The organism is Lentibacillus daqui, assembly GCF_027186265.1.
GTDB lineage: Bacteria > Bacillota > Bacilli > Bacillales > Amphibacillaceae > Lentibacillus_C > Lentibacillus_C daqui.
On sequence record NZ_CP114176.1, the window covers coordinates 1 to 57,671 of the forward strand.

General features: G+C 40.7%; 57 protein-coding genes, 2 tRNA genes, 1 other RNA gene, 2 pseudogenes and 1 other annotated feature (1 of these 63 running past the window's edge). Of the genes and pseudogenes, 53 read left to right on the forward strand and 9 right to left on the reverse strand.

Translation table 11 applies throughout. The annotated features are described in order from the left end of the window. Positions 1-12 precede the first annotated feature (12 nt). The 7 genes from dnaA (at position 13) to gyrA (ending at position 9,389) form a co-directional block, all read left to right on the forward strand. Positions 13-1,362: a chromosomal replication initiator protein DnaA gene (gene dnaA / locus O2S85_RS00005; RefSeq protein WP_269410780.1), complete on the forward strand. Its 1,350-nt coding sequence runs from the start codon at positions 13-15 to the stop codon at positions 1,360-1,362. A gap of 271 nt (positions 1,363-1,633) precedes the next feature. Then, on the forward strand, positions 1,634-2,770 hold the full coding sequence (gene dnaN / locus O2S85_RS00010) for a DNA polymerase III subunit beta (RefSeq protein ID WP_269410781.1): 1,137 nt from the start codon (positions 1,634-1,636) through the stop codon (positions 2,768-2,770). Between the two features lie 228 nt (positions 2,771-2,998). After that, positions 2,999-3,217, forward strand: coding sequence for a S4 domain-containing protein YaaA (gene yaaA / locus O2S85_RS00015; protein ID WP_269412644.1), 219 nt, complete (start codon positions 2,999-3,001; stop codon positions 3,215-3,217). A 40-nt stretch (positions 3,218-3,257) separates the two neighbouring features. Next, positions 3,258-4,370: a DNA replication/repair protein RecF gene (recF, locus tag O2S85_RS00020; protein ID WP_269410782.1), complete on the forward strand. Its 1,113-nt coding sequence runs from the start codon at positions 3,258-3,260 to the stop codon at positions 4,368-4,370. A gap of 14 nt (positions 4,371-4,384) precedes the next feature. Continuing rightward, positions 4,385-4,663: an extracellular matrix regulator RemB gene (gene remB, locus O2S85_RS00025; RefSeq protein ID WP_269410783.1), complete on the forward strand. Its 279-nt coding sequence runs from the start codon at positions 4,385-4,387 to the stop codon at positions 4,661-4,663. 154 nt (positions 4,664-4,817) lie between these two features. Continuing rightward, entirely contained in the window at positions 4,818-6,743 is a 1,926-nt protein-coding gene (gene gyrB, locus O2S85_RS00030; protein ID WP_269410784.1) for a DNA topoisomerase (ATP-hydrolyzing) subunit B, read from the forward strand. A gap of 120 nt (positions 6,744-6,863) precedes the next feature. After that, positions 6,864-9,389, forward strand: a complete 2,526-nt coding sequence (gene gyrA / locus O2S85_RS00035) for a DNA gyrase subunit A (protein WP_269410785.1) — start codon at positions 6,864-6,866, stop codon at positions 9,387-9,389. Between the two features lie 39 nt (positions 9,390-9,428). Here the strand turns inward: gyrA and O2S85_RS00040 are convergent, their stop codons facing one another. Further along, complete coding sequence (locus O2S85_RS00040) at positions 9,429-10,379, reverse strand: YaaC family protein (RefSeq protein ID WP_269410786.1); 951 nt, start codon at positions 10,377-10,379, stop codon at positions 9,429-9,431. 164 nt (positions 10,380-10,543) lie between these two features. On the opposite strand from O2S85_RS00040, the pseudogene guaB reads away from it, so the two are divergent. Next, positions 10,544-11,911 (forward strand): annotated as a pseudogene (gene guaB, locus O2S85_RS00045) (IMP dehydrogenase); the annotation flags it as partial. Here guaB and O2S85_RS00050 read toward each other — a convergent pair. Beyond that, complete coding sequence (locus tag O2S85_RS00050) at positions 11,870-13,771, reverse strand: IS1182 family transposase (protein ID WP_369419674.1); 1,902 nt, start codon at positions 13,769-13,771, stop codon at positions 11,870-11,872. The pseudogene guaB and the gene O2S85_RS00050 overlap by 42 nt on opposite strands. Before the next feature lie 226 nt (positions 13,772-13,997). Here O2S85_RS00050 and O2S85_RS00055 point away from each other — a divergent pair, with 226 nt between their 5' ends. The 4 genes from O2S85_RS00055 to serS all read left to right on the forward strand — a co-directional run bounded on the left by O2S85_RS00055 (position 13,998) and on the right by serS (position 18,606). Beyond that, entirely contained in the window at positions 13,998-15,338 is a 1,341-nt protein-coding gene (locus O2S85_RS00055) for a serine hydrolase (RefSeq protein ID WP_269410788.1), read from the forward strand. Positions 15,339-15,398: 60 nt separating this feature from the next. Continuing rightward, a complete protein-coding gene (pdxS, locus tag O2S85_RS00060) occupies positions 15,399-16,283 on the forward strand; it encodes a pyridoxal 5'-phosphate synthase lyase subunit PdxS (RefSeq protein WP_269410789.1) in 885 nt (294 codons plus the stop codon). 15 nt (positions 16,284-16,298) lie between these two features. Further along, the gene (gene pdxT / locus O2S85_RS00065) at positions 16,299-16,904 is read left to right on the forward strand and encodes a pyridoxal 5'-phosphate synthase glutaminase subunit PdxT (protein ID WP_269410790.1); all 606 of its coding nucleotides are present in this window, start codon (positions 16,299-16,301) and stop codon (positions 16,902-16,904) included. A 146-nt stretch (positions 16,905-17,050) separates the two neighbouring features. Next, positions 17,051-17,260, forward strand: a binding site (T-box leader). A 71-nt stretch (positions 17,261-17,331) separates the two neighbouring features. After that, the gene (gene serS / locus O2S85_RS00070) at positions 17,332-18,606 is read left to right on the forward strand and encodes a serine--tRNA ligase (RefSeq protein ID WP_269410791.1); all 1,275 of its coding nucleotides are present in this window, start codon (positions 17,332-17,334) and stop codon (positions 18,604-18,606) included. A gap of 106 nt (positions 18,607-18,712) precedes the next feature. Here the strand turns inward: serS and O2S85_RS00075 are convergent, their stop codons facing one another. After that, positions 18,713-20,062: an MATE family efflux transporter gene (locus tag O2S85_RS00075; RefSeq protein WP_269410792.1), complete on the reverse strand. Its 1,350-nt coding sequence runs from the start codon at positions 20,060-20,062 to the stop codon at positions 18,713-18,715. A 143-nt stretch (positions 20,063-20,205) separates the two neighbouring features. Between O2S85_RS00075 and O2S85_RS00080 the strand changes: the two genes are divergently transcribed. The 3 genes from O2S85_RS00080 to proC all read left to right on the forward strand — a co-directional run bounded on the left by O2S85_RS00080 (position 20,206) and on the right by proC (position 22,594). Further along, positions 20,206-21,183 (forward strand): NAD(P)H-quinone oxidoreductase, encoded by a 978-nt coding sequence (locus tag O2S85_RS00080; RefSeq protein WP_269410793.1) that lies wholly within the window; start codon positions 20,206-20,208, stop codon positions 21,181-21,183. Positions 21,184-21,287: 104 nt separating this feature from the next. Continuing rightward, a tRNA-Ser gene (locus O2S85_RS00085) sits at positions 21,288-21,377 on the forward strand. 404 nt (positions 21,378-21,781) lie between these two features. Continuing rightward, positions 21,782-22,594: a pyrroline-5-carboxylate reductase gene (gene proC, locus O2S85_RS00090; RefSeq protein ID WP_269410794.1), complete on the forward strand. Its 813-nt coding sequence runs from the start codon at positions 21,782-21,784 to the stop codon at positions 22,592-22,594. Positions 22,595-22,640: 46 nt separating this feature from the next. On the opposite strand, the gene O2S85_RS00095 is transcribed toward proC, so the two are convergent. Together O2S85_RS00095 and O2S85_RS00100 are read right to left on the reverse strand one after the other, a co-directional pair. Beyond that, positions 22,641-23,324 carry a deoxynucleoside kinase gene (locus O2S85_RS00095; protein WP_269410795.1) on the reverse strand — a complete coding sequence of 228 codons (684 nt, stop codon included), beginning with the start codon at positions 23,322-23,324 and terminating at the stop codon, positions 22,641-22,643. After that, positions 23,321-23,983, reverse strand: a complete 663-nt coding sequence (locus O2S85_RS00100) for a deoxynucleoside kinase (RefSeq protein WP_269410796.1) — start codon at positions 23,981-23,983, stop codon at positions 23,321-23,323. The genes O2S85_RS00095 and O2S85_RS00100 overlap by 4 nt, the downstream gene beginning before the upstream one ends. 131 nt (positions 23,984-24,114) lie before the next feature. Between O2S85_RS00100 and O2S85_RS00105 the strand changes: the two genes are divergently transcribed. Together O2S85_RS00105 and acsA are read left to right on the forward strand one after the other, a co-directional pair. Further along, positions 24,115-24,187, forward strand: a tRNA-Arg gene (locus O2S85_RS00105). A gap of 391 nt (positions 24,188-24,578) precedes the next feature. Then, positions 24,579-26,294, forward strand: coding sequence for an acetate--CoA ligase (acsA, locus tag O2S85_RS00110; protein WP_269410797.1), 1,716 nt, complete (start codon positions 24,579-24,581; stop codon positions 26,292-26,294). Positions 26,295-26,635: 341 nt separating this feature from the next. Here acsA and hmpA read toward each other — a convergent pair whose 3' ends face one another. After that, complete coding sequence (hmpA, locus tag O2S85_RS00115) at positions 26,636-27,874, reverse strand: NO-inducible flavohemoprotein (protein ID WP_269410798.1); 1,239 nt, start codon at positions 27,872-27,874, stop codon at positions 26,636-26,638. Between the two features lie 202 nt (positions 27,875-28,076). Here hmpA and O2S85_RS00120 point away from each other — a divergent pair, with 202 nt between their 5' ends. Continuing rightward, the gene (locus O2S85_RS00120; RefSeq protein WP_269410799.1) at positions 28,077-28,514 is read left to right on the forward strand and encodes an Rrf2 family transcriptional regulator; all 438 of its coding nucleotides are present in this window, start codon (positions 28,077-28,079) and stop codon (positions 28,512-28,514) included. Between the two features lie 89 nt (positions 28,515-28,603). Further along, positions 28,604-29,122 (forward strand): type 1 glutamine amidotransferase domain-containing protein, encoded by a 519-nt coding sequence (locus tag O2S85_RS00125; protein WP_269410800.1) that lies wholly within the window; start codon positions 28,604-28,606, stop codon positions 29,120-29,122. A gap of 91 nt (positions 29,123-29,213) precedes the next feature. Here O2S85_RS00125 and O2S85_RS00130 read toward each other — a convergent pair whose 3' ends face one another. Together O2S85_RS00130 and O2S85_RS00135 are read right to left on the reverse strand one after the other, a co-directional pair. After that, on the reverse strand, positions 29,214-30,518 hold the full coding sequence (locus O2S85_RS00130) for a glycoside hydrolase family 18 protein (RefSeq protein WP_269410801.1): 1,305 nt from the start codon (positions 30,516-30,518) through the stop codon (positions 29,214-29,216). A gap of 95 nt (positions 30,519-30,613) precedes the next feature. Then, positions 30,614-31,147, reverse strand: a complete 534-nt coding sequence (locus tag O2S85_RS00135) for a cysteine hydrolase family protein (protein ID WP_269410802.1) — start codon at positions 31,145-31,147, stop codon at positions 30,614-30,616. A 77-nt stretch (positions 31,148-31,224) separates the two neighbouring features. On the opposite strand from O2S85_RS00135, the gene tadA reads away from it, so the two are divergent. The 18 genes and pseudogenes from tadA (at position 31,225) to rsmI (ending at position 42,976) form a co-directional block, all read left to right on the forward strand. Then, on the forward strand, positions 31,225-31,689 hold the full coding sequence (tadA, locus tag O2S85_RS00140; RefSeq protein WP_269410803.1) for a tRNA adenosine(34) deaminase TadA: 465 nt from the start codon (positions 31,225-31,227) through the stop codon (positions 31,687-31,689). Between the two features lie 72 nt (positions 31,690-31,761). Continuing rightward, an RNA gene (gene ffs / locus O2S85_RS00145) (signal recognition particle sRNA large type) lies at positions 31,762-32,027 on the forward strand. 184 nt (positions 32,028-32,211) lie between these two features. Beyond that, on the forward strand, positions 32,212-33,912 hold the full coding sequence (gene dnaX / locus O2S85_RS00150; protein ID WP_269410804.1) for a DNA polymerase III subunit gamma/tau: 1,701 nt from the start codon (positions 32,212-32,214) through the stop codon (positions 33,910-33,912). Positions 33,913-33,976: 64 nt separating this feature from the next. Then, positions 33,977-34,291, forward strand: a complete 315-nt coding sequence (locus O2S85_RS00155; RefSeq protein WP_269410805.1) for a YbaB/EbfC family nucleoid-associated protein — start codon at positions 33,977-33,979, stop codon at positions 34,289-34,291. 11 nt (positions 34,292-34,302) lie between these two features. Next, positions 34,303-34,899: a recombination mediator RecR gene (recR, locus tag O2S85_RS00160; protein ID WP_269410806.1), complete on the forward strand. Its 597-nt coding sequence runs from the start codon at positions 34,303-34,305 to the stop codon at positions 34,897-34,899. A 35-nt stretch (positions 34,900-34,934) separates the two neighbouring features. Beyond that, positions 34,935-35,150, forward strand: coding sequence for a YaaL family protein (locus O2S85_RS00165; protein ID WP_269410807.1), 216 nt, complete (start codon positions 34,935-34,937; stop codon positions 35,148-35,150). Between the two features lie 251 nt (positions 35,151-35,401). Next, positions 35,402-35,668 (forward strand): pro-sigmaK processing inhibitor BofA family protein, encoded by a 267-nt coding sequence (locus O2S85_RS00170; RefSeq protein ID WP_269410808.1) that lies wholly within the window; start codon positions 35,402-35,404, stop codon positions 35,666-35,668. Positions 35,669-35,824: 156 nt separating this feature from the next. After that, entirely contained in the window at positions 35,825-36,016 is a 192-nt protein-coding gene (locus O2S85_RS00175; protein WP_269410809.1) for a sigma factor G inhibitor Gin, read from the forward strand. 118 nt (positions 36,017-36,134) lie between these two features. Beyond that, positions 36,135-37,586 carry an aminotransferase class I/II-fold pyridoxal phosphate-dependent enzyme gene (locus O2S85_RS00180; RefSeq protein WP_269410810.1) on the forward strand — a complete coding sequence of 484 codons (1,452 nt, stop codon included), beginning with the start codon at positions 36,135-36,137 and terminating at the stop codon, positions 37,584-37,586. 12 nt (positions 37,587-37,598) lie between these two features. Next, a complete protein-coding gene (tmk, locus tag O2S85_RS00185; protein ID WP_269410811.1) occupies positions 37,599-38,240 on the forward strand; it encodes a dTMP kinase in 642 nt (213 codons plus the stop codon). A gap of 14 nt (positions 38,241-38,254) precedes the next feature. After that, on the forward strand, positions 38,255-38,584 hold the full coding sequence (gene darA / locus O2S85_RS00190) for a cyclic di-AMP receptor DarA (RefSeq protein ID WP_269410812.1): 330 nt from the start codon (positions 38,255-38,257) through the stop codon (positions 38,582-38,584). A gap of 133 nt (positions 38,585-38,717) precedes the next feature. Continuing rightward, positions 38,718-38,804: pseudogene (locus tag O2S85_RS00195) on the forward strand (DUF327 family protein); the annotation flags it as partial. A gap of 16 nt (positions 38,805-38,820) precedes the next feature. Then, positions 38,821-39,810 carry a DNA polymerase III subunit delta' gene (holB, locus tag O2S85_RS00200; RefSeq protein ID WP_269412406.1) on the forward strand — a complete coding sequence of 330 codons (990 nt, stop codon included), beginning with the start codon at positions 38,821-38,823 and terminating at the stop codon, positions 39,808-39,810. A 6-nt stretch (positions 39,811-39,816) separates the two neighbouring features. Further along, positions 39,817-40,644: a PSP1 domain-containing protein gene (locus tag O2S85_RS00205; RefSeq protein ID WP_269410813.1), complete on the forward strand. Its 828-nt coding sequence runs from the start codon at positions 39,817-39,819 to the stop codon at positions 40,642-40,644. A gap of 13 nt (positions 40,645-40,657) precedes the next feature. Next, positions 40,658-41,005 (forward strand): DNA replication initiation control protein YabA, encoded by a 348-nt coding sequence (yabA, locus tag O2S85_RS00210; RefSeq protein WP_269412407.1) that lies wholly within the window; start codon positions 40,658-40,660, stop codon positions 41,003-41,005. An 85-nt stretch (positions 41,006-41,090) separates the two neighbouring features. Continuing rightward, positions 41,091-41,837: a tRNA1(Val) (adenine(37)-N6)-methyltransferase gene (locus tag O2S85_RS00215; RefSeq protein ID WP_269410814.1), complete on the forward strand. Its 747-nt coding sequence runs from the start codon at positions 41,091-41,093 to the stop codon at positions 41,835-41,837. Beyond that, positions 41,827-42,117, forward strand: coding sequence for a GIY-YIG nuclease family protein (locus tag O2S85_RS00220; RefSeq protein WP_269412408.1), 291 nt, complete (start codon positions 41,827-41,829; stop codon positions 42,115-42,117). Before O2S85_RS00215 ends, O2S85_RS00220 begins: the two co-directional genes overlap by 11 nt. Next, complete coding sequence (gene rsmI / locus O2S85_RS00225; RefSeq protein WP_269410815.1) at positions 42,095-42,976, forward strand: 16S rRNA (cytidine(1402)-2'-O)-methyltransferase; 882 nt, start codon at positions 42,095-42,097, stop codon at positions 42,974-42,976. Before O2S85_RS00220 ends, rsmI begins: the two co-directional genes overlap by 23 nt. Before the next feature lie 179 nt (positions 42,977-43,155). Here rsmI and abrB read toward each other — a convergent pair whose 3' ends face one another. Beyond that, positions 43,156-43,434: a transition state genes transcriptional regulator AbrB gene (gene abrB, locus O2S85_RS00230; RefSeq protein WP_269410816.1), complete on the reverse strand. Its 279-nt coding sequence runs from the start codon at positions 43,432-43,434 to the stop codon at positions 43,156-43,158. Between the two features lie 233 nt (positions 43,435-43,667). Here abrB and metG point away from each other — a divergent pair, with 233 nt between their 5' ends. From metG to mfd, 16 genes are all read left to right on the forward strand, one after another. Continuing rightward, positions 43,668-45,626, forward strand: coding sequence for a methionine--tRNA ligase (gene metG, locus O2S85_RS00235; RefSeq protein ID WP_269410817.1), 1,959 nt, complete (start codon positions 43,668-43,670; stop codon positions 45,624-45,626). Positions 45,627-45,758: 132 nt separating this feature from the next. After that, entirely contained in the window at positions 45,759-46,526 is a 768-nt protein-coding gene (locus tag O2S85_RS00240; protein ID WP_269410818.1) for a TatD family hydrolase, read from the forward strand. A 71-nt stretch (positions 46,527-46,597) separates the two neighbouring features. After that, positions 46,598-47,167, forward strand: a complete 570-nt coding sequence (rnmV, locus tag O2S85_RS00245; RefSeq protein ID WP_269412409.1) for a ribonuclease M5 — start codon at positions 46,598-46,600, stop codon at positions 47,165-47,167. After that, positions 47,136-48,032 carry a 16S rRNA (adenine(1518)-N(6)/adenine(1519)-N(6))-dimethyltransferase RsmA gene (gene rsmA, locus O2S85_RS00250; protein ID WP_439649445.1) on the forward strand — a complete coding sequence of 299 codons (897 nt, stop codon included), beginning with the start codon at positions 47,136-47,138 and terminating at the stop codon, positions 48,030-48,032. Before rnmV ends, rsmA begins: the two co-directional genes overlap by 32 nt. 158 nt (positions 48,033-48,190) lie before the next feature. After that, positions 48,191-49,063: a sporulation peptidase YabG gene (yabG, locus tag O2S85_RS00255; RefSeq protein WP_269410820.1), complete on the forward strand. Its 873-nt coding sequence runs from the start codon at positions 48,191-48,193 to the stop codon at positions 49,061-49,063. Positions 49,064-49,375: 312 nt separating this feature from the next. Further along, positions 49,376-49,642: a biofilm formation stimulator Veg gene (veg, locus tag O2S85_RS00260; RefSeq protein WP_269410821.1), complete on the forward strand. Its 267-nt coding sequence runs from the start codon at positions 49,376-49,378 to the stop codon at positions 49,640-49,642. Between the two features lie 196 nt (positions 49,643-49,838). Beyond that, a complete protein-coding gene (locus tag O2S85_RS00265; protein WP_269410822.1) occupies positions 49,839-50,018 on the forward strand; it encodes a small, acid-soluble spore protein, alpha/beta type in 180 nt (59 codons plus the stop codon). Positions 50,019-50,135: 117 nt separating this feature from the next. Next, positions 50,136-50,999, forward strand: coding sequence for a 4-(cytidine 5'-diphospho)-2-C-methyl-D-erythritol kinase (gene ispE / locus O2S85_RS00270; protein ID WP_269410823.1), 864 nt, complete (start codon positions 50,136-50,138; stop codon positions 50,997-50,999). A gap of 59 nt (positions 51,000-51,058) precedes the next feature. After that, positions 51,059-51,874, forward strand: coding sequence for a pur operon repressor (gene purR, locus O2S85_RS00275; RefSeq protein ID WP_269410824.1), 816 nt, complete (start codon positions 51,059-51,061; stop codon positions 51,872-51,874). A 172-nt stretch (positions 51,875-52,046) separates the two neighbouring features. After that, on the forward strand, positions 52,047-52,334 hold the full coding sequence (spoVG, locus tag O2S85_RS00280) for a septation regulator SpoVG (RefSeq protein ID WP_269410825.1): 288 nt from the start codon (positions 52,047-52,049) through the stop codon (positions 52,332-52,334). Between the two features lie 152 nt (positions 52,335-52,486). After that, positions 52,487-53,866, forward strand: coding sequence for a bifunctional UDP-N-acetylglucosamine diphosphorylase/glucosamine-1-phosphate N-acetyltransferase GlmU (gene glmU, locus O2S85_RS00285; protein WP_269410826.1), 1,380 nt, complete (start codon positions 52,487-52,489; stop codon positions 53,864-53,866). Positions 53,867-53,883: 17 nt separating this feature from the next. Beyond that, positions 53,884-54,837 (forward strand): ribose-phosphate diphosphokinase, encoded by a 954-nt coding sequence (locus tag O2S85_RS00290; protein WP_269410827.1) that lies wholly within the window; start codon positions 53,884-53,886, stop codon positions 54,835-54,837. A gap of 146 nt (positions 54,838-54,983) precedes the next feature. Further along, the gene (locus tag O2S85_RS00295) at positions 54,984-55,610 is read left to right on the forward strand and encodes a 50S ribosomal protein L25/general stress protein Ctc (RefSeq protein ID WP_269410828.1); all 627 of its coding nucleotides are present in this window, start codon (positions 54,984-54,986) and stop codon (positions 55,608-55,610) included. 205 nt (positions 55,611-55,815) lie between these two features. Next, complete coding sequence (gene pth / locus O2S85_RS00300; protein ID WP_269410829.1) at positions 55,816-56,376, forward strand: aminoacyl-tRNA hydrolase; 561 nt, start codon at positions 55,816-55,818, stop codon at positions 56,374-56,376. Positions 56,377-56,481: 105 nt separating this feature from the next. After that, positions 56,482-56,712: an anti-sigma-F factor Fin gene (gene fin, locus O2S85_RS00305; protein ID WP_269410830.1), complete on the forward strand. Its 231-nt coding sequence runs from the start codon at positions 56,482-56,484 to the stop codon at positions 56,710-56,712. Between the two features lie 69 nt (positions 56,713-56,781). After that, positions 56,782-57,671, forward strand: the start of a protein-coding gene (gene mfd, locus O2S85_RS00310) for a transcription-repair coupling factor (protein ID WP_269410831.1). 2,635 nt of this gene lie beyond the right edge of the window; 890 of the gene's 3,525 nt are visible here — the first part of the coding sequence; its start codon is at positions 56,782-56,784; its stop codon lies beyond the right edge, outside the window.

Genomic DNA, 57,671 nt, shown 5'->3' on the forward strand with positions numbered 1-57,671 from the left:
GTGAAAACCGGATTGGAAAACATTGATGAACTTTGGATGGCTACACTGGAAGTCATTGAGGAACAGATCAGTAAACCAAGTTTTGATACATGGTTAAAAAATACTAAGGCATATTCACTAGACGGTGACACCTTGACGATCTCTGCAATGAATGAATTCTCAAAGGATTGGTTAGAGAGTAAGTATACGAATTTAATTTCCAACGCGTTATATGAAATAACCGGTTCCAAGTTACAAGTGAAATTTATTATTCCTGAAGCTAACACCAAGCCCAATGAGACAAAACCGGTACCTGAACCAACTGCAGCCAGTAATACCCAAGGCCAGGACACTGCGAAAACCATGCTAAATCCCAATTACGTCTTCGATACATTTGTTATTGGCTCAGGGAACCGTTTTGCTCATGCTGCCTCACTCGCAGTCGCTGAACAACCAGCAAACGCTTACAACCCACTATTTATTTATGGTGGTGTCGGGCTTGGTAAAACACATTTAATGCATGCAATCGGTCATTATGTACGTGAACACAATCAAAAGGCAAATGTTGTTTATATTACTTCTGAAAAATTTACCAATGAATTTATTAATGCCATCATGGATAACAAATCAAATAATTTTCGTAATAAATACCGTAACGTCGATGTTCTACTGATTGATGATATTCAGTTTATTGCGGGAAAAGAGTCAACACAAGAGGAATTCTTCCATACTTTTAATGCGTTACATGAAGAAAATAAACAGATTATTATCTCCAGTGACCGTCCGCCCAAGGAAATACCAACGCTAGAAGATCGCTTGCGTTCCCGGTTTGAATGGGGATTAATCACAGATATAACGCCGCCAGACCTGGAAACAAGAATTGCAATTCTAAGCAAAAAGGCAAAAGCTGAAGGACTTGATATTCCAAGTGAGGTAATGAATTATATTGCCAATCAAATAGATACCAATATCAGAGAACTTGAAGGTGCATTAATTCGTGTCGTTGCCTACTCATCGCTTGTCAACCATGATATTGATGCATCACTTGCGGCAGACGCTTTAAAAGATATTATTCCCAGCAGTAAACCTAAAGTCATTACAATCGACAAAATTCAACAAGCCGTTGGTGAAAAATATAATGTCAAACTAGAGGATTTTGCAGCAAAAAAACGAACAAAGTCGATTGCTTTTCCGCGTCAAATTGCCATGTATTTAGCGAGGGAATTAACTGATTTCTCCCTCCCTAAAATCGGAGAGGAATTTGGCGGACGTGATCATACTACCGTCATTCATGCGCACGAAAAAATAGCAAAATTACTTGAAAATGATACATTACTTGATCGGGAAGTTGAACAATTAAAAGAACAGCTTAAAACATTTTAAACGCACATTGATTCATACTACCGTTATGCACATGTGTATAATGTGAACAGTAGTTCCGACTTATCAACACGTTATCCACATGTGTACAACTTCATAAAATAAGCGACATGAACGGTTATCCACATAATCACAGTCCCTATTATTATTACTATTATTTTTTATAAAGATAATAAATATAAATACATGGCAAGCACGCTGAATATACATTCCTTTGCTAGAACGGATTATTTGTACAACATTTAACTTACTTCCACATAGGAGGACATATTTCATGAAATTTATGATTCAACGCGAGCAATTAATTGCAAGCGTTCAGAATGTAATGAAGGCAATTTCGTCAAAAACAGCTGTCCCAATCTTAACCGGAATGAAAATAAATGCTGAACAGCACGGGATCACATTAACTGGAAGTGATTCAGACATTTCAATTGAATCATTTATTCCTGCTGAAGAAGATGGGATTGTTCAAGTGGAAAATATTGAAGAGGGAAGTATTGTTTTACAAGCAAAATATTTCCCTGAAATTGTCCGCAAATTACCAGAAAACACTGTAGAAATAGAGGCAGACGACAATCTAAAGGTAACTATTCGTTCCGGTAAAGCCGAGTTTAGTCTTAATGGTCAAGATGCGGAGGAATACCCGCCATTGCCAAGACTGCAAACAGACAACAGCTTTCAAATACCGACAGATATACTTAAAAATCTAATCAAGCAAACCGTATTTGCGGTATCAGCAATGGAAACACGTCCCATTCTAACCGGGGTGAATCTGCAACTAAAAAATAGCACGCTAAGTTTTAATGCGACAGACAGCCATCGTCTCGCATCACGGGATGTTCCTGTTGCCGACACTACCATTGAATTTTCAAATGTGGTTGTACCCGGAAAAAGTTTAACCGAATTAAATAAGATTTTGGCGGATTCTGATGAACCTGTTGAACTTAGTGTAACTAACAATCAAATTTTATTTCGAACAAATCATTTATATTTTTTATCACGTTTATTAGACGGCAATTACCCGGAAACATCCCGGTTAATTCCGGATCAAAGTAAAACGCAAATTACAGTCATTACCAAAGATCTGTTGCATACGATCGATCGTGCCTCACTTTTGGCCAAGGATGAACGAAATAACGTTGTCAAGTTAACAACAAAAAGTGATCACGTATTAGAGATCTCCAGCAATTCACCGGAAATTGGCCGGGTTGTTGAAGAGGTTTCAGCGGAATCCATCGAAGGCGAAGATTTAAAGATATCGTTCAGTGCAAAATATATGCTTGATGCGCTAAGGGCAATTAATAATGACATCGTAAAGATTGAATTCACCGGTGCCATGCGCCCATTTATTATTCAACCAATCACTGATGAACCAATTCTGCAACTTATTTTACCTGTTCGGACATATTAGAAAAAACTCTGGCAGTAGTTTCCTTTTTTACTCTTTTTGGAAAAAATGTTATCTAAAGGCCCTTATCTTGTTTGATAAGGACCTTTTACTGTTTATTAAATCATATATATTATGTCCTTCCTTTCTTTCATGACAAAACTTTAGTACAATAGAGTATGGATATTAATCGTGCATGACGAACAAATGAGAATGAAACGAATATATTTTGCATTAAAAGTGGTGAAAAACTTGCATAAACAAATTGAAATAGACACCGAATTCATTACATTGGGCCAGTTTTTAAAGCTGACAAATATTTTTGAATCAGGCGGTATGATTAAGGCTTTTCTACAAGATTTTGGTGTTATGGTTAATGGTGAGCAAGAGCATCGCCGTGGCAGAAAACTCTATGAACATGATGTGATTGAAGTAGAGCAAAACGGGTCCTATATAGTTACTAAGAAATAACATACATGTTGCTAAACAAATGGAAAAAAGAGGAATTTAAATGCATATTCAGCAATTAACCTTGAAAAATTATCGAAATTATGATCAGCTGGACCTCGCGTTTGATGATAAAATCAATCTTATTATTGGTGAAAATGCACAAGGAAAGACAAACCTGATGGAAGCCATTTATGTTTTAGCATTCACCAAGTCCCATCGAACAGCAAGGGAAAAAGAACTCATCCAGTGGGAGAAAGAATATGCTAAAATAGAGGGAAGGATTACAAAACGAAATCAATCGCTGCCACTTGAAATTGTTATCTCCTCAAAAGGGAAAAAAGCAAAAATGAATCATATGGAACAAAAGCGCCTGAGTGATTATGTGGGCGCATTAAACGTCGTTATGTTTGCCCCGGAAGATTTGACGCTGGTTAAAGGTGTGCCGCAAATTCGCCGACGGTTTATTGATATGGAACTTGGTCAAATTCAACCCCGATATGTTTATCATTTAGGACAGTATCAAAAAATATTAAAACAACGAAATCATTTATTAAAACAAATGCAACGCCAGTCAGTATTTGATCGTACCATGCTTACTGTTTTAACGGAGCAGTTAATTGAACATGCTGCAACATTAGTTGAGCGGCGATTTAACTTCCTGGATTTATTGCGGAAATGGGCAGGTCCTATTCATCGGGGAATAAGTCGGGGGCTTGAAAGCCTTGAAATCCAGTATTCTCCAACGATTGAAGTATCAGAAACAGCAAATAAGGAGAAAATAGTAACAACTTATCTATCCAAATTTAAAAGCCTGCAAGATAAAGAAATTGACCGGGGAACCACCTTGATCGGTCCACACCGTGATGATTTGTTGTTTTTGGTCAACAACAAGGATGTGCAAACCTTTGGCTCCCAAGGCCAGCAGCGAACAACTGCATTATCCCTTAAGCTTGCCGAGATTGAGTTAATTTGTAATGAAGTTGGTGAATATCCGGTACTTTTACTTGATGATGTATTGAGTGAACTGGATGATTACCGGCAATCTCATCTGTTAAATACGATTAAAGGTAAGGTTCAAACCTTTGTATCAACAACAAGCATTGAAGGAATTAACCATGATACATTGCAGGAAGCGGAGCTATTTCGTGTCAGAAACGGCACAGTAGATACATAGAGGTGGTGAAACTGATGTTTATTCACATTGGAAATGATACAGTTATACAATCAAAAGATGTGGTCACCATTATTGACCGAAATGTGGTTACTTCCTCTTCCATCATGGAGGAGATGATGAATGCTGCCAAACAAACGGACAAGATAGCAGGCGATCCTGATGAGTCAAAATCTGTTGTGGTGACCACTGATTATATTTACTACAGTTCACTATCCGTATCTACACTAAAAAAACGAGCAAGTATGATCTCAACAATCAGCAAGCTGGATGATTATGTGGAGGAAATCGAGTGAAAAGCTGAAATGCCCGGTAAGCGGCATGAAACTAACAAGTTTATAAAACCATGAATTTATACTTTTTTATAAAAAGAAAATAACAGCGGTCTTGCTGTATACGATATAACGAATATTAGAGATGACTCTTGTATGAAGAAATGTGGGTGAAAAAATGTCAATAGACAACAGAGTATCAGATAAACAAGCCTATAATGCAGATCAGATCCAGGTACTTGAAGGGCTTGAGGCTGTTCGCAAACGGCCTGGTATGTATATTGGTTCAACGAGTGAAAGAGGCTTACATCATCTGGTTTGGGAAATTGTGGATAATAGTATTGATGAGGCTTTGGCCGGCTTTTGTGATCATATCCAGGTCATTATCGAAAAGGATAATAGCGTCACAGTAAAAGATAATGGCCGGGGAATTCCAGTTGATATTCAAAAGAAAACAGGCAAACCTGCACTGGAAGTAATCATGACTGTCTTGCACGCCGGAGGGAAATTTGGCGGTGGCGGTTATAAGGTATCCGGTGGTCTGCATGGTGTTGGAGCATCAGTTGTCAATGCATTATCAAGCAATTTGGAAGTGTATGTCCATCGGGATGGCAAAATATACTTTTTGGCTTTTGAAAAGGGTGTTGCACAGGATGGAATTAAAGTAATTGGTGAAACAGAGATTACTGGTACAATTACCCACTTTAAGCCTGACCCGGAAATATTTACGGAAACAACGGCATTTGAATTTGACACCTTACAGCAGCGTGTTCGTGAATTAGCCTTTTTAAATAAGGGAATTCGGATTTCATTAGAAGATAAACGTACAGACGAAGAACCCGTGACCTTTCACTATGAAGGCGGGATTAAGTCATATGTTGAATATATTAATCGTACGAAAGAAGTACTGCACCCGCCGTTTTATGCTGAAACGGAAGAACAGAATATTATCGTCGAAGTAGCTATCCAATACAATGATGGCTTTGCCAGTAATATTTACTCGTTTGCCAATAATATTCATACCTATGAAGGTGGCACCCATGAGGCTGGTTTCAAAACAGGGCTGACACGGGTGATTAATGATTATGCGCGAAAGAATAGCCTGTTTAAGGAAAATGACCCGAATTTGACAGGTGATGATGTACGTGAAGGGTTGACTGCGATCGTATCCATTAAACATCCTGACCCGCAATTTGAAGGTCAAACAAAGACAAAACTAGGCAATAGCGAAGTTCGTACGGTTACCGATGCGGCCTTTAGTGAATCCTTTTCCAATTTTTTATTTGAAAATCCAACAACTGCAAAGATTATTGTGGAAAAAGGTTTGATGGCTTCAAGGGCACGAATGGCAGCTAAGAAGGCACGTGAATTAACCCGTAGAAAAGGTGCCTTGGAAGTTTCCAATCTTCCGGGAAAACTTGCAGATTGTTCGTCCCGTGACGCTGAAATAAGTGAATTATACATTGTTGAGGGAGATTCCGCTGGTGGATCTGCAAAACAAGGACGTGACCGGCATTTTCAGGCGATCCTGCCGCTACGTGGGAAAATTCTAAACGTGGAGAAAGCCCGATTGGATAAGATCTTGTCGAATAATGAAGTACGAATGATGATTACTGCTCTTGGAACCGGAATTGCGGAGGATTTTGATATCACCAAGGCACGTTATCATAAAGTAGTAATCATGACCGACGCAGATGTGGATGGTGCGCATATCAGGACATTATTATTAACCTTTTTCTATCGGTATATGCGTCCATTAATTGAAAATGGTTATATTTACATTGCTCAGCCACCGCTTTATAAAATCCAGCAAGGTAAAATAGCCCACTATGCTTATGATGATAAGGAATTGGATCGTATTTTGGAGGAAATTCCCAAGGTACCAAAACCAGGTTTACAACGTTATAAAGGTCTTGGTGAAATGAATGCCGAACAGTTATGGGAAACAACCATGAATCCGGAGTCCAGAACATTACTGCAAGTGGAACTGGAAGATGCGATTGATGCGGATCAGGTGTTTAATATCCTGATGGGTGACAAGGTAGAACCAAGACGGAACTTTATCCAGGAAAATGCGCAATATGTGAAGAACCTGGATATTTAATTGATGCATAAGAACAAAGGCGCTGGAGCCGGCATAAGCAGAACAGAGTCTGAATTTCTTAACCAGAAGATAATCCGGTGACCAGTAGAAGTCGGGGGTCTGAATCAGGAGGTAGAGTAGATGGCGGATCAACAACGTCCAAATGTTCAGGAAGTGAATCTTAGTCAGGAAATGCGGACATCCTTTCTTGACTATGCAATGAGTGTAATTGTGTCACGTGCATTGCCTGATGTGCGTGATGGTTTGAAGCCGGTTCATCGCAGAATATTATTTGCGATGAACGATTTAGGTATGCATGCGGATAAAGCATATAAAAAATCCGCTCGTATTGTCGGTGAAGTAATCGGTAAGTATCATCCACATGGTGACTCTGCCGTGTATGAATCAATGGTACGGATGGCACAGGATTTTAGTTATCGGTATATGCTTGTTGATGGACACGGGAATTTTGGGTCCGTTGACGGTGATTCGGCAGCGGCAATGCGATATACAGAGGCGCGTATGTCCAAAATATCAATGGAGTTACTTCGCGACATCAATAAGGATACCATTGATTACCAGGATAACTATGATGGTACAGAACGCGAGCCAATTGTGTTTCCTTCCCGCTTTCCAAACTTGATTGTTAACGGGACATCGGGAATTGCTGTCGGGATGGCGACAAACATTCCGCCGCACAATTTGGGTGAAACAATTGATGCAGTTCTGGCTATAAGTAAAGACCCGGAAATTTCCATTGGAGAATTAATGGAAAACTATATCCATGGTCCCGACTTCCCGACTGCAGGTCAAATTCTTGGACTCAGTGGTATTCGCAAGGCGTATGAAACAGGAAAAGGATCGATCACGATTCGGGCAAAAGTGAATATTGAGGAACAGGCAAATGGCAAGGCAACGATCATTGCAACTGAACTGCCTTACCAGGTAAACAAGGCAAAATTAGTGGAAAAGATTGCTGAACTTGTCAGGGATAAACGGATTGACGGAATTACTGATTTACGCGATGAATCTGATCGAAATGGTCTGCGTGTTGTCATTGAATTACGTCGTGATGTCAATCCAAATGTGGTGTTGAATAATTTATATAAATATACAGCACTTCAAACAACATTTGGAATCAATATGCTGGCACTGGTTGACGGACATCCAAAGGTATTAACGATAAAACAATGCCTGGTACACTATTTGGATCACCAAAAAGTCATCATTAAACGTCGTACGGCATTTGAACTTAAAAAAGCAGAAGCCCGGGCACACATATTGGAAGGATTGCGGATAGCACTTGATCATCTTGATGAAGTTATTTCACTTATTCGCAACTCCAAAACAGCCGATATTGCCCGTGATGGCTTGATGGAACGCTTCAAGTTGTCAGAAAAACAGGCACAGGCAATTCTTGATATGCGTTTGCAACGACTAACCGGTTTGGAACGGGAAAAGATCGAAAGCGAATATAATGACTTAGTCAAACTAATAGAGGAATTGAAGGCGATTCTGGCTGATGATGAAAAAGTGCTTGAGATCATCCGTGAAGAGTTAACTGAAATAAAAGAGCGCTACAGCGATGACCGGCGGACGGAAATCATGGTTGGCGGCGCTGATTTTTTCGAGGATGAAGACTTAATTCCGGAAGAAAATATCGTCATTACGCTAACCCACAAGGGGTATATTAAACGCCTGCCATCGTCGACATATCGTACTCAAAAACGTGGTGGCCGGGGAATACAAGGAATGGGGACAAATGAAGATGACTTTGTCGAACATTTAGTGTCCACCTCCACCCATGATACGGTACTTTTCTTCACGAATAAAGGGAAAGTATACAAGGTCAAAGGTTACGAGATACCTGAATTTGGACGGACAGCCAAAGGAATTCCTATTATTAATGTGCTGCAGATCGAACCGGATGAATGGGTAAATGCAGTGATTACGATTGAACAGTTTTCTGACGACTGGTATTTCTTTTTCACGACAAAATATGGCATTTCCAAACGGACGAGTTTGTCACAATTCGCTAATATACGAAAGGGCGGGTTAATTGCCTTGAATCTTCGCGAGGGTGATGAATTAATCTCTGTACGTTTAACCGATGGGAATAAACATATTATGATTGGCACCCGAAATGGTTATCTTATTCGCTTTCCTGAAGACCAAATTCGTTCAATGGGACGTATCTCAGCTGGCGTCAAAGGTATTTCATTACGTGGTGATGATGAAGTGATTTCCATGGAGATTCTTGAAGAAGGTTCCAGAATCCTGAATGTTACCAGCAAAGGGTATGGAAAACAAACACCTGAAGCAGAATACCGGGTAACAAATCGTGGCGGTAAGGGAATCTTCACTTGTAACGTAACAGAAAAGACCGGACATGTAGTTGCTGTTAAGGCAGTTACCGGTGAAGAGGATATGATGTTAATTACTGTTGCGGGTGTGTTAATTCGTATTCCGGTCGGCGGTATTTCAGAAACAGGAAGAAATACACAAGGTGTCCGCCTGATTCGTCTTCACGATGAAGAGGAAGTTGCTACAGTTACAATACTAGAACGAGACGAAGACGAAGAAGAAGAAAGTGACGATGAGGAAGTAATCAACGAAGAAACGAAACCGGCAGAGAAAATAGATGAAAATGATGACGATGAAGAATAATCTAAAGGTGACCTGTGTCATTCATGGTCACCTTTATTCTCATGTATTTCCAATTGCGAGCTCTTGTCCCAAAAGAAAAGGAATCTTATCGGCAGCTGTTTTCAAAAAATGTTTGATCCAGGGATAATCCATATCTGCCTTCCCCGTTATCAATTCGCCCCACCATTCTGTCTCATACCTGCTGATCATACTTAGATTGTAAAGCAGCAAATAATGAATTAATATCTCTGGAAGGGTCAAAAAATATTCCCGGTCCAACGGGAAATAGATTGTTCCATTTTGATGGCAAAAAAATGGGCCATGCGATTGGGCAATCGGCTTATCCAGTTCAAGATGAATTTGATTGACTGTTTGTGATACTTTATGAATATAAGGCAAGTGTGGGGAAATGCGATGAATGAATGCCTTTTTTGTTATATGATAATCATCTAAAGTTGTTGCAGGAAAAACAAGTCGATTATTGTCCGCTTTTCCAATCGCAACTAATTTTTGCTGATTAGAAAGGCTCCATAAATCATTCATTTCCGGGATTAGTGCAAATAACTTTTTCATCTTTATCTTTTCAAATGGAATGGTATTCATATCATACAGATGCCTGGCAGCATAGGAGAACAAACCATTATGCTGGATTTTAACTTCATCATGGACAAAGGTATAGTGTTTCTTTTTCCGTTTTCTTGTTGAAACACCATGGGCAAGGATAGAAGTAGATTCGGGATAATCTGGTCTTCTTGTTAAGAGACATGCCTTTAGTAAATGAGTCAATCCATAAAATAATAATATTGGCTGCATCAGCATTGGTGAGTTGTGACTGGCTGTAATGAACTGCTGCCCATGATCAAGATAGTAAATAAACGGGTTACAATTTTCGTAGCTTTTTGCCTTTGCTTCGACACCGGTAAGTTCCTTGTAATGCTGCTCTAAATACCGTTGGGCTGTGTCCTGAGATTGCAGGTATAGGTATAATAGTGCTAAATCTTGTTTGGACATGTTGTTCTACCTCAATGCTTAAAATATTATGAATCCATTTTCTTTTTGTGTATAAAAAACTTTTATTGAAAAAGTATTTTGGATACCGTATTGTATATAACAATAAATAGTTTATCCCAGTGAATTGAAATATACACCGCAACTATCAAGAAGGAGGAAAAATCATGCGAACTGATAAATTTGCCAAAGAAGGATTAACATTTGACGATGTGTTGCTCGTCCCGGCTAAATCAGAAGTCCTGCCCAAGGAAGTCAAATTACAGACACAATTGTCGAATAAGTTAAAGCTTCATGCACCATTGATTAGTGCAGGTATGGATACCGTTACTGAATCAAGTATGGCGATTGCTATGGCACGTCAGGGTGGCCTGGGTGTCATTCATAAAAACATGTCGATTGAGGAACAGGCGGAAGAAGTCGATCGGGTAAAGCGGTCGGAAAGTGGGGTAATTACCAATCCATTCTTTTTGACACCGGAACATCAAGTTTATGACGCGGAACACTTGATGAGTAAATTTCGCATTTCTGGTGTACCACTCGTCAATAGTCTGGAGGAGCAAAAATTAGTTGGTATTTTGACGAATCGGGATCTAAGGTTCATTCAAGATTATTCGACATTAATCAAAGATGTGATGACGAGTGAAAATCTTGTCACCGCCCCTGTTGGTACTACTCTTGAAGAAGCGGAAAAAATGTTGCAGCAACATCGAATAGAAAAGCTGCCACTAATCAATGAACAAGGGGTATTAAAAGGTCTGATCACCATCAAAGATATCGAAAAGGCAATTGAATTTCCAAATGCTGCAAAAGACGAGCATGGCCGATTGTTGGTTGGTGCAGCCGTTGGTGTTACTGCGGATGGTATGAAACGGATTGAAAAACTTGTCGAAGCTGGTGTTGATGTAATTGTTATTGATACAGCACATGGTCATTCCAAAGGTGTATTAGAACAGATTAGTAATATAAGAAAGGCATATCCTGATTTAGATATTATTGCTGGTAATGTTGCTACAGCCGAAGGAACTAAGGATCTGATTGAAGCAGGGGTAACCATTGTTAAAGTTGGTATCGGACCGGGATCGATTTGTACGACCAGAGTTGTTGCCGGTGTCGGTGTTCCACAAATAACGGCGGTTAATGATTGTGCGACAATAGCAGAAAAATATGGTGTTGCTGTGATTGCTGATGGTGGTATCAAATATTCCGGTGATGTTGTCAAAGCTATTGCAGCAGGAGCACATGCCGTCATGTTAGGTAGTATGTTTGCCGGAGTTTCGGAAAGTCCTGGAGAAACAGAAATTTTCCAAGGCCGGCGTTATAAGGTGTATCGTGGTATGGGCTCTGTCGGTGCGATGAAAGCCGGATCCAAGGACCGTTACTTCCAGGAATCAGAAGAAAACAAAAAACTGGTTCCAGAAGGGATTGAAGGCAGGGTGGCATACAAAGGGCCACTTGCTGATACAGTCCATCAATTGCTTGGCGGTCTGCGCTCAGGAATGGGTTATTGCGGTGCTCCAACTATTAACGCATTGCGGGAAGAAGCACAATTTGTCCGCATTACCAATGCCGGATTGCGCGAAAGCCATCCACATGATGTGCAAATAACCAAGGAAGCACCAAACTACTCGGTTTAAAAACAAAGATGCAAGCGCCCCGATTAGCGCTTTTGACCAACACTGGTTCTTTGGATTTTCCAATACGAAAATTTTTAATGAGGCTGGGACATAACTAGCCAAAAATAGTAAATAAAAAGGTTCCAAGCAAATCAAAAGTTTGCTTGGAACCTTTTTTGTGGAGTTGTTTCTATCTTCCGGTACTAATTTACTGTTCGTGGCGGTGTACTTTCTCAAGTTCACCGCCATCAATGCGAAGGCTAATTCATTTTTCACTTTCTGTTTTCCTCTGACAGAAAAACGAGTGAAACCCAAATTAGCCTTCAAGAAACCGAACGCTGGTTCTACGTCAATTTTACGTTTTCCGTAAATTTCACCAGTTTTCTCGTCTGAAAGCTTCGCACGTACATATTCTTTTTGGGATTCCCACTTTTCATTCATGTAGACTTTTCGGTTGTTTCCTTCTTTTGCTTTCGTACATAAATCGCGGAGTGGACAGCCCGAACAGTCCTCACATTCGTACACTTTAAATTCACGGGTGAATCCGTACCTGTCTGTTCGTTTGGAATGATGACTAAACCGTATTTTCCGTCCATTTGGGCACAGAAAAGTATCTTCGTCCTCATTATAATCCCAATTATCTACATGAAAAGCGTTGTTCTTATGCTTCTTTTTCTTCTCCTTTCGATATTGATTGTATGTAATAAGTGGCGTTCGATTTCGATTCTCGATGATATCTTCATAATTCTGTTCACTGCCATATCCGGCATCCGCGACAATGTGTTCCGGCAGTTCGAAAAAGTTTTCTTCAATCGAGTCGAGAAAAGGAATTAAAGTGCGTGTATCCGTCGGGTTTGGGAAAACATCGTAAGCGAGCGCGTATTGACCTTCCGTTGCAATCTGGACATTGTAACCAGCTTTCAATTGACCGTTCTTCATGTAGTCGTCCTTCATGCGCATAAACGTCGCATCCGGATCTGTCTTTGAATAACTGTTACGGTCCCCGAATTTCTCCATATCGTTTTGATACTTTTGCTTACGAGTGATGAAATCGTTAAACTGCTTGCGAGCTTGTTTTGGAAATTTACGTTCGGAACGGATTTTCTTTCGTTCGCTACCAACTTCACAAGCTTCGATTTTTTTATCGTATTCCTCAACCTTTTCATCTAACTTTTCGACTACTTCTTCCATTTCTTTAACGGAAAGTTTCTCTTCTGTTTCTCGCTCTATTGCCGGGATGATCTCCTTCTCCAACAGCTCATCATACAGTTGATTGGACTTTTCGATTAGCTTATCACTATATTTTTCAACGGATTTCCGCCACACAAAGGTGAACTTATTGGCGTTCGCTTCAATTTTTGTACCATCAATAAAAATGGCTTCCTCTTCAATCAATTCCTTTTCCACAAGCTGATTCCGGAACTGGACAAAGCATTCACGTAGTATGTTTTCGATGAGTGGATGAGAACGGAAACGATTGATGGTGCGATAGCTGGGTTCGTGTCCTTGAGCCAACCACATCATGCGGATACTATCCTGTAATAAAGCTTCTATTTTACGACCAGAAAACACGGATTGCGTATACCCACACAAAATGATTTTCAACATCATGCGAGGATGGTACGCAGGACGGCCGGTTTGTCGTATTAAGTCATCGAAAACCTCTTCGGGAATACTCTCGACAAGATCATTGATCGCAAAAGCAATATCATTCTCTTTCAATTTAATTTCTAAATCTAGCGGCAAAACTACCTGATTCATGGTATAATGTTTAAACATAAGGACACCTCCAAAATTATTGTCAGGTAACTTTAATTTTATCAAAAGGTGTCCTTTTTGTTTACTAAAATAATGTCAAAAAAGGCGTGGGGCCTACACTTTTTTTAGTGTAAGCTCCTACGCCTTAATTTTTATTTACTGGAGTTTTGTCCCAGCCTCATTTTTTTATCTCTTCATGTGGTAAAATACAAAAGATGCATACTATTTATCGGTGGAGGTAGAGAAAGTGAAATTGAAGTTACGCAAAGATTTATCGATATTACTCGCCATGCTTGTCATAATGACATCATTTATGGTACAGCCATTTACAGTACAGGCAGCAGTAGACATTGATGCTGAATCAACTATTCTGGTTGATTCAGATTCGGGAAAAATCCTTTACGAAAAAAATTCTGATGAGGCCCTTCCTCCAGCTAGTATGACCAAAATAATGACCGAATACCTGGTATGGGAAGCAATCGATGAAGGTCAAATCAGCTGGGATACAACCACACAGATTAGTGATTATCCATATAGCATATCTGCAGATGATAGCTTTTCTGGTGTAGGTTTAAAACAAAACAAAGATTATAAGGTTCGTGATCTTTACAATGCAATGGCAATTTATTCTGATAACGGTACAGCGATTGCACTTGCGGAATTAATTAGTGGTTCCGAGGGTGATTTTGTCAAGTTAATGAATAAAAAAGCGAAAGAAATGGGATTGCCAGATTACAAGTTTGTTAACGCAACCGGGTTAGCAAATGAAGACCTGGGTAAAAACCATCCAAAAGGCACAAAACCAGATGATGACAATCTATTGTCCGCACGATCCGCTGCATTACTTGCTTATAATCTGATTAAGGATTACCCTAAAGCATTGGAAATTTCCAGTATTCCAAAAGCGAAGTTTGAAGATCAGGCAATCACCAACTGGAACTGGATGTTAAAGCATGATAAAAAAGATGCAAGCTCATTGACCCAATTCTATTATGAAGGGGTAGATGGACTGAAAACAGGCTTTACGGATACTGCTGGCTATTGTTTTACGGGAACAGCAGAACGTGATGGTCACCGGCTGATTTCCGTGGTGATGAAAACGAAGAATGATAATGCACGCTTTAAAGAAACAGCCAAACTATTTGACTATGGATTTCAAAACTTTGAGGATAAAGAGTTGTTTGCCAAAGGTTATCAACTAAAAGACCAAAAAACCCTCCCTGTAACCAAAGGCAAAGAAGATAAAGTTGAAATTGCTATCAACAAGCAAGTCAAGCAACCGATTGAAAAAGGCGATAAAGAAGGGTATTCGCTTGAGTATCATATTGATAAGCGTAAGTTAAATGAAAATGGTGAGTTAACAGCTCCAATTAAAAAAGGAGAAAAAGTTGGTACAGCTGAAGTAAAGTATAATGGAGAAAATGATTATGGGTATATCACTGATACAGCTGGTTCTGATCAGGTTGATATTGTCGCAACGGAAACAGTTGATAAAAAGAATTGGTTTATGCTTATGCTTGGTTCCATCGGCGGTTTTTTCAGTAATCTATTTTCATCACTCGTTGATATGGTTAAAGGATGGTTTTAGTATAAAGGATTTCGTATTATAATAGAGTAGATAGAAAAATGACAAGAGGGGGAATTCTAAATGGCAAACACTGGTACAGATCGTGTTAAACGCGGAATGGCGGAAATGCAAAAAGGTGGCGTTATCATGGATGTGGTGAACGCTGAGCAGGCTAAAATAGCTGAACAAGCAGGGGCAGTTGCTGTTATGGCGTTAGAACGTGTTCCATCCGATATTCGTGCTGCAGGAGGTGTTGCCCGGATGGCTGACCCAACAGTCACCGAGGAAGTTTTGCGCGCGGTATCCATTCCGGTAATGGCGAAAGCACGAATTGGTCATATTGTTGAGGCCCGCGTATTGGAAGCGATGGGTGTAGACTATATTGATGAAAGTGAAGTGTTAACACCAGCTGATGAAGTTTATCATTTAAAAAAATCAGATTTCACCGTGCCATTTGTTTGTGGTTGCCGTAATTTAGGCGAGGCAGCGCGTCGAATTGGTGAGGGTGCATCCATGTTACGGACAAAAGGGGAACCGGGAACAGGAAATATCGTCGAAGCAGTTCGTCATATGCGCCAGGTGCAATCAGAAATCCGTAAGCTTACGGCAATGTCAGCGGATGAGGTCATGACTTATGCCAAAGAAATCGGCGCACCATATGAACTTCTATTACAAATTCGTGAAGAAGGCCGACTTCCAGTTGTTAACTTTGCTGCAGGTGGGGTTGCGACACCGAGTGATGCGGCATTAATGATGGAACTAGGAGCAGACGGTGTATTTGTTGGTTCCGGTATCTTTAAATCAGATAATCCAGAACGGTTTGCCAAAGCAATCGTGGAAGCAACCACCCATTATCAAGACTATGGATTAATTGCTGAGCTATCCAAAGGACTTGGTACAGCAATGAAGGGAATTGAAATGAGTACACTTGCAGCTGGCGACCGTATGCAGGATCGCAGTGAATAGAAGGAAGGAATACCGATGATAATAGGTGTACTGGCATTACAGGGTGCTGTACGTGAGCATATTCGTTCCATTGAAGCAACCGGGGCAAAAGCTGTAGAAATAAAGCATAAAGGGCAGCTGGAAGAAATTGATGGGTTGATCCTGCCTGGCGGTGAAAGTACGACAATGCGCAGGCTGATTGATAGCTATGGTTTTTTTACCGCGATCCAGGAATTTGGTGCAAAGGGAAAACCGATTTTTGGTACTTGTGCCGGACTGATCCTAATGGCAAATGAAATCTCCGGGCAAGAGGCTCATTTAGGATTAATGAATATGAAGGTAGCCAGAAATGCATTCGGACGTCAGGTGGCCAGCTTTGAAGTCCAATTGCCGATTAGCCATGTTGCCGAGGACTTCAATGCCGTTTTTATCCGTGCGCCATACATATTGGAAGTTGGCGATGGTGTTGAAGTGCTGGCAACGTATGACGATAAAATCGTTGCAGCCAAACAAGAGCATTATATTTGTACTGCATTTCACCCAGAATTAACCGATGATAACCGGTTTATGGAATATTTTGCTCAAATAGTGGAAGACTCAGAACAAAGGCGTAAGCGCCCGGTTAGCGGCGTACAAACCTGAAGTTTGCTAGCCGCTGGGCGCTGGAGCCGGACGGGGCCTATTCTGGCATAAGCTGAATGTAGGCTGGATTTTTATACTTTCTTAGCTTTTTAAAAACACTTGCTTCATAAGGGCAAGTTAGCTATCATATTAGGTAATAAAGGATTATAAAAGTAATGATAGGAATAGTAACAGTATCATTTGTTAACAGAGAGTCGATGGCTGGTGTGAATCGATGCAAACATACTGCGAATCCATCCTTGAACTGGTTTGCTGAATTAAGTAGGTAAACCCGGTTAAATCACCGTTATGATTGGAGCCGGAAGATGTTATCTTCAACAAGGGTGGTAACGCGGGAAAAAACTCTCGTCCCTATTTTATTAGGGACGGGAGTTTTTTAATGAGAAAGTTGCTGGAACTAAACAGATTGAAATAGGAGGAAAAGGAAATGCTTGATATGAAGTATTTACGCAATAACTTTGATGAGGTAAAAGGAAAACTTGCCCATCGGGGTGAGGATTTATCGGAACTGGAGAAATTCGTTGAACTTGATACAAGACGTCGCCAATTAATTGCCGAAACGGAACAATTAAAAGCAAAACGTAATGAAGCTTCCCAACAGATATCTGCTTTGAAAAAAGAAAAAAAAGATGCCGATGCTGTCATTCAAGAGATGCGTCGGGTTGGTGAGCAAATTAAAGCCTTCGATACAGAGCTAAAGGAAATTGAAGAAAAACTATCACACATGATGCTTTCTATCCCTAATATCCCTCATGAAAGTGTACCGGTTGGTGAAGATGAGGATGATAATGTGCAAGTTCGTCAATGGGGAGACCTCCCAACATTCGCATTTGACGCAAAACCACATTGGGATATCGCTACTGATCTTGATATTCTTGATTTCGAACGGGCTGGAAAGGTAACGGGTAGCAGATTTGTTTACTATAAAGGCTTGGGTGCACGCTTGGAACGGGCCCTGCTTAACTTCATGATGGATTTGCATGCCGATGAACATGGTTATGAGGAAATGTTGCCACCGTATATGGTTAATCGTACAAGTATGACGGGAACCGGGCAATTGCCGAAGTTTGAAGAAGATGCATTCCAAATATCAGACTGGGATTATTTCCTGATTCCGACCGCAGAAGTACCAGTAACCAATTATTATCGTGGAGAAATTTTAAAGGAAAACGATCTGCCAAAAAAATACGTTGCTTTTAGTGCCTGTTTTCGTTCTGAAGCAGGTTCTGCCGGTCGCGATACACGCGGTCTGATTCGCCAGCATCAATTTAATAAAGTGGAACTTGTGCATTTTACCAAACCAGAGGATTCATATGAGACATTGGAAGCATTAACTGGTCACGCTGAAAAAGTGTTACAGTTATTGAAATTGCCGTACCGGGTGATGAGCATGTGTACCGGTGATCTTGGTTTCACAGCTGCAAAAAAATACGATCTTGAGGTGTGGATTCCAAACCAGGAAACATACCGGGAAATATCATCGTGTTCTAACTTTGAGGATTTCCAAGCAAGGCGTGCGGGTATACGCTTCCGTCGTGAGGAGAATGGTAAACCGGAATTTGTCCACACCTTAAATGGGTCTGGATTGGCACTGGGCCGAACCGTTGCCGCCATCCTGGAAAATTATCAGCAGGAAGATGGCTCTGTTGCAGTTCCGGAAGTATTGCAGCCTTACATGGGTGGAAAAGAATATATAAAGTGAATCATTCAGTGATGTTTCCGATGTACGACCCATTCATGCGTTGTTAAAGTAGAAACATGAAGCCCCCCCGGAGTTTCCACATTCTGGGGGGTTACCTATTACATCGTTAATACCCAGGTGATTGCGTTCTTTTTCCCATAACGCCACCCTTGGAAAAGAATATTAGGGTAATGGCAACTAATCCTTCCGCCACTGGCAGGGCCAGCCAAACTCCAGTTGTACCAAACCAAAGTGGCAAGATGTAGAGTGCTCCAATCAATAAAATAAACCCGCGGAACAGTGTAATGCCGATCGCTGGTCGTACATAACCGATTGACTGGTAATAGGTCATATAAATAAAATTGGTGCCCATAAACAAATAGCCAAGGAAAAATAGTTTTATCCCCTTAGTTGCAAGTTCAGCAGTTACTTCATCAGTTACTCCAAAAATTGCTACTAATACGTCTGCCCCAACATAGCCGATCGCCAAGAAGATGAGACCAAGAATAAGCCCGGTAATTTCCGCGATTTTAACGGTTTGCTTGATGGACGCATCCTGCTTTGCCCCATGGTAATAACTAATCATCGGCTGAATAGACTGCCCGATACCGATAAAGGCCAAAAACATAAAGGTATGCAAATAATTAATCACAGAAAACGCAGCAAGGCCTGTTGTACCTGCATAATGGGCAATTGCAATATTATAGCCCATCACAAAAATTCCCGTTCCTGCTTCGGAAAGAAAACTAGGCACACCGATCGTGCTAATTCGTTTCAAAGCGGTTTTATCCCAATGCAGGCGAGTAAACTTTAAAGCTGTTCCCTTTTTGAAAAAGTGGAACAGATAAATAATCAGACCAATTAACGTAGCAATCACGGTTGCCAGTGCTGCCCCGGTTACCTCAAGCTTCAAAATAAAGACCATCCAATAATCGAGGACAATGTTAAGTAAGGCGGAGACAACCAGACCGATCATGGCGAGTTGTGGATCACCGTCATTACGTACAAAAATACTGAAAAAATTTTCCCATGCTAAGATCAATGAGAAAATAAATAAGACACGCATATAATCAACCGCATAGTCCAAAGTTTCCTCATTTGCACCGAAAAGCAGCGCAATGTTCTCCATGTTCCAATAACAAATAACAGCAATAATCACGGTTATGGTGGTTAATAGCGCAAAGGCTATGGTGAACAACTGCTGTGCTTGTTTTGTTTTACCTTCACCCATTTTCATCGAATAGATCGTTCCCCCGCCAACTCCGATAAGCAAGGAAATGGAGATAATAATGGAAAACACCGGAACAGCTACATTGACACTGGCCAGGGCGACCGAACCGACACCATTCCCGACAAAAATACCATCCACGACAATGTTGACTGACATTAGCATCATGCCAAGCAGTGTTGGGATAAAGTATTGAAAAAAGCTTTTAGCTACGGACTGGGTATCCAATCGTTGATTTACCATGCTCATCAAGATCACCCCGATTGCATAATATCTTCATTTTAATTTTTCCTATAGTAATAGTCCATTAAACTGTTTTCCAATAGTTGCTTGTCTTTATGAAATATTTTAGTATGATACTATTAACTCAAATAAAAAAGGAGCAATCAATCATGAAAGCAGTAGTTGTATCAAACCCTGGCGGACCAGAGCAATTACAGATTACCGATCGGCCCAAACCGAAGATAGACAATGATGAACTACTTATTCAGGTCAAAGCATGTGCGATCAACCGTACAGATATCATGACCCGGGAACAAGGGGCCAGTTATATGACGAACCCGATCCTTGGCATTGAAGTTGCCGGTGTCGTGGTGGATGCTGGTGCTGATAGCCATATAGAAATTGGTACCCGGGTTATGGGATTAGTAAACGGTGGCGGTTATGCTGAGTATGCTGTCATGCCGGCTAATCGGGCGATGATTATTCCCGATGCCCTGTCATTTCAAGAAGCGGCGGCAATTCCGGAAGTGTTCCTCACAGCTTATCAGACATTGTTTTGGTTGGGGAATCTGACCAACCAGGATACCGTATTAATTCATGCTGGTGGTAGCGGAGTTGGTACAGCCGCAATCCAATTAACCAAGCAATTGACCAACGCAAAGGTTATTACCACTGCTGGTTCCAAAGAAAAACTGGATTATTGTCGATCCCTTGGTGCGGATGTCGGAATCAACTATAAAGAACAACAATTTGACGAAGAAGTATTAAAGGTGACAAATCAAGCCGGTGTCGATGTGATTCTTGATTTTATTGGTGCATCTTATTGGAATAAAAACCTAACCAGTATTGCGGTAGATGGACGCTGGGTCTTAATTGGTGTGCTGGGTGGATCAGTCGTCGAAAAAGTGGATATCATGTCGCTAATGGCCAAACGAATTCATCTAAAGGCAACATTATTGACACCTAGAAGTGACGTTTACAAACAACAATTAACCAAAGAATTTGCCGAAAAAGCACTACCACTATTTGCCCAAAAGAAAATAAAGGCGATTATTGACCAGGTTTTCCCTTTAACTGCAATTCAGGACGCACATCGACACATGGAGGCCAACAAAAATATTGGTAAAATCGTCATTGATTTAGCATAAGCATACATTATTCGACAAGATTTATTGTAGAATTATCATGGATTTTGGCATTTTCACGTTGACATGATAGGTATAGCCATGATATATTAATTCTTGTCGATTACGGAGGTATACCCAAGTCTGGCTGAAGGGATCGGTCTTGAAAACCGACAGGCGGGTCAAACCGCGCGGGGGTTCGAATCCCTCTACCTCCTTTGAACTGGGACAAGGTGACAGGCACCTTGTCCCAGTTTTTTTCTTCCATGTAAAAAAATAGTGGGACAGAAGAACCGTCCCTTGACAAATTTCCATTTTCAGCTTATAGTACATAAAACATATCGTATATGATAAAGGCAAAGAACAGGCCAGTACCAATCTTTAGCCCGAAAGAGAGTGGAATTCATCGGCTGCAAGATTCCATCGGATACTATGATTGTGAACCTACCTGGGAGTTGTTAGATCAATATCTAACCGCAGATAAATGCGTTATCGATTGAGCTGGGCATGAATATAAATGCCAAATTAGGTGGTACCGCGGAAATTCGAGACCTCATTTTCGTCCTTTTCAAAGGGCTAAAATGGGGTCTTTTTATATGAAAATCATAAAGGGTGGTTGAGCATGGTGGAAAAGATTTGTTTTATTGGTGCAGGATCGATGGCCGAGTCGATCATCATCGGGATATTGAATAAGCGATTTTTAACGGGTAGTCAAATCGTTGTGACAAATAAAAATAGCGAGGAGCGGTTAACCAAGCTGCAAAATATGTATGACATTCAGGTAACGGCTGATAAGAAATATGCGATTGATGGGGCGGAACTCATTATTCTGGCTACCAAGCCGCATGACATTGGTGAAGCGATTGATCAAGTGAAAACATATATTAAGCCGACACAACTTGTAATATCGGTCGTTGCTGGAATAGACACTAGATTTATTTCCGAACGGTTAGGATCTAAGGTACCGGTTGTTCGGGTTATGCCTAATACATCTGCTTCCATTGGTTTGTCTGCAACAGCAATCACAGCAGGTGTTCATGCACGAAAAACGGATTTAGATTTGGCCGATTCTTTATTTAAGACCATTGGCACGACCGTCATTGTTGAGGAAAGGGATATGCACGCGGTCACAGGTATCTCTGGGAGCGGCCCCGCATATTTTTATTACTTGGTGGAATCCATGGAAAAAGCAGCAGCACAGGCAGGACTCGACCATACAGTGGCGAATGATTTAATTACGCAAACGATTATTGGTGCGGGAGAGATGCTTAAAAAATCCGGTGAGTCGGCAAGCATGTTGCGTGAAAAAATCACCAGTCCTGGGGGAACCACACAAGCAGCCATTGAAACATTGGAGGAAAATGACTTCCAGCAACTAATTATAAAATGTGTGGATAGTGCTCGGAAGCGTTCGGTTGAACTGGGAGACCATTAAAAACGAAAAAAAGCGAGATATAGTTGTGCTATTATCTCGCTTTTTCTTACTTGATTAACTGTCTTGATTTCCACCGTCGTGATTGTTGAATAAATTGTCCAATCTTTTCCAAAATCGGTTCAATGGAATTTTCCTCATTGCATAGATCGTAATCAGATATATTTATGCGTAATATCGGACAGGCATTGAAATTATTGATCCAGTTATCATAGCGCTCATACATTTCCTTCCAGTACGAAACAGGGGTGTTCTTCTCCATTTCCCGCCCGCGCAAACGGATTCGTTCCAAAATATGGTCCAGTGAGCCTTCCAGATAAATTAATAAATCCGGATGTGGAAAGTATGGCGTCATAACCATAGCTTCAAACAAATTGGTATAAGTTTCATAATCCGTTTTTGACATGGTGCCATTATCGTAATGCATCTTGGCAAAAATGCCCGTATCTTCGTAAATGGAGCGGTCCTGAATAAAACCACCGCCGTATTCAAAAATGCGTTTTTGCTCTTTAAACCGTTCAGCCAAAAAGTAAATTTGCAGATGGAAACTCCAGCGTGCGAAATCTGCATAAAAGTCTTCCAAATAAGGATTGGTGTCTACTTTCTCGAAGGATGTTTTGAAACGAAGGGCATTAGCAAGGGCGGTGGTCATAGTTGATTTGCCTACCCCGACAGTGCCTGCAACGGTAATGATGCTGTCATTGGGGATCTGATATTTTTCACGTAAATTCATGGTTGATTTTCTCCTCTGATTGGTATTGCTTGATTAGATTGTAGCTGATGTTCGACTCGTTCGATAATATCGTTTAAATCGTTCTGCCGTTTTACGAAATCCAGTTTATCGCCATCGATACGAATGACCGGAATATCTGGATGAAGCACTTCAAATTGATTCATATACGCTTCATAATCCTGTGTAAGTTGAGCCAAATAGGACGGTTTTATATGCTGCTCAATCTTCCTCCCGCGTGAATGGATACGATCCTGTATGGTATCAAGACTGGCATGTAAATAAATCATCATATTCGGAACGGGCATATCATCCGTTAAAATATGATAAACTTGCTCGTATTTATTATATTTATCCTGTTGCAATGTACGTTTGGCGAAAATCATGCTCTTGGATATGTGATAATCAGCAATAACTGCTTTTTTTTGTGCTAGGTACTGACGTTGAATGTCTTCCAGTTGCTTGAATCGATTGCATAAAAAGAACATTTCAGTTTGAAAACTCCATGTCTCGATATCTTTATAAAATTTGCCAAGAAACGGATTTTCTTCCACGATTTCTTGTAGTAAATGGAAATTAAAATGGACGGAAAGCTTTTTTGCCAAAGATGTCTTTCCAATACCAATCGGCCCTTCAACAGCAATGAACGGAACCTTTGCCATTCCTTTCCCTCCAATAAAATGAATATGGTCTATTTTATCATACAAAAACGAATGGTTCCATGTAGTGAGATTGATTGTATTACTTTTCATTTCGTATTATTTTTTGTATAATGTACATTGTCGATTAATAAGCCCCCGTAGCTCAGGGGATAGAGCGTTAGTTTCCTAAACTATGCGTCGCAGGTTCGAATCCTGCCGGGGGCGTCATAACCTGTGTCAATGGTTGCAAGACTTTTGCTTAACAGTTGCCCAACTGATGATCCATGGTTTACAACCTGAATATGTAATGAACTGAAGTACATCTTCCAATGTTTTCTTGTCTGTATTTGACAAGTTGATGAAAGCAGATGTACTTTTTTGTCAACTAATTACCGCAAAAGAAAAATCAATAGTAGAAAGGCTTACTACTGATTCTGAAAGTATTAATTGACAAATTTTAATCATATTACTTTAAAATTGTCACAAAGTGTTCTAAAATAGAAAGTGGTTAGCAAAATGTTCAAATAAATCAATAACATATTTGTTGCCATTTATTAGTAAGTATAGGTAAAACAGTATTTGTAACCGATTTCAAATTTACAGATGGGGTGATAGGATGGATATGCAACGGATCCCTGCACAGGAAGGGAATCATAATCTGCAAAACTATGAAAAATTACGGGAGAACTTTTCCTGGGATGATATGAAAAAGAACTTCAGCTGGAATAAAACTGGCAAGGTAAATATCGCCTATGAAGCAATTGACCGGCATGCTGAAGATCCAAACAAAAAAGATCAGGTTGCTCTATTATATTCCTCACCAGACCGGGAAGAAAGAATGACCTTTGCCCAAATCAGTGAGCAAAGTAATCAATTTGCCAATGTCTTGAAGAAATATGGTGTCAATAAAGGAGATCGGGTTTTCTTATTTTTACCAAGAAGTCCAGAGTTTTATGTCTCATTCTTTGGCATTTTAAAAACAGGTGCGATTGCCGGTCCATTGTTTGAAGCGTTTATGGAGCAGGCAGTTCGCGACCGGTTGCAGGATAGTGAAGCAAGTGTGTTGATTACCGCACCGGAACTGCTTGAACGTGTGCCACAAGATGATTTACCTGATTTGAAAAAGATTGTCCTTGTTGGGGAACATAGCGAAACGTCAGATAAATACATTGATTATGCAAGTGAAATGAAGCAGGCATCCAGCGATTTTGCGATAGAATGGGTTGATTTGGAAGATGGCATGGTGATCCATTATACATCCGGATCTACTGGAAAACCAAAAGGTGTCTATCACGTCCATAATGCCATGATTCAACATTATGCTACCGCTGAATGGGTATTGGATTTGAAAGATGATGACGTTTATTGGTGTACTGCCGATCCAGGCTGGGTAACCGGAACAAGTTATGGTATATTTGCTCCCTGGCTAAAAGGGGTAACCAATGTCATTCGTGGCGGGCGCTTTACACCAGACGACTGGTATGGTACTTTGGATAAATTTAAGGTTACGGTTTGGTATACGGCACCAACTGCTCTACGGAAATTGGTTAGTGCTGGTGAGGATGTTGTGAAGAAATATGATTTGTCTTCATTAAGGCATATACTTAGTGTTGGGGAGCCACTCAATCCGGAAGTCATTACATGGGGATTAAAAGCCTTTGAGTTACGCATTCATGATACATGGTGGATGACCGAGACAGGTGCCCAGATGATTTGCAACATTCCGGCGTTGGAAATCCGTCCTGGTTCCATGGGTAAACCGATTCCTGGAATTGAGGCATCCATTGTTGATAATGAAGGTAATGAATTACCACCAAATCAAATGGGGAATCTTGCCATTAAACAAGGCTGGCCATCGATGATGCGGAAAATTTGGAAACGCCCAGAAAAATTTGAGAGCTATTTTATAAATGGCTGGTATGTATCCGGTGATAGTGCGTTTCGGGATGAAGATGGTTACTTCTGGTTCCAAGGCAGGCTTGATGATGTGATTAACACATCCGGTGAACGCGTCGGGCCATTTGAAGTGGAAAGCAAACTACTCGAACATCCTGCTGTTGCCGAAGCAGGTGTCATTGGTAAGCCGGATCCTGAACGCGGAGAGATCATTAAAGCATTTATCACCTTGAATGAAGGTTATCAGGATTCACCAGAATTATTAGAGGAAATTCGCCAGTTTATCAAGACAGGATTAAGCGCCCATGCAGCCCCCCGTGAATTGGAAGTGAAAGATACGATTCCAAAAACACGCAGCGGTAAAATTATGCGCCGTCTGCTGAAATCGTGGGAACTAGGGCTACCTACAGGGGATACATCAACCCTTGAGGAGTAAAATGACAAGGTAGAGCAAGACATCAAAAAAATCTCCAATTTGATCTGTTATCAAATTGGAGGTTTTTTGGGTGATTTCGATGTATTGTTTTAATAGTGGTAAATAAGGTGATCGACCTTAAGGATTGTTTTCAAGACTTAATAATTTGCAAAGAAACTAAAGATGAATAAAATCATATCGGCAATGATTTTGTAATTATTTCCCGGGAAATGTCGTTTTTTATTTTAGGGAAATATAGTTGAATGTCTAGCTTTTCATTATTCTAGCATGAGCAAAATAGAACCTGGGTTTTAAACAAAAAATAGATGCCCGGCTTAACACCGGACATCTTTCTCCATTTCTCAGGCGGTTGCTGTTATATCATCTGCAGGTCCAAAGATTTCAAAATGAATATCTTGATCAGCTACCTGGTGTTTTTTCAATACCTGATACATAGCGCGCATAAATCCTTTAGGTCCACAGAAATAAAAGGATGCATTATTCGTTGGCACGACTGAGGATAACCATTCATAATCAATGTGGCCCTGTTTATCATAATAACCATCATCTTCAGCTACAGGGCTGTCATATACTGTATAGGCATGCAGTTGGTTGTGTTTCTCTGACAACTCCTGAATACGATCTTTCATGGCATGGACATTTCCGTTTTGAGCTGCTTGCAGATAATAAACTTCTCGCTCAGGCTGTTGTTTCAGCGTTGTTTCCAACATACTCATCAGTGGTGTTAAGCCAACTCCTCCAGCAATTAATACCAATGGACGTGTATCTTCTTGATCCAGGACAAAGTCTCCTGATGGTGCACTAATTGGTATCGTGCTGCCTATTTCAACCTGATTGTGCAGATAGTTAGAGACAATACCGGCTGGAAGATCCCCTTGAGCATCTTCCCGTTTGACACTGATCCGGTATACCCCTTCATCAGGTGCACAGGATAAACTGTATTGGCGTAAGTGGGTATATGGTTCCCCTTCAATTTCAGCCTTAACTGTTACATATTGTCCAGGCTGGTAACTTGGGAATGGATTTCCATCCGCTGGTTCAAGATAGAACGATGTGATCACATCGCTTTCCACTACTTTATCCACTACTTTGAATGAACGAAAGCCTAACCAGCCACCGACTTTGTTTTTTGTTTCTTCATACATTTTGCGTTCAGTCTCAATAAATACGCTGGCAATTACGTTATATGCTTTTTTCCAGGCGTTGATAACATCATCACTAGCCGTGTCCCCCAACACTTCTTTCATTGCTAGTAATAGATTTTCCCCAACGATTGGATATTGCTCCGGTCTGATATTTAAGCTGCGATGCTTTTGGGCCACTTGCTTAACCTTTGGCAGGATTGCCTCAAGATTATCAATGTTGGCAGCCGCAGCCAATACTGTACCAGCCAGTGCTTTTGATTGATCTCCTTTTCGCTGATTGGTCTGGTTGAAAATATTTTTTAGTTCGGGATGATTTTCAAACATGCGTTGATAGAATCGTGAGGTAATGACATCCCCTTGTTCTTGCAAAATTGGTACAGTAGCTTTTACAATATCCATAGATTCCTTATCTAACCCTGTTGTAGCTTGTGTCAAAGCAAAGCACTCCTTTGATTTAATGATTACTGGAATTACTCACTTCCAGCTTTGACGCCCCTAACCAGGCGCCGTTTGTTTTAGGATTTTAAACATGTATTTTGAATACATCTTTATTGTATATAACTATATAATCTGTTTCAATAGGGTGAACGGGATTTACTGTTACAGTTTTGTGAATAAAATAACAAGGAGCAGAACGATGAACCTAAAAAAATATACCGATTATGCTTTGCGTGTGCTCATATTTACTGGGGCAAAGCGTGATGGGGAACTAGCCAGTATCAAAGAAATTTCAGAGACGTTTGCGATTTCCCAGGATCATTTGCGTAAGATTGTTGTGCAATTGAATAATCTTGGCCTGTTGGAGACGGTCCGTGGACGTTATGGTGGTATTCGTCTGGCCAAAGATCCTGAGGAAATTAATGTTGGTATGGTGGTGCGCCAGTTGGAAAATGACTTTGTCCTATTGGAATGCTTTGATAAAGCAAGCAACTATTGTGTAATTTCGCCAGCCTGTAAGTTAAAACATGCCTTACATGAAGCATTACAAGCCTTTTTTCGTGTGCTTGATGGCTATACGATTAAAGATTTACTGACAAACGATGCAGAATTACGTCAATTGATGGGTCTGGACTAGACATGTCTAGCTCGGGCGCTTTTCTATGTTTTATTTTGTATAGAGCGGGAAAAGCTAAAGTGAACTATTTGTTAAAGGAGTAGATAATCATGGGTAAAAAAATAGCTACAGTTCTTACCGATATGTTTGAGGACGTTGAATATACTGATCCAGCAAAAGCGTTTAAAGATGCTGGACATGAAGTCGTGACAATCGAAAAGGAAAAGGGCAATAAGGTTACTGGTAAGAATAACGAAGCGACCGTTACGATTGATGAAGGAATTGACAATGTAAATCCGGACGATTATGATGCACTCTTTATCCCTGGTGGATTTTCACCAGACCAATTACGTGCGGATGATCGGTTTGTGACATTTGCCAAGCATTTCATGGACGCAAAAAAACCGGTATTCGCCATTTGTCACGGTCCACAATTATTAATTACAGCGAAGTCACTGGAAGGTCGTAGTGCTACTGGATATAAATCCATTCAGGTAGATATGGAATATGCCGGTGCAACAGTTAAAAACCAGGATGTTGTGGTATGTTGCAATCAATTGGTAACAAGCCGTGATCCGAATGACATTCCATCATTTAACCGAGAAGCATTAAAAATCTTGGAACAATAAAGCGGTGGGACAAGGGATTCCCTTGTCCCACTATTTTATTCCGTGGGAAAAAGTGGTGGAGCGCAGGATGGGTTCCTGCGCTCCACCGCAATTATGCACTTGTAGGTGACTGGATCTTTCTTATCGTGAAGTTATCTCCAAGTAAAAGCCAGTTTTGGGGAAAGCTCAATCCAAGTTTCCAGTAACTGATACCAAGCAGACCCAATTCTTTGATCAGGTCGAATTTTGCTTGAATCGAACGGGCATCTTCAAACCAAACCTCATGACGATTACCCTGGCCATCCGTGTAATTATAAAAAGGTGCTTGTGCTTGTTGGTCGTATTCAATAGCTACCTGATGTTCACGGGCAATGGTAATGGCTTGTTGCGGACTAACAGCTTTTGCTGCCTCGCCTCCTTGTTCGAATGGTAATGTCCAATCATATCCATACAAATTCTGGCCGAGTAGAATTTTGTTTGCTGGCATCACACTTATTGCGAAATTAACCACTTTTCTTACCTCATCGATTGGTGATACAGCCATAGGCGGCCCGTAGCTGTAACCCCATTCATATGTCATTAACACAACCATATCGGCAATCTGGCCATGTGCTGCATAATCATGTGCTTCATATAGTGTTCCTTGTTGTGTTGCGCTTGTCTTTGGTGCCAGGGCGGTCGATAATAACAATCCATTGGCATGCAGTCGATCTCTTGCTTTTTGCAAAAAGGCATTATAGTCTTCTCTGTTTTCTGGTGGCAAAAATTCCAGATCAAAATGGACATCATGATATCCACCATTATTAGCAGTTGTAATAATATTGTCCAATAAAGTATTTTGTACAGTCTGGTCGGTAACGATGGTTCTGCCTAATTCCGTGCTGAACTGACCTTCTTGCAGATTTGACACGGCAAGCATGAGAGATGCATTATTATTAGCGGCTATTTGCCTGAGATTATCTAATGGCGGCGGATTAAGTGTACCGTCATTATTAATGGTATAACTGAATGGTGCGAGATAGGTTAAGTATGGCGTATTGCTAGACGCTGCGTTGATTAAACCTTGTGAAACAGTATTTCCATACGGTTCAATATAGGCATTTGCGGTGATTTCCCGCTTTGGCCTCGGTGGGATATATAAGCGTAACCCAATTGGCAGGGGATTATTAACCGGAAATTGATTGATTTGGGCTAGTTGCTGGTACGATATGCCAAATTTTTGACCAATTGAATAAAGCGTATCACCGGATTGAACAAAATAAAATTCTCCAATGATTGGGATGACCATTGTTTGACCGACAACAAGGTTGGCTGGTGCCTCGAGTTCATTTGCGTCAATGAGAGCAGTTGCAGTAGTGCCATATGTGGAGGCAATTTGATTGAGATTATCCCCTTGTTTGACTACATATATCTGCATGAAAAGGCCCCTCCTTTCATATGAAGTTTTTTCTGGTTCAGGTAATTATTTTTCCCTGCTTACATCATATGTGGAGTGACCCGCCTCTATGTTTCTTAAATTGGTTCTGTATTTGCATTCATCACGGTACGCATTAAATACAGGGCATATTCATTCCCTTGCTTTTCATTGGACGCCATGCAATTTTCCGGAACATGCAAGGAATAATCGTACATATGGGCATCTTTGGCAGAGAACAGGATACAAATATCACCGGCAATTCCGGACATAATCAGATGTGTTTTCTTTAACTGATTTAATAATGTGTGCAATGGTGTCTGAAAAAAGGCTGAGTGTTTTGGTTTAATAAAAAAGTAGTCATCTTCATCTGGTTTGATTGCTTTAATCACTTCCTGGCTCCAGTCATTTGTACAATTGTCAATTATTTTATGAAAATCCGCTTGCCATAGATTATAATGGTCATTAATATAAATAACAGGCAGATTATTTTCTTTGGCGAATGCTTTTAAACGTTTGACATTTGGCATGATTTCCTTCGTATGTTTAAGCAGGCGCTCACCTCGTTCAAAATTAAAATCATTGATAAAATCGATAAGTAATACGGCGCTGTTTTTTAGCGAGATGTTCATGGAAATACTCCTTTCCTTCTTTTATTTTTAACCCAATGAACAGATTTCAAACTTCTTTGTAAAAGCAGGTGTTGATAATGGATGACGAACAATACATGTATGCAGCGATTGAACAAGCACGATTAGCTGAAGAACAAGGAGAGGTTCCGATTGGTGCTGTGATTCTATGCAAAGGTGAAGTGATTGCAAGCGGGTTTAATGTCCGGGAAACATCACAATCCACGTTGTCGCATGCAGAACTGATTGCCATTAAACAGGCCAATGAAAAAATTGGCAGCTGGCGATTGGAGGATTGTATCTTGTACGTCACCCTGGAACCTTGTCCGATGTGTGCAGGTGCGATCGTCCAGTCACGAATCCCTCGTGTTGTTTATGGGGCATCTGATCCAAAAGCAGGCTGTGCCGGAACTTTAATGAATTTATTGGGTGAGCCCCGGTTTAACCATCAGGCGGAGGTTATATCAGGCGTATTAAAAGAAGAATGTGGACAGATCTTATCTAATTTCTTCCGATTACTGCGGCAAAAAAAGAAAGAACATTAGTTGGATGAAATTTACTTGTTTATCATTGATTTCCGTTGCATTCATCGTAAAAAGTCGTTATAATAAGAAATGCCGTGCTAAGTGGGGAGGTAGCGGTGCCCTGTACTCGCAATCCGCTATAGCGAGGCCGAATCCCCATCCGAGGTGGAATATCTTTAAGGTCTGCCTTAAGGGATTGGTGTTGACGCCGAGGTCCCGCGCAACAGAGACCCATGAACCCTGTCAGGTCCGGAAGGAAGCAGCAGTAAGTGGATTCCTCTGTGTGCCGCGGGGAAGCCTAGGCCGAGCCATGAACTTAAGTAACGCTTAGGGATATTTCATCGAAGTTGGGTGCACGGTATACATATCTATAACGCTGTATTGACTATCAGTGATGGTTGATACAGCGTTTTTATGTATCTAAATCATGTTTTTAGCAGTAAAATGAATAACAATAAGTCTGGCCATCTCGATGTAAATGGTTCACATTCACCCCTGAAATCAGGTATAATTAGAGTGAGTTTAAAAAGGAGCACATTCATTATGAGTTATCAAGCATTATATCGTGTTTGGCGCCCGAAAACGTTTGCTGATGTTGTCGGACAGGAACATATTACAAGAACATTACAGAATGCGATTGTGCAGCAAAAGTTTTCGCATGCCTATTTGTTTTCCGGCCCGCGTGGAACAGGAAAGACAAGTGCAGCCAAAATTTTTGCCAAGGCCATTAATTGTGAACATGCACCGGTTAAAGAGCCGTGTAATGAATGTGCAGCCTGTCGTGGTATCCAGGACGGCTCCATATCCGATATTATTGAGATGGACGCAGCATCGAATACAAGTGTTGAAGATATTCGGGAAATTCGGGATAAGGTAAAATATGCATCAAGTGCTGTTCCATATAAAGTTTATATTATTGATGAAGTACACATGATATCCGTAAATGCATTTAATGCGTTATTAAAAACTTTGGAGGAGCCACCAAAGCATGTGGTATTCATCCTGGCAACAACCGAGCCGCATAAGATTCCATTAACCATTATTTCCAGGTGCCAGCGTTTTGATTTTAAACCAATTTCCAATCAAACAATTGCTGAACGTATGAAGAACATTATGGAAAAGGAGAATGTCTCTGTTACCAAAGAAGCACTTGATACGGTAGCACTTGCTGCTGAGGGTGGAATGCGTGATGCTTTAAGTATCTTGGATCAGGCCATTTCGTACAGTGAAGAAAACCGTGTGGAATTGTCCGATGTATTGGCTGTCACTGGCGGGGTTTCACAGCAAATTCTGACAGACATTGTAAGAGCCATGTACAATCAGGAGGTACAGCAGGCGTTAACACTATTGGATAAATTAATTCAGCATGGTAAAGATCCGGGAAGGTTTGTTTTTGATCTGATTTATTTTATGCGGGATTTATTGCTTTATCAAAGTGCACCATCAATAGAAAATATTTTAGAACGAGCAATGATTGATGATAATTTCAAACAATTGGCTGATCAGGTACCTGCAAGCTGGATTCAGGAAGCAATCATTCAACTCAATCAGTGCCAGCAGGAAATGAAATGGTCGAACAGTCCGAAAGTATTTATTGAAATAACGATCTTAACTATTGTCAATCACAACAATCACCAAAAAGAGGAGCTTACAACTGCTGATACTGATGTTGTTGGCAACCTCACCAATCGGTTGGAACAGCTGGAAAGAGAATTAAAAACCCTAAAAGAGCAACCTGTCGAGCCGGTAAACCAACCTTCACAGCCAGAACCAAGACGCACACAGCCCAGATCATCATCTAAAAGCAGTTATAAGGTACCTTATGAAAAGATCCGTCATGTTTTGCAAGAGGCGGAAAAACAGGCGCTTAACCAAGTGAAATCCGAATGGGCTTCATTTTTGGGCAATTTGAAGGCAACCAATGCACCAGCACATGCGACAATACAGGACAGTAAGCCGGCAGCGGCATCAAGTCAGGCGCTTGTGGTTGCGTTTAAATATGAAATTCACTGTTCCCTGTTTCTTGATCACCGCCAGATGAGCGAGGAAGTATTGGAAAAAGCCCTTGGTAAGCGGCTGACCATTATCCCAATTCCGGACAAAAACTGGCAGGAGTTACGCCGTGAATATATACAAAGACAAGAACAGCAACCATCCAATCAGATACAAGAAGAAAAAGCTGATCTGTTAGTGGAGGAGGCAAGAAAATTGGTTGGTGATGATTTGTTGGAGATTAAGGATTAGTTAAACAAGTGAGATATATGGAGAAGACATATTTTTGAAACAGAAATTGAAGGAGGAATTGTTTATGAAAGGTAACATGGGTAATATGATGAAACAAATGCAAAAAATGCAAAAAAAGATGATGGCTGCACAGGATGAACTGTATGAAATGAATTTTGAAGCAACCAGTGGTGGCGGAATGGTAACCGTAAAAGCAAATGGAAAAAAGGAAATTACCGATGTGGAAATTAAGGAAGAAGCGGTTGATCCCGATGACGTGGAAATGCTGCAGGATATGATTTTAGCCGCTACAAACGATGTCATTAAACAAATCGATGATAAGACCAATGAAACAATGGGGCAATTCACGAAAGGATTAAATATGCCTGGTATGTTCTAGGGGGCAACGTTATGTATTATCCAGAACCGATTTCCAAATTGATTGATAGCTTTACAAAACTGCCAGGGATCGGGCCGAAAACAGCAGTCCGTCTGGCTTTTTTTGTTATTAATATGAATGATGATGATGTCATGGATTTCGCCAATTCACTTGTCAACGCAAAACGCCAACTGACACATTGTTCTACTTGTGGACATATAACCGATCAAGATCCATGTGCGATTTGTCAGGATGAGTCACGAGATGCATCAATTATTTGCGTTGTGCAGGATCCAAAAGATGTTATTGCAATGGAAAAAATGAAAGAATTCCATGGCAAATATCATGTTTTACATGGTGCCATTTCTCCAATGGATGGGATCGGTCCAGAAGATATTAATATTCCTGATTTGCTGAACCGATTAAAGGATGATGAAGTAAAGGAATTAATTTTGGCAACGAATCCAAACATTGAAGGGGAAGCAACAGCAATGTATATTTCCCGTCTTGTCAAACCATCCGGGATAAAAACAACCCGTATTGCCCATGGCTTGCCGGTCGGCGGGGATCTTGAATATGCGGATGAAGTTACGTTATCCAAGGCGTTGGAAGGCAGAAGGGATTTATAGAGCGTGTTCAAAAAGTCTGGTGATGGGGGGATTCGATGGGGAGAAGAATAAAGAAAAAGGATATCGATGAGGAATTGTTGGATGCTATTTTCAATTTGGAGAGAGAATGGAAACAAATCCGTTCATTGATTGAAAGAAGTATTGACCCAATGGAGTCCAGCATCTTAAGGGAGAATTTGGCTCAGGCTAAGTATTTATATTTGTTGCGCGAGGCCCGACACCGGAAGATAAGTGCAGTCCGTTATAACTAAAGACTATTTAGAAGACGTACTAGCAGAACGTGTTCAAAAGGAGGATAAAAAGGACCGAGAAGTTCTAGGCGGCGTAGCTTTGAGCACCGGAGTGTACATAAAAGGTACATGAGGAGCGGAAAAGCAAGCCAACGACGAAATTCGAAGTGTCATTTTTACCGGACTTTTTGAACATCCTTTAACATTTGGTTCTTTTTCCGACTTCCTTTTCATAAATAATAGAAAGGGACAAGGAGAAGGAGTTGAAGGTGTTGAACGCTACTGTAGTTATTTCGATTATGGTCGCACTAATTGTGATACTTTTAATCATTGGCGCACCAGCGAAGCCCATGCGGTTTATCGCCCATAGTATCGTAAAGCTGGGAATTGGCATCCTGTTTCTATTTTTCTTTAATGTCTTTGGCTCTGGCTTTGGGCTGCATATTCCTATTAATCTATTTACCACCATTATATCCGGTTTTTTAGGATTATTTGGGGTTGCTTCACTTGCAGCAATTCAGTTGTTCATTATATCGTGACCATTAAACTTTTGCGTACAAGTAAAAGGTACTTCACCCCACATTTTTTGTAAACATACAGGCCGGTGAAACATATAGATAATTAGAAGAAAGTTTCACAGATTGCATGTATAAATTCGTTAGATTAGGAGATACTAACTAACGGAGGTGGGGAAATTGAAACAAACTATTTCGTTGGAACGCTGTGGCATATGTGAAGAAGAAAAGGACAAAGGGATTCATTTATACAATTTGTTTATCTGTTGTGAATGCGAACATAACATGATTCATACCGAACCACGAGAAGAAAAATACCAATACTATTTACAAAAACTAAAAAATATCAATCAACCAACCATGTATTCCTAAAAGCTCTCAGTCTTTGCTTGAAATGTGCAAAGGCTTTTTTTATGTAGATTGTTTTCGCATCGTTTTACTAAAAGACAGCAATATTTCAGAAAACAGTTTTTGTACAGTTAAACAACAAATGAAGGGAGAGAAAATGATGAAGCAAAATCAGCAGGATACACCGTTATATACAGGATTAACCCGCTTTAGTCAGCAACATCCTATTTCCTTTCATGTTCCCGGCCATAAGAATGGGGCTATTTTCCCTGAATTGGCTAAAAATACATTTAGAGATATCCTGTCTATCGATATGACTGAATTAACCGGCTTGGATGATTTGCATGCGCCCACTGGAATCATCGCCGAAGCGGAACAGCTAGCTGCAGCGTTTTTTGCTGCTGACCGTACATTTTTCCTTGTTGGTGGCAGTACTGTGGGTAATTTGGCAATGATTTTAGCAGTTTGTTCGGCGGGGGAAAGGATTATTGTCCAGCGTAACAGTCATAAATCAATCATTAATGGATTGGAATTGTGCGGTGCCGTACCAGTTTTTATTGCACCGGAATATGATCAGACAGCAGGTCGCTATACACAACCGAGTTTGGATACACTAAGACAGGCACTACGGAAATATCCCGATGCCAAAGGAATTGTCTTAACATATCCCGACTATTTTGGGAAAGCCTATAAAATGGAACAAATGATTCAATTAGCCCACACATATGATATACCGGTTTTAGTCGATGAAGCACATGGTGTCCATTTTTCATTAGGTAATCCATTTCCACCATCAGCGGCAAGACTCGGTGCTGATATGGTGGTGCAATCAGCACATAAAATGGCACCAGCTATGACGATGACCGCTTATTTGCATATTACAGGGAAACTGGTTGCAAAAGATCGTGTTGCCCATTATTTACAAATGTTACAGTCCAGTAGTCCATCTTATCCGTTAATGGCCTCGTTGGATATAGCCCGGTCCTTTTTGGCAACATTTTCTCAACAAGATAAAGATAAGGTTATGACCAGTGTCAAACAAGTGAGAGCGTGTTTTGGTCAGGGTAATGCCTGGCAATTGCTTCCGGCAACAAAACTTGATGATCCGCTTAAATTAACACTACATATAAAACAGGGATACACTGGATTTCAAGTAGCCCGATATTTTGAACAATCTGGAATATATCCGGAACTCGCCACGAATACGCAAGTGTTATTTATTCATGGCCTACAGCCTTTTGGCGAATTGGAGCAATTGGATAATGCGATAAAACACGTGAATGATCAATTAAAATTTGTGGAAAAACATGCTACAATAGAAGTAGTAAATCAGTTTCCACAAAAGTTGGACACGCTGGCAATACCTTATCAGCAGATGCATTTGCATGACATCGTACATGTTTCCCTTCATCAGGCAGTTGATAAGGTAGCAGCAGAAGCAATTACTCCCTATCCCCCTGGCATTCCACTAATCATGATGGGGGAACGGGTAACAGTGGAACATATCAAACAGATCAAACATTTAATCAAGCAAGGTGCGACTTTTCAACATCCAGATATTATAAATAGTATTTGTATCTTTGCGGATGAATAAGGGAGATGCGTTGTGAGCGGAGTTTTTATAACTTTTGAAGGCGTGGAGGGTGCAGGCAAAACAACTATCCTTCATGCTTTAGGAAACAAATTGCAACAACTAGGGCTACCCGTGGTTGTTACCCGTGAGCCCGGCGGTGTTGAGATCGCGGAAAAAATCAGGAAAGTCATTCTTGATCCGTTAAACACTGCAATGGACGGCCGAACGGAGGCATTGCTCTATGCAGCAGCACGACGGCAACATTTAGTCGAAATCGTGTTACCAGCACTAAAAAAAGGGAATATAATACTATGTGACCGGTTTATCGACAGCAGTCTGGCATATCAGGGGTATGCACGTGGTCTGGATATGGAGGATGTATGGTCTGTTAATCAATTTGCCATTGAGAACTGCATGCCGGATCTGACATTATTTTTTGATATTGCCCCGAAGAAGGGTTTACAGCGGATTGCGGCGAATAAAGATAGAGAAAGAAACCGGCTGGATTTAGAAAAGATTCACTTCCATGAGCGGGTATACGAGGCATATAATATATTAAGAGACAAATTTCCGGAACGGTTTGTTTCGATTAATGCGGAACAGCCTTTGGAACAGGTCGAAATGGATGCACGAAGCAGAGTTGTTTCCTTTTTAGAGGAACATAAAATAATTTAGGGGAGGCTAACCCAATGAAGTTGATAATTGCCGTTACACAGGATAAGGATTCGAATCGGCTGGTGGATGCCCTGGGTGAGGGGAACTTCAAAACAACAAAACTGGCGACAACAGGTGGGTTTTTAAAAGAAGGAAATACAACATTAATGATTGGCTGTGAAGATGAGTATGTTGAGGAAGCAATGGACATTATTCGCGATAATTGCTCGCAACGTGAACAAATGGTTGCACCCATTTCACCGATGGGCGGGAATGCAGATTCCTATATTCCCAAACCAGTCAAAGTTGAAGTTGGAGGCGCCACTGTCTTCATCCTCCCAATCGAACAATTCCATCAATTTTAAAACAAAGGTTGCAGCGTCCGGTTAACAAGTTTGCCGGGCGTTGGGGGGCCTTTATTCAACAAAAGCGAAGACCGGGGCTGAAGCTGGACATGGAAAGCGGATGGCGCCCGGTTATAGTTGTTTTTAGCAATGACAAATGATGCATCAGGAAAAGAAAACGATTGATTTACTGGGAATTATCGGAGAAATAAAAGGACTATTGATTAATATATATAGATAATGAAGGACGGAAAATGATGAAAACATGGGCTGAAATAATGGAGATCCAGCCATTAGCGGGAAAGATTATTACTAATAGTATTAAAAAGGGTCGGGTCTCCCATGCTTATTTAATTAGCGGGGAACGTGGAACCGGCAAGGCATCCATCGCACTTCAGCTTGCCAAGAGTTTGTTTTGCTCCAATAAAGAGGGAGTAGAGCCTTGCCAAACGTGTAATACATGCAAACGGATCGAGTCGAAAAATCACCCGGATGTACATTGGATAGAACCTGAAGGACAATCCATTAAAAGAGAACAAATCGATAACTTACAAAAGGAATTTAAGTATTCCGGTCTGGAGTCAAATCGGAAAGTTTATATTATCAAGGCCGCTGATACCCTGACTTTAAATGCTGCAAATCGGATCCTGAAGTTTCTGGAAGAACCCAATAAAGAAACAACCGCCATTATGCTAACTGAAAATAGTCAAGCCATTATCCCTACCATTCGTTCACGTTGCCAAATCCTTGATTTACAACCATTAGACCCATACCATTTCCAGAAACAATTAATTGATGCTGGAATAACTGAAGATAATGCAAGGCTTTTTAGTGCGTTGACCAATAATTTGACAGAGGCAACCCGGTGGAATGAAGATGATTGGTTTGCCAGTGCTCGAAAATTAGTGGTACAATTAATAGAAAAGTTTGTAGAAAGTACAGACGATGTGTATTTGCTGATTCATAACAAGTGGCTTCCCCATTTTAAAGAACGAAATCAGCAGGAACATGGATTGGATTTGTTATTATTGGCGTTTAAGGATATGATGATGGCTCATATCGGTTATGAAGATGCTATTGTCTTTTTTTACAAGTCGAAAGAGAAGCTTGAAGATTTCATGATGGCCTTCTCGCAAGCAAAGATCTTGATGATTTTAAATGCCATTTTAGCAGCAAAGCAAAAATTGAAGCAAAATGTTCATCCGACATTAGTGATGGAACAGCTTACACTTCAAATACAGAGGTGATATAGATTGGTTGAAGTAATTGGTGTCCGTTTTAAAAAGGCGGGTAAAGTATATTATTTCGATCCTGGACAACAGGATATTGATATAGATGATTATGTGATTGTGGAAACGGTCCGCGGTGTTGAATTTGGTAAGGTCGTTATTACCGATAAGCGGGTCGATGAGGAAGATGTTGTCCTTCCTTTGAAGCAATTGATCCGGGTTGCTGATGAAAAGGATAAATTAACGGTAGTTGAAAATCAGGAAAAGGCAGAAACTGCTTTTCAAACGTGCGCTAAGAAAATTACTGAGCATAAACTGGAAATGAATCTGGTAGAGGTAGAATACACGTTTGATCGCAATAAAATTATTTTCTATTTTACAGCAGATGGCCGCGTAGACTTCCGTAATTTGGTTAAGGATTTGGCGGCATTATTCAAAACCAGAATTGAGCTTAGACAAATCGGGGTACGTGATGAAGCCAAAATGCTGGGAGGAATTGGCCCGTGTGGACGCATGCTGTGCTGTTCCACTTTTTTGGGTGATTTCGAACCGGTATCCATTAAGATGGCCAAGGATCAAAACCTGTCATTGAACCCGGCTAAGATATCAGGGTTATGTGGTCGGTTAATGTGTTGTTTAAAATATGAAAACGATGCGTATGAAACAGCCAAACGCGATCTGCCGGATTTAGGTGAAACAATTAAAACACCGTTCGGGAACGGAAAAGTGGTGGGACTGAACATCCTTGAACGTATCATCCATATTGAGCTTCCGGAAAAAGAGCGAGTTATTGAATATACGTTAGATGAGCTTATTGAAGAAGGAGTCATTTCAGCACAAGCCACAGAATAGTGGGGTGTAAATGTTGAGCAAAAGGCAGATTTTTGACCAAGTATCCGATATGGAAAAACGGATCGGTGAATTATATGAACAGCTTGGTGATTTAAAAAATCAGTTGGGCAGTTTGCTGGAAGAGAATCAGCGTCTAACGTTGGAAAATCACAATTTACGCAATCACCTGAATGCGAACGAACAGGTTAGTGGTGATGGCACCAATGGCACGAATTACACAAAGGATATCCCTGGTGAAGGATATGATAACCTGGCAAGACTGTATGAAGAAGGCTTCCATATCTGTAATTTGGAATTTGGCAGTCCAAGAAGGGATGAGGATTGTATCTTTTGCCTTGACTTCTTAAGTAAAACGAAATAAACAAGTGGTGCAGAACATTAGGCTGTCTCATGTCTTTGATAAGGACCCGGGGGCAGCTTTTTCAAATAGAAAGAAGGGATAAGGATTGGTGGCGTTATATGGCGATGAGCGGCTTGATTATTTATTGGCCGATGAGCGGATAAAAATAATTCAAAGTCCGACTGTTTTTGCATTCTCATTGGATGCGGTATTACTTGCGCATTTCGCCTATGTTCCGATTAAGCGGGGGAATATCCTTGACTTATGTTCGGGAAATGGAGTTATTCCCATGCTTTTATCCCGACGAACCAATGCACAAATTACCGGTGTAGAAATTCAGGAAAGATTGTACGATATGGCGGCAAGGAATATACAAATGAATGATTTGGATCAACAGATAACCATGATTCACGGGGACTTACGTGCGATGCAAACCAGACTTGGACAGAGTCAGTTTGATGTCGTGGTGTGCAATCCGCCCTATTTTCGCACACCGAAGGCAACGGAACATAATAAAAATGATTATCTAACGGTAGCCAGACATGAAGTGCATTGTACACTTGATGATGTTGTTAAAGCATGCAAATTACATGTTCGTCCGGGTGGTAAGGTGGCAATCGTCCATCGACCGGGAAGGCTTGTCGATATTATCGCAGCATTTCGCAATTATCATTTGGAACCTAAGCGGATGCAATTAATCTATCCTAAAATGGGAAAAGAGGCAAACATGCTTTTAATCGAAGCAATTCGTGATGGCAAACCAGATCTGACAATTTTGCCGCCATTATACATTTATGGTTCGGACAATACCTATACCAAAAAGGCAGAGGAAATCATTTATGGTGGAAAATGAACATGTGGTCTATATATTGGAGTGTAATGATGGCACATTATATACCGGATATACAAACAATATAAAGCGACGACTGAATTTGCATGAAGCGGGAAAAGGGGCAAAATATACAAGAGGACGGGGCCCGTTTCGGATCAAATATATGAAACGGTTTACCACCAAACAGGAGGCAATGAAGCAGGAATATGCGATTAAACAGCTAAAACGTAAAGAAAAGGAACAATTGATATGTCTGAATCAAAAGGAAGATGTACAGAATGAAGATACAGAAGAGCTTTGATAACCATCAGAATACGGGAACAATCTATGTGGTTCCAACACCAATCGGCAATTTGGAGGATATTACATACCGGGCATTGAACGTGTTGCGCACTGTTGCTGTTATTGCCGCGGAGGATACACGAAACACGAGTAGGTTGTTAAACCATTTTGAAATTACAACACGGTTAACAAGTTATCATGAACATAATAAGAAAGCGAAAGAAATGCCGTTAATTTCCCGGCTGCAAACAGGAGAATCGATTGCGATTGTTAGTGATGCGGGGATGCCTGGAGTTTCCGACCCTGGATATGAGCTTATTCAGACCGCAATAACAAAAGAAATACCAGTCGTAGTCTTACCGGGGGCTAATGCCGCATTATGTGCATTGATAGGATCGGGCCTTCCTTCAACAGAGTTTTTATTCTACGGATTTTTACCTAGAAAAAAGAAGGAAAAGGTCAGTGAATTAAAGCGGCTGGCATCATTAAAGGCAACATTACTTTTTTATGAGTCACCTTTTCGTGTAAAAGAAACGCTAGCTGCTATGCTTGAAGTGTTCGGAGATCGGCGAATGGCTATTGCCAGGGAATTGACAAAGCGGTATGAAGAGTACACGCGTGGTACAATTGCTGAGATTAACGCACGAATAGGAGAGACAACGCAAAAGGGTGAATTTTGCATAGTTGTAGAAGGAACGATGAAAGAAGCGGACGAACAGGGATCAATATGGTGGAGCTCCTTGTCTATCATTGACCATGTGGATTATTATCAAAAAAAAGAAGAAATGTCCAACAAAGATGCGATCAAGCAAGTGGCCAAAGACCGCCATTTACCGAAACGGGAAGTATACCAGGCATACCATGTTGAAACAAGTTAAATGGCAGAGTAAAGTGCAGTACTTGTTCAGCGAAGACCTGCCTATTGTATGCGGAATGGCAATGAAGCGTAATTTTATATTTCCTACTTCATAAAAAAAGAGCCGACGTTGGCTTGACCAAGGCGTTGACCCCTTTTATGACATCCGTTTTCCCGGGTTAAACTATTTCTTGGAAATGATTACTCACCAAGTCGCGAGTGAATTTCATCGACAAGTGATTTGGCTCCTTCTGGACTAAGAACAAGCTTTCCGTTGGCAAAGGACATATTATCGTCGGAAGTTTCACCAGTAATTTGACAAGTATTGTTTGGTGTATATCTCTTAAGCACAATTTTGTCATTATCGACATAAATCTCCAGTGCATCTTTTTCATGAATGTCAAGAGTCCGGCGAAGTTCAATCGGAATGACGACCCGTCCCAATTCGTCAACCTTCCTTACAATCCCAGTAGACTTCATTAGTTTCCCCTCTCCTTTTGGGTTAGAAATTTTCGCTAATGTTCGACATCTATCTATGTAATATGATACCAACGTTTACCAGAAGTGTCAATTAAAATAAATGTGAAAATTAATTAAACGATAGAATCCATACCATTAAACGGTTCCCTTCACGCTCTTATAACCCTAAAATGGAATTTTTGTGATAAAATCGCTACAATAGAAAGAGGAATTTAGTCGTAGGAGGTAAAATAATGCCAAACGAAAAGAAGACATTTTATATCACGACGCCAATTTATTATCCTAGTGGGAATTTGCATATTGGACATGCTTATTCTACAGTAGCTGGTGACGCGATTGCACGCTATAAACGATTACGCGGGTTTGATGTGATGTATTTAACTGGTACCGATGAACACGGACAAAAAATTCAACGTAAGGCAGAGGAAAAAGGTGTCTCTCCTCAGAAATATGTGGATGATATCGTTAGTGGGATACAGGAATTATGGAAAAAATTGAAGATAACAAATGACGACTTTATTCGCACTACCGAGCCGCGTCATCAACAAGCGGTCGAGAAAATTTTTTCCCGGTTGCTGGAACAAGGCGATATTTATCTGGATGAATACGAAGGCTGGTATTGTACATCATGTGAATCGTTTTTCACCGAACGACAATTAGAAGATGGTCATTGCCCTGATTGCGGTGGTCCTGTAGAAAAAGTTAAAGAGGAATCGTATTTCTTTAAAATGAGCAAGTATGTCGATCGGCTTGTCCAGTTTTATGATAAACATCCTGAATTCATCCAGCCGGAAAGCCGGAAAAATGAGATGCTTAACAACTTTATCAGACCTGGACTGGAGGATCTGGCTGTATCCCGTACATCGTTTGATTGGGGTATTAAAGTGCCAGGAGATCCTAAACATGTGATTTATGTCTGGATTGATGCATTAAGCAATTATATTACCGCATTAGGCTATGGAACCGACCATGATGAAAAGTTTCAAAAATATTGGCCGGCCGATGTGCATTTGATGAGTAAAGAAATTGTGCGCTTCCATACGATATACTGGCCTATTATGCTAATGGCATTGGATTTGCCGTTACCGAAAAAAGTATTTGCCCATGGCTGGATTTTGATGAAGGATGGCAAAATGTCCAAATCAAAAGGGAATGTTGTTGATCCAATCAGTCTAACCAATCGATATGGATTAGATGCATTGCGTTACTATTTGTTACGGGAAGTACCATTTGGCGCAGATGGGGTGTTTACGCCAGAAGGCTTTGTTGAACGAACGAACTATGATTTGGCCAATGACCTGGGTAACCTATTAAATCGCACAGTAGCCATGATCCAAAAATACTTTGATGGAAATATGCCTGCGTATAAAGCGTCAGAAACAGCGGCTGACGAGATGCTCGAGCAATTGACGGATGAAACGGTTAACAAGGTAGAAGATGCCATGGAGAACATGCAGTTTTCAGTTGCTCTTTCTTCCATATGGCAATTGATTCGTCGGACAAATAAATATATTGACGAAACAGAGCCATGGATCTTAGCTAAAGATGAAGACAAAAGAGAACGGCTTGGCAATGTGATGGCTCATTTAGCAGAATCATTACGTATCGCCGCTGTTATGCTACAACCGTTCTTAACTGAGTCCCCAGCAGAAATCTTTAGACAGCTGGGAATCAAAGATGACGCTCTAAAAGCATGGGATAGTGTCTACCGAAAAGGACAAATTAAAGCTGGAACAAAGGTGGAAAAAGGTAAACCGATTTTCCCGCGTCTGGATGTGGAAGCTGAGGTTAATGCGATAAAAGCGATGATGCAAAAGCCGACTGAAGAGAAAAAAGCAACAAAAACACAGCAGCCTGAGACAAAAGAACAAATTGTCTATGATGATTTCATGAAACTGGACATGCGAGTCGCCGAAGTTATCAAGGTAGAGAAAATGAAAAAGGCTGACAAACTTTTAAAATTCCAGCTTGATTTAGGAACAGAAAAGCGCCAAGTCATCTCTGGTATTGCCGAGCATTACCAGCCAGAAGAACTTATCGGCAAAAAGGTTATTTGTGTGACCAACTTAAAACCGGTGAAACTGCGCGGTGAAATGTCTGAAGGAATGATTCTTTCCGGAGAGTCAGCGGAAGGCAAATTGGCACTGGCGACCGTTGAACAGACATTGCCTAATGGTTCGATTGTAAAATAAAATTAGCCAACAGGTGCTAAAGCTGGACGGCCTTTTCAGTTATATGCCCAGGAAATTTTATACGTTAAGCTTAAAAGGTCATATCCAAAGGAAGGATATGGCCTTTTTCAGACACAAAGGAGGAAGTTGTCAATGTTGTTTGATACACATATGCATGTAAACGTAGAGCAATTCGCCGAGGATCGCGATGAGGTAATCGAACGAGCATTTAATAGCGGGGTTAAATATATGGTCGTTGTTGGATTTGATCGGGAAACCATTCCGCTTGCAATCGAACTTGCTGAACAATATGAAACCATTTATGCCGCAGTTGGATGGCACCCTGTCGACGCGATTGATATGACAGAGAGGGAGTTGGCCTGGATTGAGGAGCTGTCTGCCCATCCAAAAGTGGTGGCCATTGGTGAAACGGGACTAGATTATCATTGGGATAAATCACCAAAAGATGTACAAAAGGATGTGTTCCGTAAACAGATTCGACTCGCCAAAAAAGTAAACATGCCGATTATTATTCATAATCGGGAGGCAACAGAAGATATATTAGCGATTTTAGAGGAGGAGGATGCCAGGCAGGTTGGGGGTATTATGCATTGTTATAACGTTTCCGCTGATTACCTGCAAACTTGCCTGGATATGAATTTTTATATTTCTTTTGGTGGTACGGTTACTTTTAAAAATGCACCATTACCGAAAGAAGCAGCTATACAGGTTCCGAGCGACCGGCTCTTAATTGAAACAGATGCACCCTTTTTAGCTCCGCATCCTAATCGGGGAAAAAGGAATGAACCAGCATATGTTAAATTAGTCGCTGAACAAATTGCCGAACTAAGAGGGAAAACTTTTGAGGAAATCAGCAAGATCACAACGGAGAATGCCTTTTCTCTCTTTCGTATCTCTTAAAACACACATCGTAAATTGACTATAATAACAAAAGCAGATGTTACAAATACATGAGGGAATGGGGAATGATAGTGAAAATAAAGGAAGTTATTGTTGTGGAGGGTCGGGATGATACGGCAAAAATCCACCAAGCCGTTCATGCTGATACGATCGAAACAAACGGGTCTGCAATTAACAGGCAAATATTGCAGCAGATACAGCATGCAAAGGATAAACGCGGCGTCATTATTTTTACCGATCCCGACTATCCCGGGGAACGGATTCGCCATATCATTAATCAGGAGGTTCCCGGGTGCAAGCATGCCTTCTTAAAACAAGCGGATGCACGGGCAAAACATTCCGATCGTCAAAGTTTGGGAATCGAGCATGCGTCTGTTACTGCAATCAGACGTGCCTTGGCCCACGTCTATGAAATAGCTGAGACAAAACCGAATAATATTACGAAGCAGGACCTTATTGATTATGGTTTGATTGGCGGGATACATGCCAGTTCAAGAAGGGATAGGTTGGGCAAACACTTGCAAATTGGGCATGTGAATGGGAAACAGTTGCTAAAACGACTGGGCATGTTTGAAATCACACGAAGCCAATTTGAACAGGCAATCAAGCATGTGCTTCAGGAGGAAAACAATCGTGAATAATAATTATATTGCAACGCCAACCCGAACAAGGGAAATTCTTCGTAAATATCAATTTCAGTTTAAAAAAAGTCTTGGCCAGAACTTTTTAATTGATGTCAATATCCTTGAAAATATCATTAAAAAGGCAGGTATTGATCATGAGTCCGGGGTTATTGAAGTTGGTCCCGGTATTGGTGCCTTAACCGAACAACTAGCGATCCATGCCAAAAAGGTAGTTGCCTTTGAAATTGATCAGCGCCTGTTTCCCATCCTGGATGACACATTAAAACAGTATAATAATGTGCAATTCATTCATCAGGACATATTAAAAGCAGATGTCATCCAGGTAATTAAGGATAACTTTACACCCGGGCAGGTCATTCATATCGTTGCTAATTTGCCATATTATATTACCACACCGATTCTGATGAAGCTACTGCAAGAGAACTTGCCGATTACCAGTTTAACGGTCATGATTCAGAAAGAGGTTGCTGCACGGATGGCAGCAGTGCCCAATTCCAAAAGCTATGGATCCCTATCGATTGCAGTACAATACTATACACATGCCGAAATCGTTATGCAGGTGCCGAACAGTGTATTTATGCCACAACCCAATGTCGATTCAAGTGTATTAAAACTGACAATAAGAGAAACCCCGCCAGTTGATGTGATCAATGAGGAATATTTTTTTACGCTGGTAAAAGCGGCATTTTTCCAGCGAAGAAAAACATTGCGAAATAACTTAACCAATTACTTTGCCAAGTCCTTTAGCAAAGAGGAAGTTAACCAATTGCTGGATAAAGCCGGAATTGACGGCACAAGACGCGGGGAATCATTAACAATAGAGGAGTTCGCTGTCCTTGCCAATACTTTTACCAGGCTGTGACATAATCTTCATGCGTGCTATTGTCTTATAAGGCAATAGCTCTTTTTCATTTCGCACTATTTCGTCCGTTTTTTAGCTTTCTTCTCACCAAAGCCAGTGCTATAACATAGGCTATGTCAGTGGGTGCTTTCATTCTTGAAGGCTGGAGAGGTGTTTTTATGGACTTTGTTATTGGAGATTTGGTTACACGTAAATCATATCAGCACGATATATTATTTCGTGTTTCGTCACAACAGGGTGATGTTGTCATTATTCACGGGGAAGACATAAGGCTTGAAGCGGATGCACCGGTTGATGATCTTGTTCTTGTCGAGCAGCGGGAATTGGATAAACGACGAAAAAAAGTGAAAGAAAAAGAGGAATCATCTTATCGGCTTTTTCGCCAGGATTATCAATTAATGAAGGAAAAACGTGATTATCAGTCAACAGGCGGGTTTACTTATCCAACCAAACATTTTCAATTGCCGGCTAAGGTATTACATGTGGATGGTGACAAAATATATTTAAAGAAATGTATTGAACTATACCACCGAATCGGCTTACAAGTTCATGGTATTCATTTGCATGAAAAGGAAATGCCCTTCGAAATTGGTGGGCTTGTAGAAAAAATTCAGCCGGATATGATTGTTATAACGGGACATGACTCGTTTTCACAGAATAAAGGTGTAAAAAAGGATCTTCAGGCATATCGTCATTCCAGATATTTTGTGGATACGGTTCGGGAGGCGAGACAAATTATCCCGCAATTGGATCAGCTAGTTATCTTTGCAGGTGCCTGTCAGTCTCATTTTGAATCACTTATTCGGGCAGGGGCGAATTTTGCCAGTTCCCCTTCACGAGTTAACATACATGCGCTTGATCCGGTTTATATTGTTGCAAAGATTGCTTATACGCCATTTATGGAAAAGGTGGGTGTGTTGGATGCATTGCGCAATACCCTGTCAGGTGAAAAGGGTATGGGTGGTGTAGAAACAAGGGGATTGCTGCGAACCGGAATGCCGTATATAGAGGATGAATCGTATGAAAACTAAAGAGGATGCTTAAGAGATCCAGTCTGTCGTACAGGAGAACTACGGCTGCGTGCCAACACTTCCCGTAGAAGCTTGTCGGGATCTTTTTCATCCTTTTTTGAATAGGATCTAAAATGAATTTCCAGTTGATATTTCCCCATCAACCGGAAATTCATTTTAATTTTTATACATATTTTTTGCCTATTTGTAAAATAATAAGGTAAATATTTATTTTAATGGTTGACAGGGAAAAAGGTATATTGTTATAATTAAGGATTTTATTTGACGATAAAACAAATGTATGGTATGATTAATCCAGTGAGGTGGAGTATAGTGGCAAAAACATTAGTCGAAATTAAGCAAGGTCTTGAGGGTCGAAAGGGTAGGCGGTTAAAGGTAAAAGCCAATGGAGGTAGAAGGAAAACGATCGAACGATATGGTGTGTTGGCTGAAACGTATCCTTCCGTCTTCATTGTTGAACTTGATCAAGACGAGAACGCATTCGAACGTGTTTCATACAGCTATGCGGACGTTTTAACAGAGACAGTAGAACTGAGTTTTCAAGATGACAGAACAAAAGCGATATTGATGGAGCAGTAGACATAATGTTTACTGCTTTTCCTTTTTGATGGGATGTCGGAATATTCAAATCCAATGTATTGACACGATTGATGAATTCGGTCAGGATCAATTATTTCCTGTTTTACAAACAAATAACTGGTGTATGTTTTTAATACCAGCAAATGCTATAAGTGTCGTAAGAAAGAAAGCTCAAACAAGAAGGGGGAGTTCTTTCATGGGTAGACGTGGAATCATGTCGGACCAATTGAAAGAAGAAATTGCCAAAGAGTTAGGTTTTTACGACACGGTGCAGGAAGAAGGCTGGGGTGGCATTAAGGCACGGGATGCCGGTAATATGGTGAAACGAGCAATTGAAATAGCCGAGCAAAATATGCAACAAGGAGGCAGACCCTAATAGTGGGTTTGCCTTTTGTTTTTTAGGAGAAACCAACGGATACGTCTCTGTTCAAGCCCACTTCGCTTTTCTTTTTATGATACAATTTGTTATAGTTTTATAAAGTGGGTGACGGAGATGATTCATTTTGAGAGGGCGCCGGCCAAGATTAATTTATCTTTAGATGTGCTCGGAAAGCGTGACGATGGCTTTCATGAGGTAGAAATGATCATGACAGCCATCGATTTGGTGGATCGTATTGAATTATATCCGCTGGCTGAAAATCGGATCGAAATATCAGCTGATAATCAATACGTACCCAATAATGAACGGAATCTGGCTTATAAGGCGGCACTAGCATTTAAAAGCTGTTATCAGATCAATAAAGGTGTACGAATTAAAATCGAAAAGAACATCCCTGTTTCAGCCGGCCTTGGTGGTGGGAGCAGTGATGCTGCTGCGGTGTTACGTGGTCTTAACCGGATGTGGTCGATAAATGCCCCGCTAAGCGAATTAGCTAATCTGGGTAAGGACATTGGTTCCGATGTTCCATTTTGTGTATATAGCACGACAGCACTTGCAACGGGACATGGAGAATGTATTTATGAGTTACCTTCTCCGCCGCCTTGTTATGTCGTCTTAGCCAAACCGAATATCGGTGTATCAACCAGAGGTGTTTTTCAAAAATTATGCATTGATGAAATTTCTCATCCAAATACGAATGAAATCATCCAGGCCATCGAAACGAAGAATTTTGTTAAACTAGTGTTGAATATTGGCAATGCCCTGGAGAGTGTCACTTTTCGTTTGCATCCGGAAGTGAAACAGATTAAAGAAAAAATGATACAAGCAGGGGTTAACGGTGTACTAATGAGCGGAAGTGGACCAACTATTGTCGGCCTGGTGGAACACTTTAGTAAAGCCAGGCGTGTTTATAATGGTTTGCGAGGGTTTTGCGAGGAAGTATACGTTGTCCGACTGCTTGACCAGCGTAAGTCTTGATAGAATACGTATAAAGGTGTTATATTTAAAAGTAAATATTCGGCTTTAGAGGTGTAGTTATGAAAAGAAGTGACCGTCTGGTTTCATTAACCAATTATTTTTTGGAAAATCCAAAGACACATACATCATTACCGTATTTCTCCGAGAAATATGGAGCAGCAAAATCCTCCATTAGCGAAGATCTTGTTATCGTAGACAGGGTGCTAAGGAAGGAAGGCATAGGTCATTTGCAATCAGTTGCTGGTGCAGCAGGCGGAGTCAGTTACATGCCGGATTATGCTCAAGAAAAAGGTCAACAGTTTATTGATGAGTTGTGCCATACATTGGAAGATCCGAATCGTATTTTGCCTGGTGGATATCTGTATATGACTGATATTTTGGGTAACCCAAAAACGGTCCGACAAATTGGTCGTGTCTTGGCTGCTTCTTTCTCTTCATTGACAATCGATGTGGTGATGACGGTAGCCACAAAAGGGATCCCTTTGGCATATGCTGTTGCATCGGTTTTAGATGTTCCTGTGGTTATCGTCCGCAGAGATCCTAAGATAACGGAAGGATCTTCAGTTGGCATTAATTATGTATCCGGATCATCGCGAAAAGTGCAAACGATGGTGCTGCCAAAACGAAGCTTACAAGAAGGTGCCAATGTTTGCATTATCGATGATTTTATGAAAGCCGGGGGAACCATTACGGGGATGATCAGTATGCTTGATGAATTTAATGCAAAGGTAAAGGCAATTGGTGTATTGGCCGAAGCGGATGATGAAGAAGAAGATCGTTTGGTGGAAGATTATACATCACTAGTAAAGATTAAGAACGTTGACATGAAGCATAAACAAATCCAAGTTCTTGCAGGGAATATCTTTAAATCCTGATCCGGCAGCCGGGGATTTGATGGGCCGTATCATTCATTCCTTTTTCACGTCCTTTTCTATGATCTTCATATGAATATTTTAAACTTTTTTTAATATTAGGCAGGAATTATCTAATTTTTGTTGAATATTGGTAATGAGTTTAAAAGGGAAAAAGAAAAGGTGGTGAAACATCATGGAAGTTACTGACGTAAGATTACGCCGCGTTGCTACTAAGGGAAGAATGCGGGCAATTGCCTCGATCACATTGGATCAGGAGTTCGTTGTCCATGATATCCGTGTTATTGATGGAAATAATGGGTTGTTTGTTGCCATGCCATCCAAGCGTACTCCAGATGGAGAATTCCGCGATATTGCACATCCGATCAATTCGGGTACTCGCGGCAAGATTCAAACCGCTGTATTAGAGGAGTATCGCCGTGTTGGAGAAGAAATGGAATATGAGGAAGCAGGTGCTTCGTGAAAACTGATATAACAAGGGTCTAATCTACTATGATTAGTCTCTTTTTTTGTCTTTAACTACAGATATTGCCCAGAACCTTTGGAAGGTGTTTGTTGAAATTAATGGCTTTTTGAGATATATTCATAATGGATAATTAGAATGGAGGTTACCTCATGGCAAAACGCTTTTGTATAGTTCTGGCAGCAGGACAAGGCACAAGGATGAAATCAGATGTTTATAAGGTCCTTCATCCGGTAGCAGGTAAACCAATGGTACAACACGTTATTGATCAATTACAATCCGTTAATTTAGATGAAATTGTAACCATCGTTGGGTTTGGAGCTGACCAGGTGATGGAACAAATCGGTGATCGAAGTAAGTTTGTTACCCAAAGAGAACAGCTTGGAACGGGTCATGCTGTTCAACAAGCAGAAGAGCTATTAGGTGATAAAACCGGTACAACCATTGTCGTATGTGGCGATACCCCTTTGATTACCAGTGCAACCTATCAAGCGCTTTATGATCACCATGAAAAGACAGGGGCTAAGGTTACTGTTTTAACAACAAAGGCACCAGACCCGGCCGGATATGGACGAATTATTCGTAATCAGACCGGTGAGGTGGAAAAAATAGTTGAACATAAGGATGCAAATGAGACAGAGCGTGCTGTTAATGAAATAAATACAGCTACATATTGTTTTGATAATCAAACTCTTTTTCAGGCATTACAAGAGGTATCCAATGATAATGCGCAAGGGGAATATTATTTACCCGATGTGATAGAAATTATTCGCAATAAAGGGGAAAAAGTAAGTGCATTTCAAACTGCAGATTATGATGAAACCCTCGGTGTTAATGACCGGGTTGCCCTGGCTTATGCGGAGAAAGTCATGAAAAGACGGATTAATGAACGACATATGCGCAATGGAGTTACCATCATGGATCCAGATAACACATATATTGGCCCAGACGTAACAATTGGCCGGGATGTAACGATTTACCCAGGTTCGATTATTACTGGAAAAACGTCTATTAAAGAAAATGCGCTTATAGGCCCGCATACAGAAATTTCCAATTGTGCCATCGGGAAGGCAACCGTTGTACGGCAAAGTGTTGCCAAGGAGAGTAACATTGGTAACCGGGTACAAATTGGTCCTTATGCACATATTAGACCTGAGGCAGAAATAGGAAATGAGGTAAAGGTGGGTAATTTTGTCGAAGTGAAGAAGTCGACCCTCGGTGATGGAAGCAAGTTCTCCCATTTGAGTTATATAGGCGATGCAAATGTTGGCAGTAATGTAAATGTTGGCTGTGGAACGATAACAGTTAATTACGATGGCAAAAATAAATATTTAACAACCATAGAAGATGATGCATTCATCGGCTGTAATTCCAATTTAATCGCACCTGTTACAGTGGGTAAGGGTTCATATGTTGCAGCAGGATCGACCATAACCAAAAATGTACCAGCGGAGTCATTATCTGTTGCACGTTCCAGACAGACGAACAAAGAAGGCTATGTCGCAAAATTAAAAGGCAGACAAAAAGATTAACGGAGGGTTTTTTTCTCATGACATCAACCTATAAAGATCCAGCTTTAAAGGTGTTTTCACTAAATTCAAATCGGCAACTGGCAGAAGAAATTGCCGACCATATCGGTACTTCCCTTGGCAAATGTACGGTGTCGGCATTTAGTGACGGTGAAATTCAAATAAATATCGAGGAGAGTATACGTGGCTGTGATGTATACATTGTACAATCGACCTGTGCTCCAATCAATCAACACATCATGGAACTGTTGATTATGATTGACGCATGTAAACGGGCATCAGCAAAATCGATTAATATCGTAATGCCTTACTATGGGTACGCACGCCAGGATCGTAAAGCTCGGGCCAGAGAACCAATCACAGCCAAACTTGTAGCCGATTTATATGAAACTGCTGGGGCTGATCGGATGATTACCCTTGATTTACATGCGCCGCAAATACAGGGATTCTTTGATACACCAATAGACCATTTGCAAGGGGTGCCAATTCTATCACAATATTTTGAGGAAAAGAATCTGGACGACATTGTGGTTGTGTCACCAGATCATGGCGGTGTGACCCGGGCACGAAAAATGGCTGATCGACTGAAAGCACCAATTGGTATCATTGACAAGCGCAGACCAAGACCCAATGTAGCTGAAGTCATGAACATTATTGGAAATATCGAGGGAAAAACGGCCATTCTGATTGACGACATCATCGATACAGCTGGTACGATTACTTTGGCAGCCGAGGCTTTGATTGAAAACGGTGCTACAGATGTGTATGCCTGCTGTACCCATCCAGTATTGTCCGGGCCGGCAATTGAGCGCATCCAAAATTCATCGATCAAGGAATTGGTTGTAACAAACACGATACCACTTCCAGAGGAGAAACGATTTGATAAAGTGAAGGAATTATCAGTAGGACCACTCATGAGTGAAGCCATTATTCGTGTACACGAATTGCAATCTGTGAGTATCTTGTTCGATTAAAGGTTTAGAATCATATCTATTCGGGAAATAACTATACTAGCCCTTATTACTTTGGCAAAGACTTTTTTGAAAGTAACAACCAGTAATTTAGCATAATTCAAGAAAACTTAATAATCTTAGGTTCAAATAATTGGAGGATGATGAATATGGCAGTAAAGTTAAAAGCAGCAACTCGAAAGGATCATAAAAAATCCACTACAAAGGCAATCAGGGAAAAAGGACATATTCCTGCTGTTGTATATGGGAAGGACAAAGAAGCTAAATCTATCTCCGTAGATACGTTAGCATTATATAAGACCGTTCGTGATGAAGGCAGAAACTCCATCATTTCGCTTGATGTTGAAAATGACAAACCTGTTGATGTTATGCTGCACGATTATCAAATGGATCCAATCAAGGATGAATTATTACATGCTGATTTCTATATCGTTAATATGTCTCAGGAAATGGATGTTGAAGTTCCATTGAAATTGAATGGAGAGCCGACCGGAGTAAAAGAAGGTGGCGTTTTGCAGCAACCATTCTATGAACTTCAAGTTCGTGCAAAACCTGCTGATATTCCAGATGAAATTAGTGTCGATGTTACCGATCTTGGTATGGGTGATAGCATTGCAATTGCTGATTTACCATCAAGTAATGTTTATGAATTCCTTGACGATCCGGAGACAACCATAGCAACAATTGTACCACCGGATACGGTTAGCGATGTAGAGGAAGCGCCTGACGAAAATGCTCAGCCTGAATTGGTAGACGCTGAACCGGAAGAAGAGTAAGATATGATTTAGGAATGCTGGAAGACACATTATCCAGCATTCCTACCTAAAATAAATCTAATACAATAGAATGGATAATAACCCTCCTTTAGTAGCTGTTTGCCTAAAAAGGAGGGTAAAGTACATTTGGCGGAGGTAGAAGGGATACCCTCACTTGAATGTAATCCCGCTTTATAAAGGTCTTTAGTGAAAAGGAAGAAGTAACATGAAGTGTATCGTAGGATTGGGTAATCCAGGCAGAAAATATAACAAGACCAGGCACAATATTGGGTTTATGGTTATCGATGAACTACTTCACCGGTTTGATACTGATTTAACAAAGGGAAAATTTAATGGCAAATTTACAGTAGAATTCATTTCAGGTGAGAAAGTTTTATTGTTACAGCCGCAAACCTACATGAACCTTTCCGGTGAGTCGATCCGGCCGTTTATGGATTATTACCATATAAGCGCTGATGAGCTATTGGTTATTTATGATGATTTGGATCTGCCTCCTGGTAAAATCCGCTTGAGACAAAAAGGTGGCCATGGTGGTCATAACGGTATTCGTTCGATTATTGATCACTTGGGGACGAAAGAATTTAACCGGTTACGGATTGGAATAGGCAGGCCTGCTGAACCAATGCCAGTTGTTGATTATGTGCTAGGCACTTTTACAAAGGAACAAAGAGAAGATGTGACAGCCAGTATTAAAAAGGCAGCAGATGCATGTCAACAATGGCTGGAGAAACCATTTATTGAAGTGATGAATGATTTTAATGCATAATATATCCGCTATACAGAAATAGATAATGTGACAGTGTAGGAAGTATAAAATACGGCTTTTCGGATAAACTTTATGGTACCCCATGTTATTTGAGGAGGTATACATATGTCCATTGTCTATCGATGCAGGCATTGCGGCCAAGTTGTCGGAAGAATCAACCAGCAGGTAGTTGATGAAGCGATGCTTGGCCTGGATAAACTATCTGTAGCGGACAAGAAGGAAATGGTTGACTATCAAGAAGATGGTGACGTTCAGATTAAGACAATTTGCGAAAACTGTGAAGCGTCTTTGGGAGCTAATCCGCAGTATCATGAATTGGACTATTTTATTCAATAATAAACGCGAAAAACAGCTTTGGTTCTATGGCCAAGGCATTTTTGCGGTTGAAGCTTACGGGGGTTTACGATGAAAGGGATTAATGCATTTTTACAATCAAAAGAAGATATACAGTCCATTATAACCGGGGTTAAAAATGGCATGAAAGAACAACTTATAGCCGGGTTGTCAGGCTCGGCAAGAAGTTTGCTTGTCTCGATCATTAATGAATCGATAAACAAACCAATACTGCTGGTAACACACCAATTAGTGCAGGCTCAGCAGTTATATGACGACTTATCAGCGTTCGTTGGCGACGATGATATCTATTTATACCCGGTTAACGAATTGATTGCCTCGGAAATTGCGGTGGCCAGTCCTGAATTACGAAGCCAGCGAATCGAGGCGTTATCCGCGTGGTCAGAAAAAAGATCAGGTATTCTGATTGCACCGGTGGCGGCGTTAAAACGAATGCTGCCACCTTCAAGCTATTGGCGTAAATACCAGCTGCCATTTAACCTTGGTGAGGAAATTGCTATTCAGTCATATATCCAATCATTAATAGATATGGGATATGAACGTCAGCCTATGGTCAATGCGCCGGGTGAATTTAGTATACGTGGTGGTATTATTGATATCTATCCCGTAACAGAAGCAAATCCGGTACGTATTGAATTATTTGATGAAGAAGTAGATTCGATCCGTTATTTTGACGCCGATTCACAACGGTCGATGGAAAAGCTGAACAGCATCAAAATTGGACCTGCGACAGAGCTTTTATTAACAGAGGAAGATATTATCGCAGGTGCGGAACGGCTGGAGAATGCATTGCAAAAGTCACTCGGAAAAATAAAAACCGATGAAGGAAAGGAAAAACTAAATGAGGTAATCGAACAAGATTTAGAGCGCTTGCGCAATCTTGAACATTTTCCGGAAATGAACAAATACATCGGGTTTCTCTATAATAACCCTGCTAGTTT

Bases quoted from the DNA above. Each gene is read 5' to 3' on its own strand.
- O2S85_RS00155 (WP_269410805.1), top strand. From the start codon at position 33,977: ATGAAAGGTAACATGGGTAATATGATGAAACAAATGCAAAAAATGCAA.
- O2S85_RS00265 (WP_269410822.1), top strand. From the start codon at position 49,839: ATGGGTAGACGTGGAATCATGTCGGACCAATTGAAAGAAGAAATTGCC.
- O2S85_RS00120 (WP_269410799.1), top strand. From the start codon at position 28,077: ATGAACCTAAAAAAATATACCGATTATGCTTTGCGTGTGCTCATATTT.
- O2S85_RS00135 (WP_269410802.1), bottom strand. From the start codon at position 31,147: ATGAACATCTCGCTAAAAAACAGCGCCGTATTACTTATCGATTTTATC.
- rsmI (WP_269410815.1), top strand. From the start codon at position 42,095: ATGAAGATACAGAAGAGCTTTGATAACCATCAGAATACGGGAACAATC.
- acsA (WP_269410797.1), top strand. From the start codon at position 24,579: ATGGATATGCAACGGATCCCTGCACAGGAAGGGAATCATAATCTGCAA.
- metG (WP_269410817.1), top strand. From the start codon at position 43,668: ATGCCAAACGAAAAGAAGACATTTTATATCACGACGCCAATTTATTAT.
- glmU (WP_269410826.1), top strand. From the start codon at position 52,487: ATGGCAAAACGCTTTTGTATAGTTCTGGCAGCAGGACAAGGCACAAGG.
- ispE (WP_269410823.1), top strand. From the start codon at position 50,136: ATGATTCATTTTGAGAGGGCGCCGGCCAAGATTAATTTATCTTTAGAT.
- serS (WP_269410791.1), top strand. From the start codon at position 17,332: ATGCTTGATATGAAGTATTTACGCAATAACTTTGATGAGGTAAAAGGA.
- holB (WP_269412406.1), top strand. From the start codon at position 38,821: ATGAAAACATGGGCTGAAATAATGGAGATCCAGCCATTAGCGGGAAAG.
- dnaN (WP_269410781.1), top strand. From the start codon at position 1,634: ATGAAATTTATGATTCAACGCGAGCAATTAATTGCAAGCGTTCAGAAT.
- fin (WP_269410830.1), top strand. From the start codon at position 56,482: ATGTCCATTGTCTATCGATGCAGGCATTGCGGCCAAGTTGTCGGAAGA.
- O2S85_RS00050 (WP_369419674.1), bottom strand. From the start codon at position 13,771: ATGTTTAAACATTATACCATGAATCAGGTAGTTTTGCCGCTAGATTTA.
- spoVG (WP_269410825.1), top strand. From the start codon at position 52,047: ATGGAAGTTACTGACGTAAGATTACGCCGCGTTGCTACTAAGGGAAGA.
- O2S85_RS00075 (WP_269410792.1), bottom strand. From the start codon at position 20,062: ATGAGCATGGTAAATCAACGATTGGATACCCAGTCCGTAGCTAAAAGC.
- O2S85_RS00240 (WP_269410818.1), top strand. From the start codon at position 45,759: ATGTTGTTTGATACACATATGCATGTAAACGTAGAGCAATTCGCCGAG.
- O2S85_RS00125 (WP_269410800.1), top strand. From the start codon at position 28,604: ATGGGTAAAAAAATAGCTACAGTTCTTACCGATATGTTTGAGGACGTT.
- purR (WP_269410824.1), top strand. From the start codon at position 51,059: ATGAAAAGAAGTGACCGTCTGGTTTCATTAACCAATTATTTTTTGGAA.
- pth (WP_269410829.1), top strand. From the start codon at position 55,816: ATGAAGTGTATCGTAGGATTGGGTAATCCAGGCAGAAAATATAACAAG.
- O2S85_RS00095 (WP_269410795.1), bottom strand. From the start codon at position 23,324: ATGAATTTACGTGAAAAATATCAGATCCCCAATGACAGCATCATTACC.
- gyrB (WP_269410784.1), top strand. From the start codon at position 4,818: ATGTCAATAGACAACAGAGTATCAGATAAACAAGCCTATAATGCAGAT.
- proC (WP_269410794.1), top strand. From the start codon at position 21,782: ATGGTGGAAAAGATTTGTTTTATTGGTGCAGGATCGATGGCCGAGTCG.
- O2S85_RS00040 (WP_269410786.1), bottom strand. From the start codon at position 10,379: ATGTCCAAACAAGATTTAGCACTATTATACCTATACCTGCAATCTCAG.
- gyrA (WP_269410785.1), top strand. From the start codon at position 6,864: ATGGCGGATCAACAACGTCCAAATGTTCAGGAAGTGAATCTTAGTCAG.
- recR (WP_269410806.1), top strand. From the start codon at position 34,303: ATGTATTATCCAGAACCGATTTCCAAATTGATTGATAGCTTTACAAAA.
- O2S85_RS00290 (WP_269410827.1), top strand. From the start codon at position 53,884: ATGACATCAACCTATAAAGATCCAGCTTTAAAGGTGTTTTCACTAAAT.
- remB (WP_269410783.1), top strand. From the start codon at position 4,385: ATGTTTATTCACATTGGAAATGATACAGTTATACAATCAAAAGATGTG.
- yabG (WP_269410820.1), top strand. From the start codon at position 48,191: ATGGACTTTGTTATTGGAGATTTGGTTACACGTAAATCATATCAGCAC.
- recF (WP_269410782.1), top strand. From the start codon at position 3,258: ATGCATATTCAGCAATTAACCTTGAAAAATTATCGAAATTATGATCAG.
- O2S85_RS00180 (WP_269410810.1), top strand. From the start codon at position 36,135: ATGAAGGGAGAGAAAATGATGAAGCAAAATCAGCAGGATACACCGTTA.
- dnaX (WP_269410804.1), top strand. From the start codon at position 32,212: ATGAGTTATCAAGCATTATATCGTGTTTGGCGCCCGAAAACGTTTGCT.
- O2S85_RS00100 (WP_269410796.1), bottom strand. From the start codon at position 23,983: ATGGCAAAGGTTCCGTTCATTGCTGTTGAAGGGCCGATTGGTATTGGA.
- abrB (WP_269410816.1), bottom strand. From the start codon at position 43,434: ATGAAGTCTACTGGGATTGTAAGGAAGGTTGACGAATTGGGACGGGTC.
- pdxS (WP_269410789.1), top strand. From the start codon at position 15,399: ATGGCAAACACTGGTACAGATCGTGTTAAACGCGGAATGGCGGAAATG.
- O2S85_RS00165 (WP_269410807.1), top strand. From the start codon at position 34,935: ATGGGGAGAAGAATAAAGAAAAAGGATATCGATGAGGAATTGTTGGAT.
- tadA (WP_269410803.1), top strand. From the start codon at position 31,225: ATGGATGACGAACAATACATGTATGCAGCGATTGAACAAGCACGATTA.
- rsmA (WP_439649445.1), top strand. From the start codon at position 47,136: ATGTGCTTCAGGAGGAAAACAATCGTGAATAATAATTATATTGCAACG.
- O2S85_RS00295 (WP_269410828.1), top strand. From the start codon at position 54,984: ATGGCAGTAAAGTTAAAAGCAGCAACTCGAAAGGATCATAAAAAATCC.
- O2S85_RS00080 (WP_269410793.1), top strand. From the start codon at position 20,206: ATGAAAGCAGTAGTTGTATCAAACCCTGGCGGACCAGAGCAATTACAG.
- O2S85_RS00130 (WP_269410801.1), bottom strand. From the start codon at position 30,518: ATGCAGATATATGTAGTCAAACAAGGGGATAATCTCAATCAAATTGCC.
- darA (WP_269410812.1), top strand. From the start codon at position 38,255: ATGAAGTTGATAATTGCCGTTACACAGGATAAGGATTCGAATCGGCTG.
- pdxT (WP_269410790.1), top strand. From the start codon at position 16,299: ATGATAATAGGTGTACTGGCATTACAGGGTGCTGTACGTGAGCATATT.